This window comes from Pseudomonas rhizophila, assembly GCF_003033885.1.
In the GTDB taxonomy this organism is placed as follows: domain Bacteria; phylum Pseudomonadota; class Gammaproteobacteria; order Pseudomonadales; family Pseudomonadaceae; genus Aquipseudomonas; species Aquipseudomonas rhizophila.
In genome coordinates, this window is record NZ_CP024081.1 from 2850863 (window position 1) to 2905644 (window position 54782).

Annotated in this window: 56 protein-coding genes and 1 pseudogene (2 of these 57 running past the window's edge); 35 read left to right on the top strand and 22 right to left on the bottom strand. The window is 60.1% G+C overall.

Translation table 11 applies throughout. From position 1 onward, the window contains the following. From CRX69_RS13415 to CRX69_RS13430, 4 genes are all read left to right on the top strand, one after another. Positions 1 to 153, top strand: the 3' portion of a protein-coding gene (locus tag CRX69_RS13415; RefSeq protein ID WP_107322162.1) for a polysaccharide biosynthesis protein. It extends 1842 nt beyond the left edge of the window; the window shows 153 of its 1995 coding nt (coding positions 1843-1995); the start codon falls outside the window, past its left edge; it ends in the stop codon at positions 151 to 153. Positions 154 to 267: 114 nt separating this feature from the next. Continuing rightward, the gene (locus CRX69_RS13420) at positions 268 to 603 is read left to right on the top strand and encodes a ComEA family DNA-binding protein (protein ID WP_107322163.1); all 336 of its coding nucleotides are present in this window, start codon (positions 268 to 270) and stop codon (positions 601 to 603) included. Between the two features lie 237 nt (positions 604 to 840). Next, positions 841 to 2763 carry an acyltransferase family protein gene (locus CRX69_RS13425; RefSeq protein WP_107322164.1) on the top strand — a complete coding sequence of 641 codons (1923 nt, stop codon included), beginning with the start codon at positions 841 to 843 and terminating at the stop codon, positions 2761 to 2763. 256 nt (positions 2764 to 3019) lie between these two features. Continuing rightward, entirely contained in the window at positions 3020 to 3871 is an 852-nt protein-coding gene (locus CRX69_RS13430; protein ID WP_076385742.1) for an urea carboxylase-associated family protein, read from the top strand. Positions 3872 to 3964: 93 nt separating this feature from the next. Here CRX69_RS13430 and CRX69_RS13435 read toward each other — a convergent pair whose 3' ends face one another. Beyond that, positions 3965 to 4132 carry a DUF2897 family protein gene (locus tag CRX69_RS13435; RefSeq protein WP_014337248.1) on the bottom strand — a complete coding sequence of 56 codons (168 nt, stop codon included), beginning with the start codon at positions 4130 to 4132 and terminating at the stop codon, positions 3965 to 3967. A 119-nt stretch (positions 4133 to 4251) separates the two neighbouring features. Then, on the bottom strand, positions 4252 to 5616 hold the full coding sequence (gene eat, locus CRX69_RS13440; RefSeq protein WP_047226332.1) for an ethanolamine permease: 1365 nt from the start codon (positions 5614 to 5616) through the stop codon (positions 4252 to 4254). 404 nt (positions 5617 to 6020) lie between these two features. Here eat and kdpF point away from each other — a divergent pair, with 404 nt between their 5' ends. The 6 genes from kdpF (at position 6021) to CRX69_RS13475 (ending at position 13990) form a co-directional block, all read left to right on the top strand. After that, positions 6021 to 6110: a K(+)-transporting ATPase subunit F gene (gene kdpF / locus CRX69_RS13450; RefSeq protein ID WP_047226333.1), complete on the top strand. Its 90-nt coding sequence runs from the start codon at positions 6021 to 6023 to the stop codon at positions 6108 to 6110. Between the two features lie 8 nt (positions 6111 to 6118). Continuing rightward, on the top strand, positions 6119 to 7813 hold the full coding sequence (gene kdpA, locus CRX69_RS13455) for a potassium-transporting ATPase subunit KdpA (RefSeq protein ID WP_047226334.1): 1695 nt from the start codon (positions 6119 to 6121) through the stop codon (positions 7811 to 7813). Positions 7814 to 7823: 10 nt separating this feature from the next. Next, positions 7824 to 9878 (top strand): potassium-transporting ATPase subunit KdpB, encoded by a 2055-nt coding sequence (kdpB, locus tag CRX69_RS13460; RefSeq protein WP_076385736.1) that lies wholly within the window; start codon positions 7824 to 7826, stop codon positions 9876 to 9878. A 99-nt stretch (positions 9879 to 9977) separates the two neighbouring features. Beyond that, complete coding sequence (kdpC, locus tag CRX69_RS13465) at positions 9978 to 10523, top strand: potassium-transporting ATPase subunit KdpC (protein ID WP_047226336.1); 546 nt, start codon at positions 9978 to 9980, stop codon at positions 10521 to 10523. A 68-nt stretch (positions 10524 to 10591) separates the two neighbouring features. Next, on the top strand, positions 10592 to 13243 hold the full coding sequence (locus CRX69_RS13470) for a sensor histidine kinase (RefSeq protein WP_107322166.1): 2652 nt from the start codon (positions 10592 to 10594) through the stop codon (positions 13241 to 13243). A gap of 48 nt (positions 13244 to 13291) precedes the next feature. After that, complete coding sequence (locus tag CRX69_RS13475) at positions 13292 to 13990, top strand: response regulator (protein ID WP_076385732.1); 699 nt, start codon at positions 13292 to 13294, stop codon at positions 13988 to 13990. Positions 13991 to 14062: 72 nt separating this feature from the next. On the opposite strand, the gene CRX69_RS13480 is transcribed toward CRX69_RS13475, so the two are convergent. Continuing rightward, positions 14063 to 15100, bottom strand: a complete 1038-nt coding sequence (locus tag CRX69_RS13480) for a patatin-like phospholipase family protein (protein WP_047226339.1) — start codon at positions 15098 to 15100, stop codon at positions 14063 to 14065. A gap of 208 nt (positions 15101 to 15308) precedes the next feature. On the opposite strand from CRX69_RS13480, the gene CRX69_RS13485 reads away from it, so the two are divergent. The 3 genes from CRX69_RS13485 (at position 15309) to CRX69_RS13495 (ending at position 17497) form a co-directional block, all read left to right on the top strand. Next, complete coding sequence (locus CRX69_RS13485) at positions 15309 to 15599, top strand: hypothetical protein (RefSeq protein WP_039588883.1); 291 nt, start codon at positions 15309 to 15311, stop codon at positions 15597 to 15599. Between the two features lie 106 nt (positions 15600 to 15705). Then, a complete protein-coding gene (locus CRX69_RS13490) occupies positions 15706 to 16467 on the top strand; it encodes a CHAD domain-containing protein (RefSeq protein WP_107322167.1) in 762 nt (253 codons plus the stop codon). 232 nt (positions 16468 to 16699) lie between these two features. Continuing rightward, positions 16700 to 17497, top strand: coding sequence for an acyl-CoA thioesterase (locus CRX69_RS13495; protein WP_107322168.1), 798 nt, complete (start codon positions 16700 to 16702; stop codon positions 17495 to 17497). 8 nt (positions 17498 to 17505) lie between these two features. Here CRX69_RS13495 and CRX69_RS13500 read toward each other — a convergent pair. From CRX69_RS13500 to CRX69_RS13510, 3 genes and pseudogenes are all read right to left on the bottom strand, one after another. After that, positions 17506 to 17724 (bottom strand): annotated as a pseudogene (locus tag CRX69_RS13500) (terminase); the annotation flags it as partial. A gap of 254 nt (positions 17725 to 17978) precedes the next feature. Next, on the bottom strand, positions 17979 to 19460 hold the full coding sequence (locus CRX69_RS13505; protein ID WP_047226342.1) for a methyl-accepting chemotaxis protein: 1482 nt from the start codon (positions 19458 to 19460) through the stop codon (positions 17979 to 17981). A 209-nt stretch (positions 19461 to 19669) separates the two neighbouring features. Further along, complete coding sequence (locus CRX69_RS13510) at positions 19670 to 20476, bottom strand: TatD family hydrolase (RefSeq protein ID WP_107322169.1); 807 nt, start codon at positions 20474 to 20476, stop codon at positions 19670 to 19672. Positions 20477 to 20711: 235 nt separating this feature from the next. On the opposite strand from CRX69_RS13510, the gene CRX69_RS13515 reads away from it, so the two are divergent. The 3 genes from CRX69_RS13515 to CRX69_RS13525 all read left to right on the top strand — a co-directional run bounded on the left by CRX69_RS13515 (position 20712) and on the right by CRX69_RS13525 (position 23228). Continuing rightward, positions 20712 to 22133: an MltF family protein gene (locus CRX69_RS13515; RefSeq protein ID WP_047226344.1), complete on the top strand. Its 1422-nt coding sequence runs from the start codon at positions 20712 to 20714 to the stop codon at positions 22131 to 22133. Between the two features lie 99 nt (positions 22134 to 22232). Continuing rightward, positions 22233 to 22667 (top strand): DoxX family protein, encoded by a 435-nt coding sequence (locus CRX69_RS13520; protein ID WP_047226345.1) that lies wholly within the window; start codon positions 22233 to 22235, stop codon positions 22665 to 22667. Between the two features lie 252 nt (positions 22668 to 22919). Beyond that, complete coding sequence (locus CRX69_RS13525) at positions 22920 to 23228, top strand: hypothetical protein (RefSeq protein ID WP_047226346.1); 309 nt, start codon at positions 22920 to 22922, stop codon at positions 23226 to 23228. A 47-nt stretch (positions 23229 to 23275) separates the two neighbouring features. Here the strand turns inward: CRX69_RS13525 and greB are convergent, their stop codons facing one another. The 3 genes from greB to CRX69_RS13540 are packed head-to-tail and all read right to left on the bottom strand — an operon-like array spanning position 23276 to position 26995. After that, positions 23276 to 23773 (bottom strand): transcription elongation factor GreB, encoded by a 498-nt coding sequence (greB, locus tag CRX69_RS13530; protein ID WP_047226347.1) that lies wholly within the window; start codon positions 23771 to 23773, stop codon positions 23276 to 23278. A gap of 34 nt (positions 23774 to 23807) precedes the next feature. Further along, on the bottom strand, positions 23808 to 26312 hold the full coding sequence (locus CRX69_RS13535) for an ABC transporter permease (protein WP_076385720.1): 2505 nt from the start codon (positions 26310 to 26312) through the stop codon (positions 23808 to 23810). Beyond that, positions 26312 to 26995: an ABC transporter ATP-binding protein gene (locus CRX69_RS13540; RefSeq protein ID WP_092397715.1), complete on the bottom strand. Its 684-nt coding sequence runs from the start codon at positions 26993 to 26995 to the stop codon at positions 26312 to 26314. The genes CRX69_RS13535 and CRX69_RS13540 overlap by 1 nt, the downstream gene beginning before the upstream one ends. A gap of 10 nt (positions 26996 to 27005) precedes the next feature. Between CRX69_RS13540 and CRX69_RS13545 the strand changes: the two genes are divergently transcribed. From CRX69_RS13545 to CRX69_RS13560, 3 genes are all read left to right on the top strand, one after another. Further along, positions 27006 to 27611 carry an arylesterase gene (locus tag CRX69_RS13545; RefSeq protein WP_047226350.1) on the top strand — a complete coding sequence of 202 codons (606 nt, stop codon included), beginning with the start codon at positions 27006 to 27008 and terminating at the stop codon, positions 27609 to 27611. A 56-nt stretch (positions 27612 to 27667) separates the two neighbouring features. Continuing rightward, complete coding sequence (locus CRX69_RS13550) at positions 27668 to 27961, top strand: hypothetical protein (protein ID WP_047226351.1); 294 nt, start codon at positions 27668 to 27670, stop codon at positions 27959 to 27961. A 243-nt stretch (positions 27962 to 28204) separates the two neighbouring features. Next, positions 28205 to 29176, top strand: coding sequence for a L,D-transpeptidase family protein (locus CRX69_RS13560; RefSeq protein WP_047226352.1), 972 nt, complete (start codon positions 28205 to 28207; stop codon positions 29174 to 29176). A gap of 126 nt (positions 29177 to 29302) precedes the next feature. On the opposite strand, the gene oprI is transcribed toward CRX69_RS13560, so the two are convergent. Beyond that, complete coding sequence (oprI, locus tag CRX69_RS13565) at positions 29303 to 29554, bottom strand: outer membrane lipoprotei OprI (RefSeq protein WP_011335311.1); 252 nt, start codon at positions 29552 to 29554, stop codon at positions 29303 to 29305. Between the two features lie 632 nt (positions 29555 to 30186). Here oprI and CRX69_RS13570 point away from each other — a divergent pair. After that, entirely contained in the window at positions 30187 to 30468 is a 282-nt protein-coding gene (locus tag CRX69_RS13570; protein ID WP_047226353.1) for a GNAT family N-acetyltransferase, read from the top strand. A gap of 137 nt (positions 30469 to 30605) precedes the next feature. Here CRX69_RS13570 and CRX69_RS13575 read toward each other — a convergent pair whose 3' ends face one another. Continuing rightward, positions 30606 to 31682 carry a 3-deoxy-7-phosphoheptulonate synthase gene (locus CRX69_RS13575; RefSeq protein WP_003199364.1) on the bottom strand — a complete coding sequence of 359 codons (1077 nt, stop codon included), beginning with the start codon at positions 31680 to 31682 and terminating at the stop codon, positions 30606 to 30608. 293 nt (positions 31683 to 31975) lie between these two features. Here CRX69_RS13575 and CRX69_RS13580 point away from each other — a divergent pair, with 293 nt between their 5' ends. The 4 genes from CRX69_RS13580 (at position 31976) to cysB (ending at position 35539) form a co-directional block, all read left to right on the top strand. Beyond that, on the top strand, positions 31976 to 32929 hold the full coding sequence (locus CRX69_RS13580; protein ID WP_107323260.1) for a putative 2-dehydropantoate 2-reductase: 954 nt from the start codon (positions 31976 to 31978) through the stop codon (positions 32927 to 32929). Positions 32930 to 32950: 21 nt separating this feature from the next. Continuing rightward, positions 32951 to 33856 (top strand): 5'-nucleotidase, encoded by a 906-nt coding sequence (locus CRX69_RS13585; RefSeq protein ID WP_047226354.1) that lies wholly within the window; start codon positions 32951 to 32953, stop codon positions 33854 to 33856. A gap of 96 nt (positions 33857 to 33952) precedes the next feature. After that, positions 33953 to 34453 (top strand): universal stress protein, encoded by a 501-nt coding sequence (locus CRX69_RS13590; protein ID WP_047226355.1) that lies wholly within the window; start codon positions 33953 to 33955, stop codon positions 34451 to 34453. A 111-nt stretch (positions 34454 to 34564) separates the two neighbouring features. Next, complete coding sequence (gene cysB, locus CRX69_RS13595) at positions 34565 to 35539, top strand: HTH-type transcriptional regulator CysB (RefSeq protein ID WP_018603112.1); 975 nt, start codon at positions 34565 to 34567, stop codon at positions 35537 to 35539. A 10-nt stretch (positions 35540 to 35549) separates the two neighbouring features. On the opposite strand, the gene CRX69_RS13600 is transcribed toward cysB, so the two are convergent. Together CRX69_RS13600 and CRX69_RS13605 are read right to left on the bottom strand one after the other, a co-directional pair. Next, entirely contained in the window at positions 35550 to 36032 is a 483-nt protein-coding gene (locus tag CRX69_RS13600) for a GreA/GreB family elongation factor (protein ID WP_047226356.1), read from the bottom strand. Positions 36033 to 36034: 2 nt separating this feature from the next. Next, entirely contained in the window at positions 36035 to 36421 is a 387-nt protein-coding gene (locus CRX69_RS13605; RefSeq protein ID WP_092458927.1) for a cytochrome b family protein, read from the bottom strand. Between the two features lie 124 nt (positions 36422 to 36545). Between CRX69_RS13605 and earP the strand changes: the two genes are divergently transcribed. Together earP and CRX69_RS13615 are read left to right on the top strand one after the other, a co-directional pair. Continuing rightward, a complete protein-coding gene (gene earP, locus CRX69_RS13610; protein ID WP_107322170.1) occupies positions 36546 to 37679 on the top strand; it encodes an elongation factor P maturation arginine rhamnosyltransferase EarP in 1134 nt (377 codons plus the stop codon). A 48-nt stretch (positions 37680 to 37727) separates the two neighbouring features. Further along, positions 37728 to 38297: an elongation factor P gene (locus CRX69_RS13615; protein ID WP_003199385.1), complete on the top strand. Its 570-nt coding sequence runs from the start codon at positions 37728 to 37730 to the stop codon at positions 38295 to 38297. Positions 38298 to 38505: 208 nt separating this feature from the next. Here the strand turns inward: CRX69_RS13615 and CRX69_RS13620 are convergent, their stop codons facing one another. The 3 genes from CRX69_RS13620 to CRX69_RS13630 all read right to left on the bottom strand — a co-directional run bounded on the left by CRX69_RS13620 (position 38506) and on the right by CRX69_RS13630 (position 40799). Continuing rightward, a complete protein-coding gene (locus tag CRX69_RS13620; protein WP_107322171.1) occupies positions 38506 to 39519 on the bottom strand; it encodes an alpha/beta hydrolase in 1014 nt (337 codons plus the stop codon). Between the two features lie 35 nt (positions 39520 to 39554). Then, the gene (locus CRX69_RS13625) at positions 39555 to 39974 is read right to left on the bottom strand and encodes an organic hydroperoxide resistance protein (protein WP_047226360.1); all 420 of its coding nucleotides are present in this window, start codon (positions 39972 to 39974) and stop codon (positions 39555 to 39557) included. A gap of 363 nt (positions 39975 to 40337) precedes the next feature. Then, positions 40338 to 40799 carry a MarR family winged helix-turn-helix transcriptional regulator gene (locus CRX69_RS13630; RefSeq protein WP_047226361.1) on the bottom strand — a complete coding sequence of 154 codons (462 nt, stop codon included), beginning with the start codon at positions 40797 to 40799 and terminating at the stop codon, positions 40338 to 40340. A 161-nt stretch (positions 40800 to 40960) separates the two neighbouring features. Here CRX69_RS13630 and CRX69_RS13635 point away from each other — a divergent pair, with 161 nt between their 5' ends. Beyond that, positions 40961 to 41695 carry a sulfite exporter TauE/SafE family protein gene (locus tag CRX69_RS13635; RefSeq protein WP_047226362.1) on the top strand — a complete coding sequence of 245 codons (735 nt, stop codon included), beginning with the start codon at positions 40961 to 40963 and terminating at the stop codon, positions 41693 to 41695. Here CRX69_RS13635 and CRX69_RS13640 read toward each other — a convergent pair. Further along, complete coding sequence (locus CRX69_RS13640) at positions 41685 to 42539, bottom strand: LysR substrate-binding domain-containing protein (RefSeq protein ID WP_171061402.1); 855 nt, start codon at positions 42537 to 42539, stop codon at positions 41685 to 41687. The genes CRX69_RS13635 and CRX69_RS13640 overlap by 11 nt on opposite strands. A gap of 97 nt (positions 42540 to 42636) precedes the next feature. Between CRX69_RS13640 and CRX69_RS13645 the strand changes: the two genes are divergently transcribed. Both CRX69_RS13645 and CRX69_RS13650 read left to right on the top strand, forming a co-directional pair. Beyond that, positions 42637 to 42858: a DUF1127 domain-containing protein gene (locus CRX69_RS13645; RefSeq protein WP_047226364.1), complete on the top strand. Its 222-nt coding sequence runs from the start codon at positions 42637 to 42639 to the stop codon at positions 42856 to 42858. Positions 42859 to 42922: 64 nt separating this feature from the next. After that, a complete protein-coding gene (locus CRX69_RS13650; RefSeq protein WP_107322172.1) occupies positions 42923 to 44152 on the top strand; it encodes a winged helix-turn-helix domain-containing protein in 1230 nt (409 codons plus the stop codon). 133 nt (positions 44153 to 44285) lie between these two features. Here the strand turns inward: CRX69_RS13650 and CRX69_RS13655 are convergent, their stop codons facing one another. Further along, complete coding sequence (locus tag CRX69_RS13655) at positions 44286 to 45632, bottom strand: class II 3-deoxy-7-phosphoheptulonate synthase (protein WP_047226366.1); 1347 nt, start codon at positions 45630 to 45632, stop codon at positions 44286 to 44288. A 135-nt stretch (positions 45633 to 45767) separates the two neighbouring features. On the opposite strand from CRX69_RS13655, the gene CRX69_RS13660 reads away from it, so the two are divergent. Both CRX69_RS13660 and CRX69_RS13670 read left to right on the top strand, forming a co-directional pair. After that, complete coding sequence (locus CRX69_RS13660) at positions 45768 to 46523, top strand: spermidine synthase (protein WP_047226367.1); 756 nt, start codon at positions 45768 to 45770, stop codon at positions 46521 to 46523. Positions 46524 to 46861: 338 nt separating this feature from the next. Then, positions 46862 to 48535: a DEAD/DEAH box helicase gene (locus CRX69_RS13670; RefSeq protein WP_047226368.1), complete on the top strand. Its 1674-nt coding sequence runs from the start codon at positions 46862 to 46864 to the stop codon at positions 48533 to 48535. A 184-nt stretch (positions 48536 to 48719) separates the two neighbouring features. On the opposite strand, the gene CRX69_RS13675 is transcribed toward CRX69_RS13670, so the two are convergent. Then, positions 48720 to 49487 (bottom strand): DODA-type extradiol aromatic ring-opening family dioxygenase, encoded by a 768-nt coding sequence (locus CRX69_RS13675; RefSeq protein ID WP_047226369.1) that lies wholly within the window; start codon positions 49485 to 49487, stop codon positions 48720 to 48722. Positions 49488 to 49591: 104 nt separating this feature from the next. On the opposite strand from CRX69_RS13675, the gene CRX69_RS13680 reads away from it, so the two are divergent. Further along, positions 49592 to 50245 carry a thiopurine S-methyltransferase gene (locus CRX69_RS13680; protein ID WP_107322173.1) on the top strand — a complete coding sequence of 218 codons (654 nt, stop codon included), beginning with the start codon at positions 49592 to 49594 and terminating at the stop codon, positions 50243 to 50245. A gap of 194 nt (positions 50246 to 50439) precedes the next feature. Here CRX69_RS13680 and htpX read toward each other — a convergent pair whose 3' ends face one another. Continuing rightward, positions 50440 to 51327, bottom strand: coding sequence for a protease HtpX (gene htpX, locus CRX69_RS13685; protein ID WP_047226371.1), 888 nt, complete (start codon positions 51325 to 51327; stop codon positions 50440 to 50442). 299 nt (positions 51328 to 51626) lie between these two features. After that, on the bottom strand, positions 51627 to 52838 hold the full coding sequence (locus CRX69_RS13690) for a pyridoxal phosphate-dependent aminotransferase (RefSeq protein WP_047226372.1): 1212 nt from the start codon (positions 52836 to 52838) through the stop codon (positions 51627 to 51629). 220 nt (positions 52839 to 53058) lie between these two features. Here CRX69_RS13690 and msrB point away from each other — a divergent pair, with 220 nt between their 5' ends. The 3 genes from msrB (at position 53059) to CRX69_RS13710 (ending at position 54582) form a co-directional block, all read left to right on the top strand. Next, positions 53059 to 53454, top strand: a complete 396-nt coding sequence (gene msrB, locus CRX69_RS13695; RefSeq protein WP_047226373.1) for a peptide-methionine (R)-S-oxide reductase MsrB — start codon at positions 53059 to 53061, stop codon at positions 53452 to 53454. A gap of 184 nt (positions 53455 to 53638) precedes the next feature. Beyond that, complete coding sequence (locus CRX69_RS13705) at positions 53639 to 54124, top strand: glutathione peroxidase (RefSeq protein ID WP_107322174.1); 486 nt, start codon at positions 53639 to 53641, stop codon at positions 54122 to 54124. Next, complete coding sequence (locus CRX69_RS13710) at positions 54121 to 54582, top strand: MarR family winged helix-turn-helix transcriptional regulator (RefSeq protein WP_047226375.1); 462 nt, start codon at positions 54121 to 54123, stop codon at positions 54580 to 54582. Before CRX69_RS13705 ends, CRX69_RS13710 begins: the two co-directional genes overlap by 4 nt. Here the strand turns inward: CRX69_RS13710 and CRX69_RS13715 are convergent. Next, positions 54566 to 54782: the 3' portion of a hybrid sensor histidine kinase/response regulator gene (locus CRX69_RS13715; RefSeq protein ID WP_076385708.1), read on the bottom strand. It continues 2105 nt past the right edge of the window; 217 of the gene's 2322 nt are visible here — the last part of the coding sequence; its start codon lies beyond the right edge, outside the window — the gene reads right to left on this strand; the stop codon is at positions 54566 to 54568. The two genes, CRX69_RS13710 and CRX69_RS13715, sit on opposite strands and share 17 nt — an antisense overlap.

Genomic DNA, 54782 nt, shown 5'->3' on the forward strand with positions numbered 1-54782 from the left:
GTGCTCAAGGCTAGGCTGACGGAGCTGCTGGCTGCCATCGAACACGATGACTACGCCAGAGTCCGTCAGTTGCTGCGCGATACCGTCAGTGGCTACGCCCCGGACGGTGAGATCGTCGACTGGATCTACCAGCAGCGCCGTCTTGAACCCTGATTGTTACACAACCTGTAACGTACACACTTTTGACAGCCCCCCATCATCACCTAAGTTTGAGAAGCAGCTTCGGAAAAGCTGCTTCTCTCTTAACGATGTCATGGAGCGTCATTTATGCGTACAGGCTATTTCTACTCTCTGGTTTTTGCCCTTCTGACCAGCGCCTCTATAGCTGTTATCGCTGCGCCCGCGGTCAAGCCCGAGACGACGGTTACGCCGCAGGCACTGGAACTTTCGGCTAAACCACAAGGCGCCAAGGTGGATCTGAACGTTGCGGACGCCGCTACGCTGCAACGCGAGCTTGCGGGGATAGGCAAGGCCAAGGCCGAGGCGATTGTTGCGTATCGTGAGAGTAATGGAGTCTTCTCTTCAGTTGAGGAGTTGCTGGAGGTTAAGGGAATTGGTAAGGCGATCCTGGATCGGAATCGAGACAAGCTGGAAGTGAACTGAGATGTAACGGTGAAAGAGGGCCGGTCGGGATGACTGGCCTTTTTACACTCTGAGGACCTGGAATCAAGGGTGGCTACCGCGGACAGAATGATTTGGCCCATAGAGACCGGCCGAACTGTCGTTCAATCGGTTGGGCGGGGTAAGGACTTGGTAGTTTGATCCTGACACGAAGGTCATTCGCTTGTAGAATCCGCCCGTCATCAAATTTGACCCCGGTGAGCCCGGAGAAAGGGATTCATGCATAGCAAAAATACAAATTACAGACCTGATATTGATGGACTTCGCGCATTAGCGGTTATTCTTGTATTGCTGTTCCACTTCGATTTAGGCGTGCCAGGTGGTTTTGTTGGTGTTGATGTGTTTTTCGTCATCTCGGGTTATCTGATTACCGAAGTCATTCGCAATGCAATAGGTGCTGGCCGTTTTTCATTCTTTGATTTCTATGCCCGCCGTTTACTTCGATTGCACCCAGCGCTCGTTGTCACTGTTGGAGGCGCTATGGGGGCCGGATACGTATTGATGGATCCGGCAGCATTCATCGGCCTCGCCGACTCAGCCAAGTACGCGATTTTCTCCGCTTCTAACTTCTATTTTTGGCTAAATCAAGGTTACTTTGATGCCGCCGCACAAACGCAGCCGCTGTTGCACACTTGGTCACTGGCTGCTGAATGGCAATTTTACGTAGTTTGGCCATTTATTCTATGGGCAGCCTTGAAAGTATCAGACAAATTCCTTGCGCTGCTGTTGGCGGTGATGACTGTCGGGTCCCTCGCTGCATCGCAAATTATGCTGGGATACGACTCTTCTGCTGCCTATTTTATGATGCCGTTCAGAGTGTTCGAACTGTCGATCGGTGCTCTGTTGGTATTCGTCTCGAAGCGCCGTCTTGACTCCAATATTGAGTCAGTTATCGCTGGTTTAGGTATTGTTCTCATTGTCTTTTCAGCATTTTTTCTAGACTCAAGCTCGCCTTTCCCGGGACTGCGAGCGCTGATTCCGTGCCTTGGTGCTGCCGTGTTCATCTACGCAGGAAGGTCGGCAACGGGCGCTTTACTTCGTACTCGGACAATGGTGGCGATAGGGCTTATTTCATATTCAGTCTATCTTGTTCATTGGCCAATAGTCGTTTTCTACAAATATTACGTTTTTAGATTGATAACGCTCCCGGAGAAGCTGGTGTTGCTAGCGGCTTCGATTCTCGTGGGTGCAATTCTGTACCTTAGCGTTGAACGATTGTTCATGGGTAAGTGGAAATACATGAAACCGATTGGTTTGACTGCTGTCGCGGCATCGGTAGCTACGCTTGCCTTCGGATCCGTACTGGTTATTGAACGGTCCGGTATTACGTCCCGCATACCGGCAGAGTACTTGAAGTTCGCAGCCGATCCGGTCAATTTCCATACAAAAAACTATGGTGGTTACGGCTACAGTCTGGAACCAATACTCGGCGATGCAACAGGCCGGCAAGTGGGTATCATGGCAGGCGATAGCTATGCGCTGCAGTATGCCAGAGGGATAGATAACGAGCTAAAAGGCAGGGGGCTAGCGGTCAGTGGTGTATTTAGACATGGATGTATTCTGTCGAAGGAATATACAAGGATACTAAATAATGTCCCTAGGCAGGATTGCAAAGATACTTACGCTAAGGCGTTGTCGAAGTTGGAGGGTAATAATCTACCTTTCATACTTGCGCAAAGCTGGGGTGGGTACAGCAATAAAATTGCTGACCATGAAGGGAAAAACATAGAGCGTGATGGTAAAAGGGAATATTCAGAGGTGATTGAGGATATCCTTCTTCGGGCGCGAACAGATATAGGTGATCGACCATTTTTTATTGTCGGTAGTCAACCATTTCTGTATGAGAAAGTTGATGTTGCCTCCTGTCTCCTGCGCCCAAGGTATGTAGTGCAAGGTTGTGAGGCTTTGCTTAAATTCAGTCTCGAAGAATCTTCCTCTTTCCAAATAAATAAGACTCTGAAAAAATTCGCTAGTATGCACCCCAATACTTTCTATATTGATACTGCCTCCGCACTTTGTCGTGACGGTGTATGCGAGACCGTTAGGGACGGAAAAATTCTATATTCTGACGCTACCCATCTTTCTCTTGAAGGTTCTTTGATTTCTGCGAAACCCATGTTGGATATAATACTGAGCATGTGAAAATAAAGTCAGTGATGATTTTGCGAGTTGAGTATATTTGATGTAGGTATCTACCGAGCCTGAGGACGGCGCACCTTCGTGCTTCAAACCATCAGGAGCAGCCATTGCACGGTTGCGCTTGGGTCGCCGTCCCTGCGTGGCCAACCGCGGATCAGGGCGTAGGGTGTGACGCGATGAGTTTTTGTCTCGACGGTTCTGAGTAGTTAGTTTGCAGTTTTGATTCCCTGCGACCCACCACTGATCAAGGACCCACCCCATGCACAAAAACTACCCAGCCGCTTACCAAGTCAGCAAAGGCTCGGCCCTGCAAGTGGACAAACCCTTCTACGACCGCATCCGAACCCAGCAGGACAAGCGCACCCTGATCGAACAGTTCGAGGTCCCCATCCGTACCGGCCGCGCTTGGCACGTACCCGCCGGGCATGTGTTCCGCGTTACGACTCCGGTGGGCCCGCAGGTGGGGGACTTCAACGTGTGGAATGCCCACGATCCACGGGAACGCCTGTGGGCTGCGCGCACGCGTCAGCTGCAGGGCGCTCATGTCAGCACTCATGATCGGTTGTGGTCGAACCTGCCATTCTTGCGTCCATTGGTGACCATTACCGATGACAGTCTGGCCGATTATGGCATCGACGAGCATGGTGGACGATTGCACGACCTGCTGGGGACGCGCTGTGATCCGTACGTGAACAGGATGCTGACCGGCGAGGATTTTCACCATCACTGCCACTCGAACCTGACCCGTGCGGTATTACCCCATGGGCTGACCGAGTTCGATGTGCACGATGTGCTGAATATTTTCCAGTGTACTGGGCTCAATCATGACGACATGTACTTCATGAAGGCCTGTCCGGCGAAGAAGGGCGATTATTTGGAGTTTTTTGCCGAGATCGATTTGCTGTGTGCCTTGTCCACTTGCCCCGGCGGCGATCTGTCGCTCGCGATGTGGGGGCCGGATGCGCAGGATCCCCTCAGTGTCTGTCGTCCGTTGGGGGTGGAGATCTATCGATTGGAGGATTCATTGCTGTCGGGCTGGAGCCAGCCTGAGAGGGCGGCGTACAAGGGGCTTCATGGCTTGCAGATTGCCAAGGCTGATTGGGAGAAGTAGCGCGGCGTTGGCCGTCTATGTGCAGGCCGTTGTGGCGAGGGGATAAATCCCCTCGCCACAAACTCACCGCCAAAGTGTTGGGCAGGGCCGCAATCAACGATCCTTGGCCTCCTTCGCATCCATCTCGGCATTGCGCTCGGCAACACGCTTGCGTTGTTCATCCGTCAGTTCGACCTTGTGGGCGGTGTCGCGCAGCATCATCAAGCCACCCACGATCGAGCCGATTGCAACAATCAGAATTAACCAGGCGTACCAGGGCATAGGGTTCTCCTTGAGGGGGCGATGGACGACGAACGTTTCGCCTGTCCACCGCACCTACCACTTATGAGCGAAGGTTGTTCGCAGTGGTTCCATATTACGCCCGTTGTGCCGGGTTCACCTCAAAGCCCGGTGAGCATCGCATCGGCCGGGGCATCGGCGCGCAGTTGTGCGGTCAGCACAAAGTACAGGAAGCCTACCGCCATGAAACCGAGGAAGATCAGCCCGATCAGGGCATTGAACCAGGCCATCGCCACCAGGCACACCACTGCCAGTACCAGGGCGATACCCGGGATGATCGGATAGCCCGGCGCGCGGAAGGTGCGTTCCAGGTTGGGTTCGGTTTTACGCAGTTTGAACAGGCTGAGCATGCTCATGATGTACATGACGATCGCGCCGAACACAGCCATGGTGATCATGGCGGCGGTCAGGGTCATGCCACCGAGGTTGATCAGGCCGTCGCTGTAGATCGCCGCGATGCCGATCAGGCCGCCGGCGATGATGGCCCGGTGCGGGGTCTGGAAGCGTGAGAGTTTGGCCAGGGAGGCGGGCAGGTAGCCGGCGCGGGCGAGGGCGAAGAACTGGCGCGAGTAGCCGAGGATGATGCCATGGAAGCTGGCCACCAGGCCGAACAGGCCGATCCACACCAGCATGTGCAACCAGCCGGAGCTTTCGCCGACTACGGTTTTCATGGCTTGGGGCAGCGGGTCGTTGATGTTGGACAGGGTGCGCCAGTCGCCTACGCCACCGGCGAAGAACATCACGCCCATGGCCAGGAACACCAGGGTCAGGATGCCGCTGATGTAGGCCTTGGGAATTGTGCGTTTCGGGTCCTTGGCTTCTTCGGCGGCCATGGCCGCGCCCTCGATGGCCAGGAAAAACCAGATGGCGAAGGGGATTGCGGCGAACATCCCGGCGATGGCCGGCGCGCCGAACACATCGGAACCGGCCCAGCCGTTCAAGGCGAAGCTACTGAAGCTGAACGCCGGGGCGACTACGCCCATGAACACCAGCAGTTCGGCCACCGCCAGCACGCAGACGATCAGTTCGAAGGTCGCCGCCAGTTTCACCCCGAGGATGTTCAGGCCCATGAACACGATATAGGCACCGACCGCTGCGTGTTTCGGGTCCAGGGCCGGGAATTGCACGTTCAGGTAGGCACCGATGGCCAGAGCGATGGCCGGTGGGGCGAAGACGAATTCGATCAGCGTCGCCAGGCCGGCGATTAACCCACCTTTCTCTCCAAAGGCCCGGCGGCTGTAGGCGAATGGTCCGCCAGCGTGGGGGATGGCGGTGGTCAGCTCGGTGAAGCTGAAGATGAAGCAGGTGTACATGGCCGCAACCATGAATGATGTCACCAGAAAGCCCAGCGTTCCGGCAACGCCCCAGCCGTAGCTCCAGCCGAAGTACTCGCCGGAGATCACCAGCCCGACGGCAATGCCCCATAAATGCAGGGTGCCCAGGGTGGGTTTGAGTTGTGTGTTCATCGGTGGCTCCCCTCGATCGATAGCAAAAGCGCTGGGGTGGGGCAGTGCAGTGGGCGTGCCAGTGTGGCGGCGGTGGTCGTAATGGGTGAAATTGTGTCGTATCGGGGATGTTCGCTGCCTGATGGCTCGATTTTGTGCTCCAGTTCGGAGCGTCAGCGCCAGGGCGGGCCTCATCGCGAGCAGGCTCGCTCCCACAGGGGATCTTCAGTGGAGGCAAATTCTCTATTCACAACAGATCAAATGTGGGAGCGAGCCTGCTCGCGATGAGGCCCACCCAGCCAATCACCAACCCCTTTTTTACACATTCTTTATCCCCCAACCCCTCTCTCGATCTCGTTCCTTTACGCCCTCCCTGCCGACAATCACTCCACACACGGCATGACGCCGTACGACGGAGAAATCCCATGAGCCTTCTGGACGGGGTGTCGCTGCTGCTGGCAGCGGCGCTGTTCATTTATCTACTGATTGCGCTGCTGCGCGCGGATCGGAACTAGGAGTGGCTATGCACGGTTATGACTACGGGCTGATCCTCGCCTTCTTTGCGCTGGTGCTGATCCCTGCACCGTTTCTGGGGCGTTTCTACTACCGGGTGATGGAAGGCCAGCGCACTTGGCTTTCACCTGTCCTTGGCCCGGTGGAGCGTGGTTGCTATCGCTTGGCCGGCGTCGATCACACCGTTGAGCAGAGCTGGCAGAAGTACACCTTGGCCTTGCTCGCTTTCAACCTGGCCGGCTTTTCGCTGTTGTTCGCGATTCTGTTGTTACAGGGACATTTGCCACTCAACCCCGAAAAAGTGCCGGGTATGGAATGGACCCAGGCATTCAATACGGCGGTGAGTTTCACCACCAATACCAATTGGCAGTCCTACAGCGGTGAAGCGTCGTTGAGCTACCTGAGCCAGATGCTTGGCCTGGCTGTGCAGAACTTTGTCAGCGCTGCTACCGGCCTGGCCGTGCTGGTGGCGCTGTGTCGCGGAATTGGGCGCAAATCCGCTGCAACGCTGGGTAACTTCTGGGTCGACATGACCCGCGCCACCCTCTACGGGCTGTTACCGCTGTGCCTGTTGCTGGCCCTGTTCCTGGTGTGGCAGGGCGTGCCGCAAACCTTCGCGCACTATGTGCATGGGTTGACGATGCAAGGCGCGGATCAAGTGATTCCATTGGGCCCGGCCGCCAGCCAGATCGCGATCAAGCAACTGGGCACCAACGGTGGTGGTTTCTTCGGCGTCAATTCGGCACACCCCTTCGAGAACCCGACGGCCTGGAGCAACCTGTTCGAAGTCGCCTCGATCATCCTGATTCCCGCCGCGCTGGTGTTCACCTTCGGCCATTACGTCAAGGACCTGCGCCAGAGTCGGGCGATCATCGCCTGCATGCTCGTACTGTTTCTGATCGGCGGCGCCACCTCGTTGTGGGCCGAATCCCAACCCAATCCGGCGCTGCATAACGCTTCGGTGGAGCAGACCGCGCCACTGGAGGGCAAGGAGGCGCGCTTTGGCACCACGGCCACGGTGCTGTGGTCCGTCACCACCACGGCGGCCTCCAATGGCTCGGTCAATGGCATGCATGACAGCCTCAATCCTCTGAGCGGCATGGTCTCGCTGGTGAACATGATGGTCGGCGAAGTCATTTTTGGCGGCGTCGGCGCGGGGCTCTACGGGATGCTGCTGAACGTGCTGATCGCGGTGTTCCTGGCTGGATTGATGATTGGCCGTACCCCGGAATACCTGGGCAAAAAGCTCGCTGCCAGGGAAGTGCAACTGCTGGTGATAACCCTGTTGGTCATGCCGGTGAGCGTGTTGGGGCTGGGGGCCATTGCTGCGAGCCTGCCCGGACCTGCTGCAGCGGTGAGCAACCCTGGCGCCCATGGTTTCAGCCAGTTGTTGTATGCCTACACCTCGGCGGGTGCGAACAACGGCTCGGCCTTCGCCGGCTTTGGTGCCAACACACCCTTTCACAATCTGATGCTGGGCCTGGGCATGTTGATCGGTCGTTTTGGCTACATCCTGCCGGTGCTGGCCTTGGCCGGTAGCCTGGCGCTGAAGAAAACCGCGCCGATCGGCCCGAACAGCTTCCCGACCCACGGCCCGCTGTTCGTGACCCTGCTCACCGTGACCATTTTGTTGGTGGGCGGCCTGACCTTCCTGCCGACCCTGGCCCTGGGGCCGATTGCCGAACACCTGAGCCTGGGTTTCTGAGGATCTGATGATGAATATGCCAATGAGCAAAACCGTCGTCGCCAAGGCGTCGGAGCAACCGAAAACCGCGATTTCGGCCTTGTGGCGGCCAGCGCTGGTGCAAGCTTTCGTCAAGCTCGATCCGCGCCAGTTGCACCGCGCCCCGGTGATGCTGGTGGTGGAGCTGACCGCAATTCTCACCACGGTGTTGTGTTTCGTTCCGGACAGCAGCGTGCCGACTTTTGTTGCCGCGCAAATTGCCCTGTGGCTGTGGTTCACGGTGCTGTTCGCCAACTTTGCCGAAGCCCTGGCCGAAGGTCGCGGCAAGGCCCGGGCAGACAGTCTCAAGGCCGGTAGCGAAGGCCTGAGCGCACGTCGCCAGACGGCCAACGGCTTTGAGGTGATAGCCGCCACCCGCCTGCGAAAAGGCGACGTGGTACGCGTCGAGGCGGGGGAGATGATTCCTGGCGATGGTGAAGTGATCGAAGGCATCGCTGCAGTGAACGAGGCGGCGATTACTGGCGAATCGGCCCCGGTCATCCGCGAGTCCGGCGGCGACCGTTCAGCCGTCACCGGCAACACGCGCCTGGTCTCCGACTGGCTGCTGGTGCGTGTCACCAGTAACCCCGGTGAATCCACCCTGGACCGTATGATCGCCCTCGTCGAAGGCGCCAAGCGGCAGAAGACGCCCAACGAAGTGGCGTTGGATATTCTGCTGATCGGCCTGACGCTGATCTTCCTGCTGGTGGTGGTGACGCTGCAGCCGTTCGCGCATTTCGCCAACGGTAATTTGCCGCTGGTGTTTCTGGTGGCGCTGCTGGTGACGTTGATTCCCACCACCATCGGCGGGCTGTTGTCGGCCATCGGCATCGCCGGGATGGATCGACTGGTACGCCTGAACGTGATCGCCAAGTCCGGCCGCGCCGTGGAAGCGGCGGGGGACGTGCATGTGCTGATGCTGGACAAGACCGGCACCATCACCTTCGGCAATCGTCGTTGTGCCGCGGTTCACGCCGCGCCCGGCGTGAGCGTCAAGGAACTGACCGAAGGCGCGTTATTCGCTTCGTTGGCCGACGACACGGCGGAGGGCAAGTCCATCGTCGAGTACCTGCGGGGTTTGCATTCGCAACCCGAGCCTGGCGCCGAACTGCTTACCGCTGTGCCGTTCAGTGCTGAAACCCGATTGTCCGGTGTCGACTATCAGGGCCGGGTGTACCGCAAAGGGGCCGTGGATTCGTTGCTGAGTTTTATCGGCCTGTCGAAAAGCGAACTGCCACCTGCACTGGCACGGGAGGTGGACAAGATCGCCCAGAGCGGCGGTACCCCCTTGCTGGTGTGCGTTGACGGCAAGCTGCTGGGGGCGATTCATCTGAAGGACGTGGTCAAGCCCGGTATCCGCGAGCGCTTTGCCGAGCTGCGCAAGTTGGGGATTCGCACGGTGATGGTCACCGGCGACAACCCACTGACCGCCGCCGCCATTGCTGCCGAGGCCGGCGTCGATGACGTGCTGGCCGAGGCCACACCGGAGAAAAAACTGGCGCGCATCCGTCATGAGCAGAATGACGGTCGTCTGGTGGCGATGTGTGGTGACGGTGCTAACGATGCGCCGGCCCTGGCCCAGGCTGACGTCGGCATGGCGATGAACGACGGCACCCAGGCGGCGCGAGAGGCGGCCAACATGGTCGATCTGGACAGCGATCCGACCAAGTTGCTGGACGTGGTGCAAATCGGCAAGGAACTGCTGGTGACCCGTGGGGCCTTGACGACGTTTTCCATCGCCAACGACATCGCCAAGTACTTCGCTATCCTGCCGGCGCTATTTGCCTCGATCTATCCACAACTGGGTGTGCTGAACGTGATGCACCTGAGCAGCCCGCAAAGCGCGATTCTGTCGGCCATTGTGTTCAACGCCTTGATCATCGTGGTGCTGATCCCGTTGGCGTTGCGTGGCGTGCGGGTGCAGGCCGCCAGCGCGGCGGCGCTGCTGCGGCGCAATCTGCTGATCTATGGCCTGGGTGGGATCGTGGTGCCGTTCGTGGGGATCAAGGCGATCGACATGTTGCTGACGGCGTTGGGGCTGGTTTGAGCGGATAACCAACGCTCACCTTCACTTTGTGGGAGCAAGCTTTGCTCCCACAAAGTGGTTCCCACAGGTAATTTTTTCATTCAATTCGAGGATTTCTGGATGTTCACTCTGATACGCCCGGCCTTGAGCCTATTGCTTCTGATGACCCTGATCACCGGCGTTGCGTACCCCTTGCTGGTTACGGGCGTGGCGCAAGTCGCGTTTCCCGCCCAGGCCAACGGCAGCCTGATCGTTGATGCCGACGGCAAGGTCCGCGGCTCTCTGTTGATCGCCCAGGATTTCCAGGGCGATGCCTGGTTCCATCCACGTCCATCGGCGGGTGCTTTCGCCACGGTAGCCAGCGGCGCCAGCAACTTTTCCCCGAGCAATCCGGCCCTGGCCGCACGGGTGATCGGTGACGCCCAGGCCTTGCAAGTGCCGGGTCAAGGCCCAGTGCCGTTGGCGCTGCTGACCACCTCGGGCAGCGGACTGGATCCCCACTTGCCACCGGCAGCGATTGCCTATCAACTGGCGCGTGTCGCCGCCGCACGCAATCTGCCGGTATCGTCCGTGCAGCAACTGCTCGACGCTCACATCGAGCAACCGCTGGTGGGGCCGCCGGTGGTGAATGTGCTGGCGTTGAACCTGGCGCTGGAAAAACTGTAGACCCCTGTGGGAGCAAAGCTTTGCTCCCACAGGGCGTTTGATCAACATCTGAAAGAGAACCCGAACACATGAGCGACTCCGGCCGCGCCGATGCACTGTTAGCCAAGCTGCCCCGCAATGACCGGGGCCGGCTCAAGGTCTTCCTGGGTGCGTCGCCGGGTGTCGGCAAGACCTACGCCATGCTGCAGGCGGCCCACACGCAACTGCGCCAAGGTGTCAGGGTGGTTGCCGGCGTGGTGGAGACTCACGGCCGCAGTGAGACTGAAGCGCTGCTCGGCGGTCTGGTGCAGCAGCCGCTGGTGCGTTCGGAGTATCGCGGTGTGATGCTCGAGGAAATGGACCTTGATGGTCTGCTCGCGGCTCGACCGGCCTTGGTGCTGGTGGACGAACTGGCCCACAGCAACGCGCCCGGCAGCCGACATGCCAAACGCTGGCAAGACATTCAGGAGTTGCTGGCCGCCGGCATCGATGTCTACACCACCGTCAATGTCCAGCACCTGGAAAGTCTCAACGATCAGGTGCGCGGTATCACCGGCGTGCAAGTTCGAGAGACGCTGCCCGACTGGGTCCTGCAGGAGGCCGATGAACTGCTGTTGATCGACCTGCCACCGCGCGAGCTGCTGGAGCGCCTGCGCGATGGCAAGGTTTATGTGCCGGAACAGGCGCGCGCTGCGATCGATGCATTTTTCAGCCAGACCAACCTCACCGCATTGCGTGAGCTGGCCATGCAAACTGCCGCTGCACAGGTGGACAACGATCTTGCCCAGGGCTATCGCCAACTGGGCCAGGCGGCTCCGGCGGTGCGGGGACGATTGTTGGTGGGGGTTGACGGTGATGCCCAGGCCGAACGTCTGGTACGCCACGCCAGCCGCGTCGCCCAGCGTCGGCATCTTCCCTGGAGCCTGGTGCATGTGGACAACGGCAGCACGCGGGACGAGCCATCGCGCCAGCGCCTGCAAAATGCCCAGCAACTTGCCGAACGCCTGGGTGGGGAAGTGGTGCTGCTACGGGCCGGTGAAGTCGCCAGGACCTTGATCCAGCACGCCACCGAACGTCGCGCTACGCTGGTGCTGGTGGGACAGTCCAGGAGGCGTCTGCGCCGGCGGCTGTTCGGTGGTGGCTTGGCTGCGCGTTTGCTGCGCGATGCCAGAGGGTTGGAAATCAACGTACTGGATCGCGATGAACAGCCCCCTGCGGCCCGTGAGCGTTCAAACGCCGCCCTGGCTGGTTTCGACTACGTGCTGGCGCTGTTGGCGACGGCGGCGGCCAGTGCGCTGGCTTGGGGGGTCTCCGGGCTTCTTCCCTTGCCTAATATCTCCCTGGTGTTTCTGATGGCGGTGTTGCTGGTGGCGGTTCGCAGCAGCCTCGGCCCTGCGCTGGCCTGCGCGGCGCTGTCGTTCCTGGCCTATGACTTTCTGTTCATCCCACCGAATTTTTCCTTCACCATCCAGCGTGAAGAAGACGTACTCACCCTGGTGTTCTTCTTGCTCATGGCGGCCCTGACCGGCAACCTTGCGGCCCGCCAGCGACGACAGTTGCAGGCGCTGCGCGAGACCCAGCAGGAAACCGGCGAGCTGCTTGACCTGTCCCGCAAACTCACCGCCGCGACCGACCGCCAGGCGGTGATCAGCGCCGCCGCGCAACACCTCAACGGCTGGCACGACCTGCAACTGTGCCTGCTCAACCGTGACGGCCAGGACGGCTGGAAGGTTGAGACAGCTGAACCATTGACCTTCACTGAAGCTGAGCGCGCGGCCGCCGATTGGGCCTGGCAACACGACCAACCGGCCGGCGCCGGCACCGGGACGCTGCCGTCCGGGCGCTGGTGGTGGTGGCCGTTGTCGACAGAGGAGGGCCCGCTGGCGTTGCTGGGCGTTTGCCCGAAAGAAGGCAAGCCGTTGAGCGGCCAGCGGCGTCGTCTGCTGGCGGCCCTCAGTCAGCCGCTGGCGCAGGCCCTGGCTCGGGCGCAACTGGCCCAGGATCTGGAAGCAGCGCGCCTGCACGGCGAAACCGAGCAACTGCGCAGTGCGTTGTTGGCGTCGGTGTCCCACGATTTGCGCACGCCGCTGACCTCCATGCGCGGCAGTATCGACAGCCTGTTGGCGTTGGGAGAGGCGATCCCGTTGGCCGATCGCCGCGAACTGCTGGAAGGCACCCGTGATGAAGCTGAGCGCCTGGATCGCTACATCCAGAACTTGCTGGACATGACTCGTCTCGGCCATGGGGCCCTGAAGCTGGCGCGGGACTGGGTGTCGCCGGCCGATATCGTCGGCAGCGCGTTGAACCGGTTGTGGGCGGTGCTGGCACCGTTGACGGTGGGCATCGAAGTGCCGGCCGAGTTGCCGTTGTTGTATGTTCACGCGGCGTTGATCGAACAGGCCTTGGTGAACGTGCTGGAGAACGCCGCACGATTTTCACCGACTCACGGGCGATTGCTGCTCAGCGCAGGGGCGACGGACAGCGAAGTTTTTTTCGCCGTGGCCGACGAGGGGCCTGGGATCCCTGAAGAAGAGCGCGAGAAAATCTTCGACATGTTCTATACCGCTGCGCGCGGGGATCGCGGCGGGCAGGGCACGGGGCTGGGGCTGGCGATCTGTCAGGGCATGGTCGGTGCCCATGGCGGGCGGATCAGCGTGGACACCGGCCTGGACGGGCGCGGAACCTGCATCACCCTGCACCTGCCATTACAGACACAACCGGGCCTGGACGATGAAGCCTGAGCGGCGCTGGGTTACTCTCTTTCCACCTGATTGCATTGAACGGACCTCATGAGCCAGACCGCGACCCTTTTGGTCATCGATGACGAACCGCAGATTCGCAAATTCCTGCGCATCAGCCTGACTTCCCAAGGCTACAAGGTGCTCGAAGCCGGCACCGGCGCCGAAGGCCTGGCCCAGGCGGCGCTGAACAAGCCCGATCTGCTGGTGCTCGACCTGGGCCTGCCGGACATGGACGGCCAGCAGGTACTGCGCGAGTTTCGCCAATGGTCCACGGTGCCGGTGCTGGTGCTCTCGGTGCGGGCCAGCGAAGCGCAGAAAGTCGAGGCGCTGGACAACGGCGCCAATGATTACGTCACCAAGCCGTTCGGCATCCAGGAGTTTCTGGCGCGCATTCGTGCCTTGTTGCGTCAGGCCCCGGCAGGCGAGGCGCGGGAAGCGGCGCTGACGTTTGGTCCGCTGACGGTGGACCTGGCTTATCGCCGGGTTCTGCTCGATGGCACTGAAGTGGCCCTGACCCGCAAGGAATACGCCGTGCTGGCGCAATTGGCGCGCCATCCCGGGCGGGTCATTACCCAGCAGCAATTGCTCAAGGACATTTGGGGCCCGACCCACACCGAAGACACCCATTACTTGCGGATCGTGGTCGGTCATCTGCGGCAAAAACTGGCTGACGACCCGACCCGGCCCCGGTTCATTGCGACCGAGGCGGGGGTTGGGTATCGGTTGTTGGGGGAGGGTGGTGTTTAACCACAAGGTTTCAAGCCAAGCGCTATTGTGGCGAGGGGATAAATCCCCTTGCCACAGAGTTTAGTGCCACATTCAGTTCTGCTCATTCTCATAGCGATCCAACGTATCGCTGGCAATCTCCCGCCCCAGGGCGATCAGCTCCGGCGCCTTGTAGAACTCGAAAAACCGGCACACCCGTTTCGGCACGTTGATCAGCACATCCGGTGGATACCCGGCGATCTTGTATTGGGCCAGGGACGTCTGCATCACCTCGAAACTCTGGTTGATCAGATCCAGCAGCGAGGCCGGGCCAACGTTGTCGATGATGAACGAACCGGTCGCCGATTTCGGCGCACCTTCGGACTCCGGCGCGGCGGCCGGTTGTTGGCCCTCGGGCTCGGCGGATTCCAGCCATGGATTGATCTCGGCGGCTTCGGCTTTTAGCGCCTCCTGTTCCAGCAGCAGCAACTGCTCGGCTTGCTTGCGACGGAACGGTAGACGCGAGCCCAGGGAACTGACGAGGGTGTCGAAGCGACGCTTGAACGCTGCCGGGCGCTGGATGACCGGCAGTCGGTACTGTTTCTGGTTGGTGGCGTTGAGGTTGACCGCGATGATCAGGTCGCAATGGCTCGACACCACCGGCACGATGGGTAACGGATTGAGCAGGCCGCCATCCACCAGCATGCGGTTGCCTTGCATCACGGGGGTGAACAGGCTGGGAATCGCCGCCGAGGCGCGCATTGCCTGATGCAGGCAACCTTCCTGGAACCAGATTTCCTGCTGATTGGTCAGGTCGGTGGCCACGGCAGTGTAGGGAATACGCAGGTCTTCGATATTGAGTTCGCCGACGATCTTGCGAATTTGCCCGAAGACTTTCTCGCCGCGAATCGCCCCCAGGCGAAAGCTGACGTCCACCAGTCGCAGCACATCCAGGTAATCCAGGCTTTCAATCCAGTTACGGTAATCGTCGAGCTTGCCCGCAGCATAGATTCCGCCCACCACGGCACCCATGGAGCAGCCGGCGATGCAAGCGATGTCGTAGCCACGTCGTTCGATTTCTTCGATCACCCCGATATGGGCGTAGCCCCGGGCGCCACCCGATCCCAGTACCAATGCGACACGTTTTGTCATGACCCGGCCTCTTGTAAAACAGACTTTAACAATGCACTTATCGACGGCTGGGCTCAATCGTTGTGGCGCAGGTGTCGTTTTTTGATACGCCGTGCCAGCATTTGCGTATGCTCGCCCACACTTGTATTTACGCGGTCGGGCATTGGCACTTTTTGCCGGCTGGACCGTCTTACTTGCACGACTGTTGACCTGACTTGAGGTGTAATTGATGAAAGCCCGGATTTGTCTGCCCCTGGTGGCATCCTTGATGGTTTTGGCCCTGGCCGGTTGTGCCGGCAAGACCGCTTACCGTGACAGTTGCGGCAGCCAGCTCGACAGTGCCTGGCGCGAACTGGACCTGGCCAAGGCCGAAGGTTTTGCCGGCACCGTGAGTTATTCCAAGGCCCTGTCGTTGTTGACCGGCGCCAAGACCCAGCAGCAGTTCGAAGCGTTTGAGGGGTGCACCAAAAAGGCCGAGAAGGCCCGTTTCTACATCCGCGAATCCCGCGCAGGGCGTTAATAGCAGCGACAAGCTGTCAGCGGCAAGCTACAAGTTAAGGGAGCACTCTGCTCCTCACTTGAAGCTTGCAGCTTGACGCTCAACGCTACGTACGGAGTACGTCCCCATGATTGATCGGCTGGTGGCCCGGATACTGGGCCTGGAAGTCCGGCTGCTGGCCTGTCAGGCCCGCCTCAATGCCCATACCGACAGTGAAGCCCTGCATGACCTGCGGACCACGGTTCGCCGTTTGCGCAGCTTGCTTCGTCCGTTGCGCGGTTTGCCCGGTGTCGAGCAGCTGGAAACGGCGGCCTCGGCGGTCGGCGCGCTGACCACGCCCCTGCGTGACCGGGAAGTGCTGGCCGCCTACCTTGAGCAGCACGGCAAGATCGAAGCCGCGCGGCGGCGCCAGGTGCAAATGGCCGATGCTTATCCCGCCGTTGCCGGCAGCCCGGAGCTGGCCCAATTGCTGATGGTGCTCGATGCTTTCCCGCGCTTCATTCGCGCGGCGCAACGTCAGGACCTGCTTAAAGGTCTGCGCAAACGCATCGAAAAGCGCCTGGACAAACAATGGAAGAAACTCGGCGAAGCCTTGGGCGATCCGGCCCATGATCGCCACCGTTTGCGGCTGCTGATCAAGCGTGTGCGCTACGCCATCGAAGCCTACCCCGAACTTGACCGCCTACCCGAAGCGCCCATGCCACGGCTCAAGTCCGCCCAAGGCGCCTTGGGGGACTGGCACGATTGCTGGCAATGGCTGGCCAGGGCCAAGCAGGAAAGCGACTTGCAATCCTGCGTGCCGGTCTGGCTCAGCACGATGGAAAAGGCCGAGGCCAAGTCCGATAAAGTGCTCGATAAACTCGTTGCCAGTTGCTTCAAAAAATCCTGAGTCCTGCAGATATTCCCTTGTGGGAGCGAGCCTGCTCGCGATAGCGCCGCGTCAGTCACCAGTTATTCAAGCTGACTCACCGCTATCGCGAGCAGGCTCGCTCCCACAGTAAATTGGCGGGGTTGGGATGCCGCGGCCTATCTGTCAGTCTCTTTGGCCAGAATGAGCGCTGTGCCACCCGTCTGGGCTGGTTAAGATTCCTGCATCTTTTTCCCATGTTTTCGAGGTTGTCATGCGCTTTTCCGATTTGATCGATGCCGTGCGCCGTCAGCCTGACTGCGTGATCATCGCGCCTGAATGGGGTCAGGGACGCGCCAGTTTTGGCGGGCTGGTGGCGGCGCTGCAATATGAAGCGATGCGTGCGCGGGTTCCGGCGGATCGCCCGGTGCGTTCGCTGGCGATCACCTTCGTCGGGCCGGTAGAGGCCGACGTACCCGTCAGTTTTGAAGTCGACGTATTGCGTGAAGGCAAGGCGGTCAGCCAAGTGTTGGGGCGAGCGGTACAGAACGGTCAGGTAGTGACCGTGGTACAAGGCAGCTTCGGCGCCTCGCGCTCTTCCGTGGTGGCGGTCCAGGCCGACCCCGCGCCTGAGTTCAAAAGCGTGGAGCAATGCCAGGAACTGCCCTACATCAAGGGCGCTACGCCGGAATTCATGCGTCACCTGGCGCTGTGCTGGAGTGTTGGTGGCCTGCCGTTTACGGGCAACAAATCCCGCAGTATGGGGGGCTGGGTGCGCTTGCGTGGTGATGTCAAAGAGGAGCCGCTGAACGAGGGGCACATCCTGGCATTGGTCGATGCCTGGCCTCCGGCGCTGCTACCCCATCTCACTCAAATGGCACCGGGCAGTACGCTCACCTGGACCATTGAATTCGTCCAGCCACTGCTGGAACTTACGACACTGGACTGGTGCAAATACCTGGCCGAGATCGAGCATGCCCAGGACGGCTATGGCCATGTCGCCGCCAGGTTCTGGAGCGCGGATGGTCGCTTGATCGCCCTGAGCCGGCAGACAGTGACAGTTTTCGCCTAAGGCTCTTCATGACCGTGGCACTGCAACACGAGTGCGGCAATCATGCCGAGGGAGCCGATGGCGACATTGGCCAGGCTGAGGCTGAACACCCCCGATACCATCAGCAAAAACGCGACGATGAACAGCGGCACGGCAATCTGGTGCAACACCGGATTGCTCGGGTGACCATGATGGTCAAGGCAGGTGCGCCATTGCCAGGCCGGGAAGTGGGGGTGACGTTTGCCCATGATGCTGATCCTTGAGTTCGCTAACCGAGTAACCCAAGCGTAAGCCCGGCCGGGCAGCGCGACGAATCGCGGTTGGCTATCGACGTGATAGGTGGCCATAGCCTTTCACCGTTGTGGGAGCAAGGCTTGCCCGCGATGCAGGCGCCTCGTTCCCCAGGGAGACCATATTGTCTTCATCGCGGGCAAGCCTTGCTCCCACAGATAGACCCCAGGCCGCAAGAACTCTCCCAGGCAGGTCAATTGGCAGCGGGGTCCTAAAGCCTGAGCTGCCCGATCGCCTTGTTCAGCTCACCGGCCAACGTTGCCAGTTCATGGCTGGTGGTGGCCGAGTCCACCGTCTGGCGCACGGTGTTTTCAGTCACGTCACGAATACTCACGACCGCCCGGTTCATTTCCTCGGCAACCTGGCTTTGCTGCTCGGCCGCCACGGCGATCTGGGTGTTGCTCTCCCGCATCTGCGCCACCGCCCCGGTGATTTGCTCCAGAGCCTCACCGGCTTCCCGGGCCTGTTGCACGCAATCGTCGGCCTTGTAGGAGCTTTCCTGCATGAAATCCACCGCGTCCCGGGTTCCCGCCTGCAAGGCCGACACCATGGCGGTGATTTCATCCGTGGAGGTCTGTACCCGCTTGGCCAGGTTGCGTACTTCGTCGGCCACCACTGCAAACCCTCGACCCATTTCCCCGGCTCGCGCCGCTTCAATGGCCGCGTTGAGCGCCAGTAGATTGGTCTGTTCGGCGATGCTGTGGATCACGCTGACCACGCTGTTGATCTTCTGGCTGTCCTCGGCCAGGCGCTGGATCATTTCGGCGGTCTGCTGCACGCCGCGGGAGAGCCCGGTGATCGACTGTTGCACCCGGCTGACTACTTCGCGGCCATTGCCGGCCAAGGTATCGGCGCTTTTCGACAGGTCGCGGGTGGCGCCGGCATGTTGGGCGATGTGATAAACCGTAGCGGACATCTCGTTGATCGCCGTCGCCGCCTGATCGGTTTCGCTTTGCTGGCCGAGCATGCCGTGGCGAACATCGTTCATGCTCGATGCCAGGCGTGCTGCACCGCTGTCCAGTTGCCGAGCAGTGCTGGCAACGGTGTCAACCACACGTTGATATCCGGCTTGCATGGCATTGAACGCCGCCGCCATCTGGCCCACTTCGTCCTTGCAGGCCAAGGGGACGCGGGCGGACAGGTCACCGGTTTTTTCCACGTGCAGCATCACATCCTTCAGGGTGTTGAGCTGGCTGAGCAGAAACCGGATTAGCAGCTGCGATGCGCCCAGCATGGCCAGCATCAACACGAACACCGCCACGGCGTATTGGCTGAAGCGTTCCCTGAACACCTGGCTCAGGCTTGCGCCTTGGGCCAGCACGGCCAACTGTTGGCCGTCACCGCCACGGATTACTTCGGCGCCCAGCAGTGGGTTGTCGCCCAACAGGGGGCTGGCCGAGAGTGCTACCCAGCCGTTGGCCTCTGCTATTGAAGGCAATGATTGATCGTTCAATGTGGGAATCTGGCCGCGCTGGAATGCCAGCAGGTGATCGGCCTTGGGCAATGGCTGCCCGGCAGGCCAGGCACTGAGCAAGCGTGCCTGGGCCTGGGCGTTTGCCTGGGCCGCATGGTTGCGCGCCTGTTGTTCGAGCTGCACCGCGTAGAGTACGAGCAGCAAGGTCGTGACAAAGGCGACCGCATTGACCGCCCAGAATTTGTACTTCAGTGAGATATTGCTAAGCCAGGCACCCATGGAAGGTCTTCTCTGATAGCGGAAACAGTTTTGGCAAGGTGCCATTATTGTGCCGCTATCCAAGGTGTGGGGTGTTGATATGGGTCAACAGACAACGCCTATCCCCTTTGGGAGCGAGCCTGCTCGCGATAGCGGTGTACCAGTCGGCCTATGGGCAAGCTGATCCATTGCTATCGCGAGCAGGCTCGCTCCCACAGGTTTTCACTGGGTCAGGAGAGGGTGGGCAAGCCAAAAAACGCGCGGGCACAGGCGGTGCTATGGGCAGCGAGGTCTTCCTGGCTTTCGCCCCGGTGCAAGGCGACTTCGCGCAAGGTTTCCGTCAGGTAGGCCGGTTCGTTTCGACCATTCTTGGGTTTGGGGCGCAGTGTGCGAGGCAACAGGTACGGTGCATCGCTTTCAAGCATCAAGCGAGTGCGAGGAATTTCCCGTACCAATGGATGCAAATGGGTGCCCCGGCGCTCGTCGCAGATCCAGCCTGTGATGCCTATATGCAAGTCCAGGTCGAGATAGCTGAACAGGGCCTTTTTCTCACCGGTAAAGCAGTGCACCACCGCTGCGGGCAATTGGTCGCGAAAATCCCGCAGGATTTCCAGCAGTCGCTGATCGGCATCACGTTCGTGAAGAAAGACCGGCAATTGCAACTCCACCGCCAGGGCGAGGTGTTCTTCCAGGACTTTTTCCTGCTGCGGGCGCGGGGAGAAGTCCCGGTTGAAATCCAGCCCGCATTCACCCACTGCGCGAATGCGGTCTTGTTTCAGCAGGTCTTTGAGGTGCCTGGCGCTATCGGCGGTCCAGTCGCTGGCGCTATGGGGGTGAACACCGGCGGTGGAAAACAGCCGTTCCCCGGCGTCATCGAGGCGCTGGCACAGCTCAAACGCCTGTTCGCTGCCGTCGACGCTGGTACCGGTCAAGACCAGTTGGCAGACACCGGCCGCATAGGCGCGCTCAAGCACGGCCTCGTGTTTGTCGGCAAAACTGGGGTTGGTCAGGTTGACGCCGATATCGATGAGTTGCATGGTGCTACCTCGACCCAAAGGCCGCAAAGCATATCAGAGCTGTAGATTTATAAGAAAAGCCAAGAACTACAACGAGTTGAGGCTGTCTGTTGAGGCCGCCAGACCGGTCGGGTTGGTATAAACGCCAGCACTGTGCCAGTCTTTCGCACTTTTCAGCGCCCCAGGTGCTCTGTTTCTGTCGACCCCAGCTTCGATATTTCAAGGCTGCGGGCCGCGGTATCCTTTCGGAGAGTGGATGACACGTCCCCAAGTGTTGTTGCTGCTGTGTTGTTCGCTGTTGCTGCCGATGCCGGCCGAGGCGCGGCTGCCCGGCCCGGTACAGGTGGTAGCGCCGACTACGGTGCGCGACCTTGCGCAAATCCGCAGCAGCCGGGTGCTGAAAGTTTTGGTCAACCAGAGCCGCAACAGCTCTGGCGAAGTCAAGGGGCAACCCATTGGCGTCGAATATCATCGCTTACGTGCCTTCGAGCAATACCTCAACGGCCACGCTCGGGATGACCAGAAAATCACCCTCAAAATCATTCCCAAGGCCAAGGACCAACTGCTGGGCGCCTTGCAACGCGGAGAAGGCGATCTGGTCGCGCCCGGCGAGTTGCTCGAGCCCCTGGCTGGCCTTGCGGTCAGCGCCAGCAATCCGATTCGCACCGACGTGCCGTTGCTTCTGGTGGGAGCCAAGGGCCAGCGGCGCTACACCCGCGTAGAGCAACTGTCGGGCAAGACCCTGGCCCTGCCCAACGGTAGCGCCGCAGGGGAAGCCCTGAGTCAGATCAACCAGAAGCTGGCACTGCGTAAATTACCGCCGGTGAAGATCGAGTGGGTCGACCCGACCCTGGCGGTGGAAGATGTGCTGGAAATGGTTCAGGCCGGGATTTTCCATCTGACCATCGTCGAGCAGCCCATTGCCGAACGCTGGAGCAAGATCCTGCCCAAGCTGCGTTTCGACCGGCAGGTGCTCATTGGCGAGCCGGCTGACGAGTATTGGTTTGTCCGTCGTGACGCCGCCATGCTGCGAGCGAGCATCGACCGCTTCCTGACGACTTATAAGGCGCCTTCCAATCAGGACGCGGCGTTTCTGCGCATCTATCGCCGCTTGTACCGGGTTCACTATCCGCTGGCCCGTGCCAATCGCCAGCGTCTTGAGAAACTGCGCCCGGTGTTGCAAAAACATGCCACGGCCCAAGGCATGGATTGGCTGAACCTGGCGGCACTGGCGTTCAAGGAGTCTTCCCTGCAACCCAATGCCCGCAGTGGCAGCGGCCCTACGGGTCTTATGCAGATTACCCCTTCAGCAGCCCAGAGGGTCGGGGTGCGCAACATCCAGAACCTGGACGCCAACGTGCAGGCTGGCGCCAAGTACCTGGCCTTGATACGCCGAAAGTTTTTCGCCAGCCCCAAGCTCAATGAGCGCGAGCGAATGGCCTTCGTCCTGGCCGCCTACAACATGGGGCCTGAGCGTGTCCAAGGCATGCGGGCCGAGGCCAGGCGGCGGGGACTCAATCCCAATCAGTGGTTCTTCCAGGTCGAACGCATCGCCATGGAGCAGGTGGGAATGGGCGCAGTAAGCTACGTTAATAGTGTGAACAAATACTATCTGGCATTTGATCGTGAACGGGAGTCGCTGGAACCCAGGGAACAAAAGGTTGTTGTGCGTAAATGATCGAGTAAACTGATTGGTATCACGGATTTTTTCCGCTTTTATCATGCATTTTGTTGATTAATATAGCGGCCAACCCACTTATCCCAAGGAATGAACCTAATGAGCACTTTCATCAACAAAGTTCTGTTTACTCGCGCTGGCTATGGCCTGACTGTCCTGCGCATCGTTGTCGGGATCATCTTCGCCGCCCACGGCTCCCAGAAACTCTTCGGCCTGTTCGGTGGCTACGGCCTGACGGGGACGGCGCAGTGGATGGAAAGCATTGGCCTGACCCCCGGTTATCTGATGGCGACACTGGCCGGCGGCACCGAGTTTTTCGCCGGGCTGGCCTTGATCATCGGTCTGCTGGCCCGTCCAGCGGCGCTGGGACTGGCCTTCCTGTCGCTGGTGGCGATTTTCTCCGTGCACATTGGCAACGGTCTGTTCATGGCCAACAACGGTTATGAGTTTGCCCTGGCTTTGCTGGCAGGCAGCGTCGCGGTGCTGATCGAAGGTGCTGGCAAGTTGTCGGTCGACCAGGCCATCGCCCGCTGATTGCATACCTGAATCATTGAAGGCCCGTCTGGAACGGGCCTTTTTTGTGCGCGCAGATTCTTGACACTGGCCGGTCAGCTTCTCTAGGATGCCGCTCATGCGCCGATTTAAACAGCTACTTGCGGGGCGCCAGGTGACTCATTCAGTCACCGATAGAAGCCGGTTACACGGGGCTTCGAAATACCGCTAAAGCGCTGGTTCGGTGTTGCCTCTCACCTGCCATGCAGACTTTTGAGGCAGAGACACGACACGATGAACGCATCCAGCCCCCTTGTACGTCTTGCGCCGATCACGGCGAACCTTCTGCAACGCAATCCAAAAATCCTTCTGGGCGGTACTCACCAGCCTACGCTATTGCGCTATCTCGACGGCTGGCCGCGACGCAACCACGGGCCGGCGGCGTTCCTTATCCAGTTTGTCGAAGACGGTGAGTCTCTGGCGCGTTTTGCCGATGACAGTTTCGATCTGGCCGTTATCCAGTCCCCCAGTGCGGCGCACGCCAGCGAAATGATCCGGCAATTGACCCGCGTGGCCCGACAGGGGCTGATTACCCGCCGCTGAGGTGAGCTGAGATGACTGGGTTTTTCGGGCCTTGGGCCGGTGAAGCTTTATATGTATTCAATGTGAGTGACATATAAAAGTTGTTCACCTGCGGGTGTCTGAACCTTGATCTCAGCATCCAGCGCTTTGCCGATCAACGCCCGCGCCAAGGGCGAGTCGATGCTGATAAGGTTCTTTTTCAGGTCCAGTTCGTCGGGGCCGACGATGCGATAGCGAGACTCTTTGCCGTCCTCATCTTCAACCGTGACCCAAGCGCCGAAATACACTTTGTTCGGGTCACTGGGTTTTTCACTGACCACCTTGAGGGCTTCCAGGCGCTTGGTGAGGAAACGCACGCGGCTGTCGATTTCCCGCAGCATTTTCTTGCCATAGGTGTATTCGGCGTTTTCCGAACGATCCCCCTGGGCCGCCGCCTCGCTGACCGCTTGGGTCACCTGAGGGCGGCGCACATGCCACAGTTCATGAAATTCAGCGCGCATCCGCGCCTCGCCCTCAGGGGTGATCAACGCGGTGCCGGCGGTGCGGGGTGGGCGATAACGGCTCATGGCAACTTCTTGTGGTGGCGAAGCCGGGAGTCTATCAACCCTCGCGCAAGACTGTCAGCGGGCTGGCATTGAGGGCTCGACGGGTGCCGAACACACCGGCAGCCCCGATCAATAACGCTCCCACCAAAGGCAGTACCAGCAACCATGGATGCGGATGCCAGGGCAGGTCGAACGCGTAACGGTAAAGCACCAGGCTCACCAGTTCCGAACCCAAGGCCGCGAGCAAGCCACTGACCGCACCCAACAGCCCGAACTCGATGCGCCGGGCCTTGACCAACAGGGCTCGTTCGGCACCCAGGGCGCGGAGCAGCGCACCCTGGTGGATCCGTTCATCGAGGGTGGCTTGCAGGCCGGAGAACAGCACGGCCATTCCCGCAGCCAGTACAAACAGCAACACATATTCCACGGCCAGGGTGACCTGGGCCAGGATGCTGCGCAACTGCTCGAGCAGGGCTTCGACTTGCAGGATCGTCACCGCCGGGAAGGCCCGGGACAGGTCGACAATCTGCTGGTCGTGGCCCGCCGCCAGATAGAAGCTGGTGAGATAGGTGGCCGGTAGATCCTTCAGCGTGCCGGGTTGGAAGATCATGAAAAAGTTAGGCTGGAAGTTGTCCCAGTTGATTTCTCGCAAGCTGGTGACCTTCGCCTCGCGATTGACGCCGCCCACGTTGAAAACCAAACGGTCCCCCAGCTGGATCTTGAGGTTCTCGGCCACCTTGCCTTCTACCGAAACGCCCGGAATATCGTCCGGCGGTTGCTGCGGCCACCAGGTCCCGGCCGTGACGACGTTGCCCGCCGGCAGGTCCGCTGCCCAGGTCAGGCTCAGGTCACGCTGCAGGGCCCGGTCACCGGCCGAGTCCTTGGTGACAAATTCCTTGGCCGGCTCGCCGTTGATACTGATCAGGCGTCCCGGTACCACGGGGTAGAGCGGCGCCGATTGCGCCGACAACGCCAGCAGCTTGTCGGTGAAGGCCTGCTTGTCGTTGGGCAGAATGTTCAGGGCGAAATAGTTCGGGGCGTTTTTCGGCAACTGGTTTTGCCAGGTGTCCAGCAGCTCGCCGCGCAAGAGGGCGATCAGCGCCATGGACAACAGAATCAAGCCGAATGCCAACGCTTGGCCGGCCGCCGCCAAGGGGTGGCGCAGCAACTGGCCCAGGCCGAGCCGCCAGGGTAACGAGGCGCGGGCCAGCATCCTGCGCAGGCTCTGGAGCAGCAGCAACAGCAGGCCGCCGAGCACCAGTGCTGCGATGACGCCACCGCCGAGCAGGGCGAACGTCAGGACCAGGTCCAGGCTCAAGCGCCACATGATCAGGCCAAGGGCACCCAGGGCGGCCCCATAGACCACCCAGGTGCTGGAAGGAATCGGCAGCATGTCCCGGCGTAAAACGCGCAAGGGAGGGACCCGTCCCAACGCGGCCAGAGGGGGCAGGGCGAAGCCCGCCAACGCCACCATTCCGGTGCCGATTCCGGCAATGGCCGGCAGCAGGCCTCCCGGTGGGACGGTCGTGGGTAACAGGTCATGCAGCAGTGCAAACAGTCCCAGTTGGGCGACCCAGCCAAGCAGCGCACCGCTGAGGCTGGCCAGCAGGCCCAGCACGGTCAATTGCAGGCTGAACAGCACCATGGTTTCCCGGCGTGACAACCCCAGGCAACGCAGCAGTGCGCTGGCATCAAAGCGTCGGGTGGCAAAGCGGTTGGCCGAGAGGGCGACGGCGACGCCGGACAGCAGCACCGCCACCAGGCTGGCCATGTTCAGGTAGCGTTCGGCCTTGCCCAGGGCGCCACCGATCTGCCGGTTGCCATCGCGCGCATCCTGCAGACGCTGGTTGGGCTCCAGGCCCGGCTTGATCAGGTCGCGGTAGGTTTGCAACGCTGGTGCCGGGCCGCGCCACAGGTCGCGATAACTGACGCGGCTGCCGGGCTGTACGACGCCGGTAGCGTCCAGGTCCTTGAGGTTGATCATGACCCGGGGCGTGAGGCTATAGAAATTGCCGGCGCGATCCGGTTCGTAGGTCAACACACGGCTCAGGCGCAGGGGCTGGTTGCCGACGTCTATGCTGTCGCCTATTTTCAGGTCCAGTGCCGTCAGCAGCCGTGCTTCAACCCAGGCCTCGCCTGGGTTCGGTCGCCCGCCGGTTTCTTCCGGGGCGAACGGGGCAGGGGCGCTTTTCAGTTCGCCGCGCAGGGGGTAGATGTCATCGACGGCCTTGACGCTGGAAAGTTGAATGCCATTGTCGGTGGCCACGACGCTGGAAAACTCCACCACCCGGGCATGTTCGAGGCCCAGATCGGTGCCGCCGCGAATCTGTTCGGGACGGGCAGGCGAGCTGCCTTCGAGCAGCAGGTCGGCGCCAAGGAATTCGGTGGCGCGCATCATCATCGCGCCGTTGAGACGGGCTCCGAAGTAACCGATGGCGGTACTCGCCGCCACCGCCACCAGCAGGGCGAAGAACAACACCCGCAGTTCGCCGGCGCGGGCGTCGCGCAGCAATTGGCGGACAGCGAGACTGAACAGACGCAACAGCGGCAAGCGTGCCATCAAGGCTCCAGGGGGGCGACCATCTGGCCGGCTTCAAGTCGAATCAGGCGCCGGCAACGATGGGCCAGGCGTTCGTCATGGGTGACCAGCACCAGGGTCGTGCCGCTTTCCTTGTTCAACTCGAACAGAAGATCGCTGATGCGCTCACCGGTGTGGCTGTCGAGGTTGCCAGTGGGTTCGTCGGCAAACAGCACGTCCGGCTCGGCCGCAAAGGCACGGGCAATCGCCACGCGTTGCTGCTCGCCGCCGGAGAGCTGGCGGGGCGAATGGGTCAGGCGCTGGCCCAGGCCGACCCGCTGCAGCAATTCCGTAGCGCGTTCGCGGGCATCCTGGCGACCATCAAGCTCCAATGGCAGCATGACGTTTTCCAGCGCATTGAGGCTGTCGAGCAACTGGAACGACTGGAAGACAAAGCCGACATGCTCGGCGCGGATCCGGGCCCGCTGGTCTTCATCCAGAACGCTGAGGGCTTGACCTGCGAGGGTCACTTCACCGCTGCTGGGCAGGTCGAGGCCGGCCAGCAGGCCCAGGAGGGTGGATTTGCCGGAACCGGATGCGCCGACAATGGCCAGGCTGTCGCCCTTGTTCAGTTCCAGGCTGAGTTCGTGCAGGATAGTCAGTTCACCTTCCGCGCTGGGAACCACTTTGCTAAGGTCCTTCGCGGTGAGAATGCTTGAGCCCATGGAGAATCCGATGCGTGTGTGGTTTTTGAGTGCCGGCCTGGCCCTGATGTGCATGGCCCAGAACGCAGCGGCGGGTACAGTCCTGATCGTTGGCGATAGTATCAGCGCCGCTTTCGGCCTGGATACCCGGCAAGGTTGGGTATCCTTGCTCGAACAACGGCTCAAGGCCGAAGGTTTCGACGACAAAGTGGTCAATGCTTCTATCAGTGGTGACACCAGTGCAGGCGGCCAGGCGCGGCTGCCGGCGCTGCTTGCAGCCCATAAGCCGGACCTGGTGATCCTGGAACTGGGTGGCAACGATGGCTTGCGTGGACAGCCGCCAACGCAATTGCAACAAAACCTTGCAGCGATGATCGACAGCTCCCGCGCCAGCGGTGCCAAGGTACTGCTGCTGGGCATGCAGTTGCCGCCCAATTATGGGCAGCGCTACACCGATGCCTTTGCCCGGGTCTACAGCACCCTGGCCGAGGAGAAAAACGTGCCGCTGGTGCCGTTTTTCCTTCAGGACGTTGGTGGTGTTCCGGGGATGATGCAGGGCGATGGCTTGCACCCGTCCGTCGCGGCCCAGGGCAAGTTGCTGGAAAATGTCTGGCCGACGCTAAAACCGCTGCTGTGAAGCTTTTCTACAGGCGGTCTTTCGGCTAATGTGGCGCCCCCGATTTGGAGCCCCCGATGCCGCGTCCCGCCTGGTCCCTGTTTGCCTACCAACTGATCGAGCCTGACGAACAGCTGGACCTGTTCGCCTGCCAGGAAGTGCGGGTGCATCTGGTGACCCGGCAACTGGAACTCGGTGGCTCGGCCGACCGGACCCTGTGCGGCAGCCTGCTGCCGGCCCAGCCGCGCTGGTCGGCTGTTGACCGCAAGATATTCCAGGACCATCGCCTGTGTTCATTGTGCCGGGCGATCCTGGAGTCCCAGAAGCGCGGCACCTCGCCGATCTGGCCGGAACTGCGGTTCGAATTGTAATTCCCCAGATCCCCGGCATGCCCCTTGTGGGAGCGAGCCTGCTCGCGATGGCGGTGGGCCTGCTTGCATTGATGTTGGATGTGCCGCCGCTATCGCGAGCAGGCTCGCCCCCACAGGTTTTTATTTCAGTCTCCAGACATGCTAGGCATCGGACGCCTCATTGTCGCCCTCCCCGAAATAACGGGGGGCGGTGTACAATCACAGTCTTCATACCCTCTGTTCGACCTGCAAAGGATTTCCCGGATGTTGCTGCGCTTGCCTGCCGTCACCCGCTGCCTGTCTCTTGCCGCCCTGTGCATGGCTGGTCCCGTTGCCGCCCTGGAGCTGCCTCTGCCACCGCCAGGCGAAGACATTGTTGGCCAGGTGCAGGTCATCAAGGCCAAATACGAAGACACCTTCGCCGACCTGGGCACTACCTACGACCTGGGCTACACCGAGATGGTCGCTGCCAACCCGGGCGTCGATCCCTGGTTGCCGGGTGCGGGCACCGAGGTCGTGCTGCCGACCCGTTTCATCCTGCCGCCTGGCCCGCGCGAAGGCATCGTGATCAACCTCGCCGAGTACCGTCTCTACTACTTCCCCAAGGGCCGGAATGTGGTCTACACCTTCCCGCTGGGCATTGGCCGTGAAGGTTGGGGATCGCCGATCGCCCACACCAGCATTATTGCCAAGACCCCGAATCCGACCTGGACTCCGCCGGCCTCGATCAAGGCTGAGCATGCCGCCGACGGCGATCCGTTGCCGAACGTGGTGCCGGCCGGTCCCGATAATCCCTTGGGTCCGTTCAAGTTCACCCTGGGCACCCCGGGTTACCTGATCCACGGTTCGAACAAGAAGTTCGGCATCGGCATGCGCACCAGCCACGGCTGCTTCCGCATGTTCAACAACAACGTACTGCAGATGGCCGGCATGGTGCCGGTGGGCACCTCGGTACGGATCATCAACGATCCCTACAAGCTGGGTGTGAGCGGCGGGAAGGTTTATCTGGAGGCCCACACGCCGCTGGACGACAACGGCAACCCATCGGTGGTGGACAAGCACACCGCGGTGATCAACACGATGCTCAAGCGTGAGGACATCACCAGCAACCTGCGCATGGACTGGGATGTTGTGCGTGATGTGGTGGCGGCCGAAGACGGCCTGCCGGTCGAGATCGCCGTTCCGAATACTTCGGCACCGATGGTCTCCAGCGCGCCGATCGATCTGCAACAGTAAAACCTGCAATAGAGACCCGCCGGCGTTTCGCGATGTCGGCGGGTTTTTTATCGCCTGGGGAAACGCCGGGCAATAAAAAAGCCGACCCAAAAAATGGGTCGGCTCGATAACAATCCCGGAGGACTATTACTTGCGGCTAGCTTTTTCCAGCATGCGCAGAGCACGCTCGTTAGCTTCGTCAGCAGTCTGTTGTGCTTTTTGAGCAGCAGCCAGAGCTTCATCAGCTTTACGGTAAGCTTCGTCTGCACGAGCTTGGGCGCGAGCTGCTGCGTCTTCGGTAGCAGTCAGACGTGCTTCGGTTTCTTTCGATGCGCTGCTGCAACCGGTAGCCAGAACTGCGGCCAGGGCCAGAGCAGAGAATTTCAGAACGTTGTTCATCGTGTTCCCCTTCAAGGACTTTCTATTAAGTGACTGTCTCCTCACAGCGAGGAGTTAGCCGGCGTACATACTACCCATTACTTGTAGTAAGTAAACTGACGTCGCGCAAGAAGCAAAAAAATTGTAGGCGGTGATTCTTTTTCGAGCAACTTTTTGGGGTGTTGTTTAAAAAATATGCAGCCTCCGGCACCTGGCTTGAGCGCGTCATTGAGCAAAAGTTCCGTGCGCGGGAGAACTTTCCTTAAGCCGTTAACGTCGTTGTTTATTGATTCGTCTACACTTTTGAGCGTTTTTTGCTCAGGGGGGCGGCTATCTTTATTGGTGTTGGCGGTGACTTTAATAACCGGCGCTCGTCTCACGACTCAACAACTGGCGATGTTCAGCTATTGCGCCTTGGCCGACTAGCGCGTGACGGTGGCGCTCAATCGATAAACCCGACCGGGTTTTACCCCCATTGACGGGCGTGCCTTGAGCATTTGCGTCATTGGTGCCTACTATTCACGACGTGCTCGGGGTTGAGCGGTGGGTGTTGGCGCTCGGTGACCAGACAGGCACGGGGTGGCGTAGATGTTCCTTCGCCGGAAAAACATCGGTAAGGTAGGGGTCAGCATTCAGACCCGCGAGGAGTAGTGATGAGCGAGGCGTTGTCCATCCACCATGACCAGGCTGGTCATCAGTTCGAGACCAATGTGGACGGTCATCGTGCCTATCTGACTTATATGGACCTGGGCAAACAGACCCTGGATATCTATCGCACCTTCGTGCCCAATGCCTTGCGCGGACGCGGCATTGCGGCGGCGCTGACCGAAAGGGCGCTGCAATACGCCGACGAAATGGGCTACACGGTGATCCCGTCCTGCTCCTACGTGGAGCGCTACATGGAGCGTCACCAGCGTCACGCGGCCAAGCTCTGACCTTACGGATTCCCCAATAAAAACGCCGGGCTGAAAAGCCCGGCGTTTTTTTTAGCCTTGAAAAGAGCAAAGGTCGCAGCCTTCGCCTACACATAGCCGGCCTAGGCGCCGTCGAGTGCAACGAGGCTGCGATCCTTTTAGCCACGCTGACGTTTAGGCAACACGTCCTTGAGCTTGGCATGCATGCTGCGCAGGGTGTTCTCGGTTGCGCTCCAGTCGATGCAGGCATCGGTGATGGACACACCGTACTGCAAGTCCGCCAGATCCTTGGGGATCGCCTGGCAGCCCCAATTCAAATGGCTTTCGACCATCAGGCCGATGATCGACTGGTTGCCTTCCAGAATCTGGTTGGCCACGTTTTCCATCACCAGCGGTTGCAGCGCCGGATCCTTGTTGGAGTTGGCGTGGCTGCAGTCGACCATGATGTTCGGTTTGATCTTGGCCTTGTTCAGTGCCTGCTCACACAGCGCGACGCTGACCGAATCGTAGTTCGGTTTGCCGTTGCCACCGCGCAGCACCACGTGACCATAAGCGTTGCCCTTGGTGGTGACGATCGATACGCCACCCTCCTGGTTGATGCCCAGGAAGCGGTGAGGGCTGGAAACCGACTGCAAGGCGTTGATCGCCACGGTGAGGCCGCCGTCGGTGCCATTCTTGAAACCCACGGCCGAGGACAAGCCGGAGGCCATTTCACGGTGAGTCTGGGATTCGGTGGTCCGCGCACCGATGGCCGACCAACTGATCAGGTCCTGCAAGTATTGCGGGGAGATCGGGTCCAGGGCTTCGGTGGCGGTGGGCAGGCCCATTTCGGCCAGGTCCAGCAGCAATTGGCGACCGATGTGCAGGCCATCCTGGATCTTGAAGGAGTCGTCCAGGTACGGGTCGTTGATCAGGCCTTTCCAGCCGACGGTGGTGCGCGGCTTTTCGAAATACACCCGCATCACCAGGTAAAGGGTGTCGGAAACTTCCGCCGCCAGCACTTTCAGGCGCTCGGCATATTCGTGGGCGGCCTTGATGTCATGGATCGAGCAGGGCCCGATGACCACGAACAGGCGATGGTCGGTGCCGTCGAGAATGTTGCGAATGACTTCCCGGCCCTTGGTCACGGTGCGCAGTGCAGCGTCGCTCAGGGGGATATCGCGCTTGAGCTGGTCAGGCGTGATGAGGGTCTCGTTGGAGGCGACGTTAAGGTCATTGATCGGTAAATCAGCCATCGTGTTACTCGTCAGGTCACGGGTGCCGGCCGCCAGCGATCCCCGCGCGGCGGTGCACAGCGGATTTAAGCGCGTCGGGGAGCGGAACCTTAGCGCGTTACGAGGTTGCTCGACAATGGGCAGGGACGGGTTAATTGCGGCGGGGGAGCTTGCTCGCGCTTGACGGCGCAGCCTTCACAAAAGGACCTGCTGCGCCCGAGCGTTAACCGGCCCGGCGGAACCCGGCTGTCTCGCCACGTTGGCCCGCACCTATGTAATGATGCGCAGGGACTGTTAGCTGAGGAGTGGCAATGATGCAGGCAGGCGTTAAACCGCGGATCGGGATGATCGGCACCGGTGCGATCGGTGGGTTCTATGGCGTGATGCTGGCTCGCGCCGGTTTTGACGTGCATTTTTTACTGCGCAGCGAATTTGGGGCGGTGGCCGAGGGCGGCTTGCGAGTCGACAGCGCGGTTCATGGCGCCCTGACGCTCAACCCGGTCCAGGCGTATCGTTCGGCGGCGGACATGCCGCCCTGCGACTGGCTACTGGTCGGTGCCAAGACCACCAGCAATGCTGACCTGGTCCCGGCCATCATTCAAGCTGCCGCTCAGGGTGCAAAAGTCCTGTTGCTGCAAAATGGCCTGGATGTTGAGGACGACCTCCGACCGTTGCTGCCCGATTCGCTGCATCTGCTGGGCGGCCTGTGCCTGATCTGTGTGCATCGGGTCGGTCCTGGCGTCATTGCCCACCAGGCCCTCGGTGCAGTCAACCTCGGTTACCACAGCGGTCCTTGCCACGATCAGGCGCAACGCATGGCGATTGTCGAGCAGGGGGCCGGGCTGTTCCGTGCCGCCGGCCTGGATTCCCAGGCCATGCCCGACCTGCGGCAGGCGCGCTGGCAGAAACTGGTGTGGAACGTGCCCTACAACGGTCTTTCGGTTCTGTTGGGTGCCAGTACCACGCCGTTGATGGCCGACAGTGACAGCCGAGGCTTGATCCAGGCCCTGATGGGGGAGGTGGTGCGGGGTGCTCAGGCTTGCGGTCACCAGATTGCGCCGGGCTATGCCGAGTATCTGTTTGCGATGACCGAAAAGATGCCCGACTACTGGCCGAGTATGTATCACGATTATTCCCACCAGCGCGCGCTGGAGCTGGAGGCTATTTACAGCCGACCATTGGCGGCGGCGAAAAAAGCCGGTTGTGAGCTGCCGAAAATCGAAGCCTTGTATCAGGCGTTGGCATTTATGGACCGACGAAACCGCTGATCAGGCGAAAGGGGGAGCGACATGGCAAACAACATCGACGACAAACTGGTGCTGGCGATTTCCTCGCGGGCGCTGTTCGATCTGAGTGACAGCCATAAGGTGTATCTGTCGGGCGGCGTCGAGGCTTACCGGCAATATCAGATTGAGCATGAGGACGAAGTCCTCGAACCCGGCGACGCCTTCGCTCTCGTACAAAAGCTGCTGAATCTCAACGAGCATCTGGGGCGTGCGCGAGTCGAGGTAGTTCTGGTTTCGCGCAACAGCGCCGACACCGGCCTGCGGGTGTTCAACTCGATTCATCATTACGGGCTGGCGATTTCCCGCGCGGCGTTCGTCGGCGGCCGCAGTCCTTACCCTTATCTGAAGGCGTTCGGCTGTGATCTTTTTCTGTCCACCCACGCTGAAGATGTGCGCAGTGCCCTGGACGCCGGATTCGCCGCTGCGACCATTCTGTCGGGTGGCGCCAGCCGCGCCGCCAGCGAGGAACTGCGTATCGCTTTCGACGGCGATGCGGTGCTGTTTTCCGACGAATCCGAGCGTGTCTATCAGAGCGGCGGCCTGGCTGCATTCCAGGCCAGCGAACGGCAAGCGGCTCGTGAGCCGCTGCGAGGCGGGCCGTTCAAGGGGTTTCTGGCGGCACTCAATGCACTGCAACGCGAGTTCCCCGAAGACGCCTGTCCGATTCGCACGGCGCTGGTCACTGCCCGTTCGGCGCCGGCCCACGAGCGCGTCATCCGGACGTTGCGCGAATGGGACATTCGTCTGGATGAGTCGCTGTTTCTCGGTGGCCTGACCAAATCGGCATTTCTCGAAGCCTTCGCCGCCGACGTCTTTTTCGACGACCAGACCGGCCACTGCGAACTGGCTCGCGAGGTGGTCGCCACGGGGCATGTGCCTCACGGCATCAGCAATGAAGTGAAGCTCTGACTGCCCGTTGTTTAGGGCGTTACGCTGGACGTCGTACTCCTCAAGGCGCTGCTAAGCTGAATCCATCTCCGCCATTCTGGCACGCGAGGAGGTCACATGATTCGTTCGATGCTGTACGCCACAGACCTGGGACTTTACGCCCCTTATGTGATGCAGCATGCCTTGGCGTTGGCACGGACGTTCGAAGCCGAGTTGTATGTGGTGCACGCGGTAGAGCCAATGGGGCTGTTCGCGGAGTCGGTGTTGCAAAGTTATCTCGATGAGCAAGCGCTGAACGAATTTCATCGCCAGGGTCTGAATACGGTGATGGCCAACATTGAGCAGCGGGTGCTCGACAGCTTTCGTGAAGAGTTGGGTGAGGGGCAGCAGGACTTGAAGCTGATCAAGTCGGTGCGGGTTTTCCAGGGCGATCCATCCCAGGTCATTCTCGATCAGGCTGCGAAACTCTCTGTGGATTTGCTGATCGTAGGCAGTCACTGCCAAGGGGCGAGCGGTGAAACGCCGCTGGGCAGGACCGCTGCGCGGGTATTGCAGTTATCCCGGGTACCGGTCTACCTGGTGCCGTTGGTGCAGCGGCGACGTCAGGGGGAGGCTTGAGGCAAAGTAGTGGCTTTTTTATAAAAAGTTCTAGATTAATTGATGCAACCATTCATATAGTTATATACCGTCGCTGATGCCCGTGGCGTCCAACTGCTTTGAGGGATACATATGAAGCTTCAACAACTGCGCTACATCTGGGAAGTGGCGCACCACGACCTCAACGTTTCCGCTACTGCCCAAAGCCTCTACACGTCGCAACCCGGCATCAGCAAGCAGATCCGCCTGTTGGAGGATGAGCTGGGTGTCGAAGTTTTCGCCCGCAGCGGCAAGCACCTGACCCGCGTGACTCCGGCCGGTGAGCGCATCATCACCACGGCCGGGGAGATCCTGCGCAAGGTCGAAAGCATCAAGCAGATTGCCCAGGAATTTTCCAACGAGAAAAAAGGCACGCTGTCGATTGCCACCACCCACACCCAGGCCCGTTATGCACTGCCTCCGGTGATCAGTAACTTCATCAAGCAATACCCGGACGTGGCCTTGCATATGCACCAGGGCTCGCCGATGCAGATCGCCGAAATGGCGGCGGACGGCACCGTGGATTTCGCCATCGCCACCGAGGCTCTGGAACTGTTCGGCGATCTGGTGATGATGCCGTGCTACCGCTGGAACCGCTGCGTGGTTGTGCCTCAGGGCCATCCGCTGACCAAGCTGCCAAAGTTGACGCTTGAAGCCTTGGCCGAATACCCCATCGTGACTTATGTGTTCGGTTTTACCGGCCGTTCGAAACTCGACGAAGCCTTCAGCCACCGCGGCCTGACCCCGAAAGTGGTGTTCACCGCCGCCGACGCCGACGTCATCAAGACCTATGTCCGCCTTGGCCTGGGCGTGGGCATCGTGGCGAAAATGGCCGTCGATACCAAGCTGGACGGCGATCTGGTGGTGCTGGATGCCAGCGAGTTGTTCGAGTCCAGCGTGACCAAGATCGGTTTCCGGCGCGGCACCTTCCTGCGTGGCTTCATGTGCGACTTTATCGAAAAGTTCGCGCCACACCTGACCCGGGAAGTCATGGCCAAGGCCATCCAGTGCCACAACAAGCAGGAACTCGAAGAGCTGTTCGACGGTGTGGAATTACCGGTGCACTGAACAGTGAGTGCTAGATCGCCTCGGTGACAGCGAACTGTTGCCGGGCGCCTGCGACGACGATCTCTACTTCATCCCCTTCGAACTTGCCCAGCAGGCTTCGTCCCAGCGGCGAGCGAGGGGTGATGACGGTGATCGGCTGGCCCACCAGCGACACTTTCAAGCCCGCGGCATCCGGTCCCAGAAACAACCATTGCTGGCGGTCATCTTCATCCGCCAGCCCGATCAGGGTGCCAATCTGAATGCCGCGCTGTTCGTCGTAGGGCCGGAGTATCAGGTTCTGGCAGAGGGCGAGGGCCTGGCGGATTTCTTCGACACGCCTGGCTTGCCCGGCAGCGAGGTAAGACGCTTCAAGACCCAGGGTGTCGTATTTGTTCTCGGCGATGTTTTCCTCGTGGGTCGCGGTTTCGTAGGCCGTCTGCGCGGCGCGCTCAGCGATACCCAGGTCAATCCTGAGTTTGTCGAGAATCAGTTGGTGAACGATCTGTTTGTTCATGATCAATCGCAAAACTGCAAAACGTTGGCCCGGCTCTTTTCACTGGGCGCGTTCTGGTCCTGTTGCAACCAGAACTGACACTTGGGGTTGGACAGGTTGCGAGGATCGCTGCGGGCTTGATCCAGGGCTTGTCGTTGTTCGTTTCGTTGCAGATTTTGCTGGTACTGCTCGAACATGGGGGTTGGTGGTTCCGGGGCCGGTTGCACCGCCGGTGGTTGCCCCAGTTGCTGCACGGCCGCGGCCACTGGCGCCAGTTGTTCGTTGAACAGGAATCTGGACAGCAGCCAACCGGTCAATACGATGGCGAGAAACCCCAGCCACAGGCCCAGGGCAATGCTGACGGTCAATTGCAAGGCTGTAAGGCGTGGCGCTGGCGGGTGATCGGACATGGCTGCTTCCTGGCAATGAACACGTGATAGGCGGCGATTGTCGCATGAAGATTAATCGCCGTCGGCTCTTCTGCATCATCGGTTTAATGCGGGACAATCAGGCCTTTGCCACAGGGATTCGGGAATGACCGTGCGCTGGGATATTTTTTGCACCGTCGTCGATAACTTTGGCGACATCGGCGTCACTTGGCGCCTGGCTCGGCAATTGGTGGCCGAGCATCAATGTGCGGTGCGGCTATGGGTCGATGACTTGCGGGCCTTTGAACGACTGTGTCCGCAAATCGACATCACGCTGTCCGAGCAATGGCAGCAGGGTGTGCAAGTCTGCCATTGGCCTGAGGTCTGGCCGTTCACCGACGCCGCCGATGTAGTCATCGCCGCGTTTGCCTGCCAGTTGCCGAGCGCCTACATGGATGCGATGGCCGAGCGGCAGACCACGCCGTTGTGGATGAACCTCGATTACCTGAGTGCGGAAGACTGGGTGATCGGGTGCCACGGATTGCCCTCGGTCAAATACAAGCACGTGCAGAAATATTTCTTTTTTCCGGGCTTCCGGGAGGGCACGGGTGGGCTGCTGCGTGAAGCCGGCCTGCTGGAGCGGCGTCGGCAGTTTCAGCAGGATGCCCAGGCGCAACGGATTTTCCTGGAGGCGTTGGGCGTCCATCGGACGCCGGGCTCGCGCCTGATCTCGCTGTTTGCCTACGAAAACGCCGGGCTTGCCAGTTGGTTCGATGCCATGGCGACCGATACCCAGGCCTCTCATGTATTGATCCCCGAAGGTCGGGTGCTCGGCGATGTCCAGCGTTGGCTGGGCATCGATGGCCTGAAGGCCGGTGCGGTACAGCAACGTGGTGCCCTGACGGTGCAGGTGCTGCCGTTCGTCCGCCAGGATCAGTACGATCAACTGCTATGGTGCTGCGATTTCAACGCCGTGCGGGGTGAAGACTCCTTCGTGCGCGCCCAATGGGCGGGTCGGCCGCTGCTCTGGCATATCTACCAGCAGGAAGAAGACGTTCATCTGGAAAAACTCGAGGCATTCCTCCGGCTGTACACCCACGGCCTTTCGGAGCCGGCTGAAAAAGCGATCAGCGGTCTCTGGCGATCCTGGAATGCTGGCCAAGACATGGCCGAACATTGGAAAATGGTCGATCAACAGCAGCAGGAACTACTTGATCATGCCCAGGCATGGTGTCTGGAACAGGCCTCGCGACCCGATCTTGCCGCAGCGCTGGTGAAGTTTTATGTAAATTGGATATGATACGCGGCCTAGATTTTTGTAAATCCCATCCAAATTCGGATATTCGCAATGAAAACTGGTAAAGAACTGAAACCCGGGACCGTGATCCGTCTCGAAAACGATCCTTGGCTGGTTCAGAAAGCTGAGTTCACCAAGTCGGGTCGTAACAGCGCGATCATGAAGACCAAGCTGAAGAACCTGCTGACCGGTTACAAAACCGAGATCGTCTACAGCGCCGATGACAAACTGGACGACGTGATCCTCGACCGCAAAGAAGCGACCCTGTCCTTCATCAGCGGCGACACCTACACGTTCATGGACACCACTGACTACACCATGTACGAGCTGAACGCCGAAGACATCGAAAGCGTTCTGCCGTTCATCGAAGAAGGCATGACCGACGTCTGCGAAGCCGTGTTCTTCGAAGAGCGTCTGGTCTCCGTAGAACTGCCGACCACCATCGTGCGTCAGGTTGACTACACCGAAGGTTCCGCTCGCGGTGACACTTCCGGCAAGGTAATGAAGCCTGCCAAACTGAAGAACGGTACCGAGCTGTCGGTTGCTGACTTCATCGAAATCGGCGACATGATCGAGATCGATACCCGCGAAGGCGGTTCCTACAAAGGCCGCGCTAAATAAGCGAAGTCTTGTGTATGAAAAAGCCCGACCATTGAGTCGGGCTTTTTCATGCCTGCGGATTATGTTCAGACAGAGGGCAGGATGGAGACGGTGGCGAGGGGATTTAATCCTGCCCTGTGAGAGCAAAGCTTGCTCGCGATCCAGACGCCTCGGTTCCGCGCTGTGTTCATCGCGGGCAAGCCTTGCTCCCACAGGGTTGCGCCACAAGTCACTTCAGATGTTGTTTCAGTTCTTGGGATACCTGCAACATCGCCGAACGCACCGCTGGCACCTGGCTCACCACATTGAGCAAACCATAATCGTGAATCATGCCGTTGTAGCGCACCGCCGTGACCGGCACGCCAGCCGCGTCCAGTTTACGGGCGTAGGCTTCACCCTCATCGCGCAACACGTCGGCCTCGGCGGTCTGTACCAGCGCGGGCGGCAGGCCCTTGAGTTGCGCGGTGCTGGCGCGTAACGGGGAGGCATAGATCTCGCTGCGTTGCCCGGCATCGGTGGTGTAGTTGTCCCAGAACCACTTCATCATGTTTTTACTGAGGAAGTGTCCCTCGGCGAACTGGTTGTAGGACGCCGTCTCGAAGCTGGCATCGGTCACCGGCCACAACAAGGCCTGGAATTTGATCTCCGGGGTACCTTTGTCCTTGGCCATCAACGCCACGACCGCTGCCATGTTGCCGCCGACGCTGTTGCCCACCACGGCCAGGCGCTTGCCGTCGACATTGATTTGCTTACCATGCTCGGCCACCCATTTCGTCGCGGCGTAGGCTTGGTTGATCGCTACCGGGTAATGCGCTTCCGGCGAAGGCGTGTAGTTGACGAACACCGCGACGGCACCTGATCCGGCCACCAGATCCCGAACCAACCGTTCGTGGGTTGGGAAATCTCCCAATACCCAACCACCGCCGTGGAAGAACATGAACACCGGCAGCTCACCCTTGACGCCGGCCGGCCGGACGATGGTCAGGCTGATCGGCTGGCCATCGACTTCAATAGTTTTTTCGCTGACGTCGGCCTTGGGCAAGCTCAGTTTCACCCCAGCCTGGGCGCCGACCAGTACCGCGCGGGCGTCCTTGGGCGACAGTTGCTCCAATGGCTTGCCGGTGCCGGCATTCAGCGCGTCGAGAAACGCCTGGGTGTTGTGTTCCACGATGCCGTCGGCGAACGCGCTGCCGACGCTCAGTGCCAGAAGGGTGCCGGTCAAGGCTTTGCTGAAGGTGTTCATGTGCATCTCCTTAAGTGCAGGCTGGAAGGTGTTGGTTAAACGGTGACGTGCAGGCGCACATCGACGTTGCCACGAGTGGCGTTGGAGTACGGGCAGACTTGGTGAGCTGCGTCCACCAGGCTCTGTGCATCGGCCAGGTCCAGACCGGGCAAGCTGATGTGCAGGTCGATGTCGAGGCCGAAACCACCGGGAATCTGGCCGATACCGACATGGGCGGTGATCGAGGCGTCATCCGCAATCTTGCGCTTGCTTTGGCTTGCGACGAATTTCAGGGCACCGATGAAGCAGGCCGAGTAACCGGCAGCGAACAGTTGTTCCGGGTTGGTTGCCGCGCCGCCTGCACCGCCGAGTTCTTTGGGGGTGGCGAGTTTGACGTCCAGGATGTTGTCGCTGGAGATTGCACGACCATCACGGCCACCGGTGGAAGTTGCGATTGCGGTGTAGAGCGTTTGCATGGTGAGAGCCTCGGTTTTGGTTGCTGTTGCAGCGCTAAATGTTTGTGCGCTAAGTAGGTGTGAGGCAAATGTATAGCGCTAATATTTTGCGCGCAAGATAAATTTTTAAGGGGAATTGAATTTCGCTCGCTCAAACGGCGTAGATCCCTTGAGTTAGAGCGGTTTCATCAGCTGAAAATTTTTTTTCAGGGAGGGGCGAAGGGGGTCAGGAGGTGATCGGACTGGTGCCATCGCGAGCAGGCTCGCTCCCACATTTTGATCTTTGGTGGACGCACTTTTTGTGTTCAACACAGATCGTTGTGGGAGCGAGCCTGCTCGCGATAGCGTTGGGGCAGTTGACGGTGCTGCTGGACAGGCTGCGTTTCAGAGGCTGTCTTGCAAATTCCCGCGCAGCTCTTGCAGGTCATGCTGCAGCTTCTTCAATTGCTCCAGGGTCTGGCCACTGGCGCCGAGAATGCACTGGGGAATGTTGAGGGCCTTTTCCTGCAGGGCGCGTCCCTGTTCGGTGAGCTCGACGATGACCACGCGTTCATCCTCACGACTGCGGGTGCGGCTCAGCAAGCCCTCGGCCTCCAGGCGCTTGAGCAACGGGGTCAGTGAACCCGGATCGGTGAGCAGGCGGTTGCTGATTTCCCCGACAGTCAGGCCGTCCTTTTCCCACAGCACCATCATCGCCAGGTACTGCGGATAAGTCAGGCCCAGGGCTTGCAGCAGCGGCTTGTAGACTTTGGTCATCAGCAGCGACGTGGAGTGCAGGGCGAAGCACACCTGGTTGTCGAGCAACAGGGCTTCGCAGGGGTCGGGGGTGTCGCGTTGGGTGCTCATGGCAGAACCTTCAATCAATGATCGCTACGAATCTAGCGGGCGAACCTTTAATGCGCCAGATAATTCTGACGTTCTGATCGGAAGTTGCGTTCCCCCGCGAGCGCCGACTGCGTAGGATAAGCGCCCTGATCAAGGGGGAATCGGCTGTGATCGAAGGTGTGATGTATCTGGCGTTCGGTGCCGCATTGGGCACTTTGGGGGGATTGTTCGGGATTGGTGGCGGGTTGATCGCCATTCCGGTGCTGGGCCTGTTGTTCGGCCTCGATCAGCAGATCGCCCAGGGCACGGCCCTGGTGATGGTCGTGCCAAACGTGATGCTCGCCTTGTGGCGCTACCACCAGCGCAATCGCATTGAAATGCGTCATGTACTGCCACTGGCCTCCATGGGTTTTTGCTTTGCCTGGCTTGGCTCGATCTGGGCGGTGGGTATCGACGCGCAAAGCATGCGAATCGGCTTCGTGGCCTTCCTGATCGTGCTGGCGGCCTACAACCTGATTCGCATGTTTGCCGCCAGCCCCCCGGCTTCGGCGCAGATGCGTTATGGCTGGCCGTGGCTCGCCGTGTTGGGGGCGGCGTCGGGGACCATGGGCGGATTGTTCGGTGTCGGCGGGGCGGTCGTCGCGACGCCGTTCCTGACCAGCCTGTTCGGTACCAGTCAGGTGGTCGCCCAGGGATTGTCTCTCTCGTTGGCCTTGCCCAGTACTGGTGTGACCCTCGCCACGTATGCGGTGCATCACCAAGTGGACTGGTGGATCGGCCTGCCGCTGGCCGCTGGTGGCCTGCTCAGTATCAGTTGGGGGGTAAAAGTCGCCCACGCCATGCCGGAGCGGCTGCTGCGCGGGCTGTTCTGCGGTTTCCTGGTGCTGTGCGCGATCTTGCTCGCCTTTAAAGTTTGAAACCTTCGACGATGTGCTCGGCCAGGCACTCGGTGATCGGCGACGGATTATGCAGGTTGCGGATCAGCATGATGCTCGCTTCGGGCAACTGCGGCAGGTTTTCCGCCTCGCCCAGCACGCGCATGTCCGGGGTCAGCAGGCTTTCCAGTTGCGCGGTGATCGCCAGGCCCGCGCCAACCACTGCCATGAGCGCCGACAGGCTCGAGCTGTTGTACGCCACGCGATAATCGCGGCCCATGGCATCCAGTGCATTGCAGGCCCATTGCCGGCAGAAGCAATCACTGTTGAACATCGCCAGCGGCAACGGTGTTTGTTCGTGGACGTTGAAGCATGCCGCTTCGGCCCAGACAAAGCGCTCCTTGCGCAATAACTGGCCGATTTCGTCCCCCGGTTTACGGGTGACGATGGACAGGTCCAGATCCTGGCGCAGCAGCAACTGCTTGGACGACTCGCAGTGCACTTCAATTTCGATCAAGGGATAGAACTGGGCGAAGCGCTGCAGGATCCCCGGCAAAAAACGCATCACATAATCGTCCGGGGTGCCGATGCGCACCGTGCCGACCATGTGCGGCTCACGCAGGGTGTTGAACACTTCGCTGTGCAGCTTGAGGATCCGTCGGGCGTAGCCGAGCAACACTTGGCCTTCGGCGGTCAGCTTGACCTGGCGCCCGTCACGCTCGAACAGCCGCCGCTGCAATACATCCTCTTCCAGTCGCTTCATCTGCATGCTGACGGCGGACTGGGTGCGATTGACCAACTCACCGGCACGGGTGAAACCGCCCTGGTCAGCGATGGCGACAAAGGTACGCAGCACTTCCGTATCGATGCTCGGGTAACTCGACAATTGATCAATCTCCGAGATGTATTGCATAAGAAACATTCGTTGGATTGATCTTAGCGTTAGCGTGAGACTTGAGCCATCCCCAACGGAGGACATCACGATGAAAGGTCAAAAAGGTTATCTACTGATAGAAAAACTCTCATCCCATGGTTTTTCCATCAGCGCTCTGCTGCACAAGTTTAGCCGCTGGTACGAATTGCACCACGAACGTGAACTGCTTGCCGGAATGAGCGATGAGGCGCTCAAGGACATCGGCGTCAGCCGTGCCGACGTCGAAAAGGAAGTGGTTCGGCCATTCTGGGATGACCCGATGCACAAATGAGCCATCCTTCCCTACACAAACCGCTTAATGGTGAGGTAGGTTGCGAGCAGACAAGGAGATCTTCATGCCCGCGACTCTGTCCTTTACCCTCAAACAGGCCCGGCGTCTGGCGCTGGCCGCCCAAGGATTCGACGGGCGGCCGACGTCAGCTTCGGTGCAACCGGCGCGCCTTAACCGCCTGATTGAGCGCCTCGGCGTCCTGCAGATTGATTCGGTCAATGCATTGGTGCGTTCGCACTACCTTCCGCTGTTTTCCCGTCTCGGTCACTACACCTCTGATTTGCTCGACCAGGCAGCCTGGAGCCAGGGTCGACGTCGTACGCTGTTCGAATACTGGGGTCATGAAGCCTCATTGCTGCCGCTGGCGATGTATCCGCTGATGCGCTGGCGCATGGAGCGTGCGTCCCGCGGTGAGGGCATTTATCGACAGTTGGCGCAGTTCGGTCAGGAGCGTCAGGATGTCATTCGCCGCGTACTGGCTTCGGTCCGCGAGCAAGGTGCGGTGGGGGCGGGCAGCTTGTCCACGCGCCAGGAAAAGGCCGGCCCCTGGTGGGACTGGAGCGCCGAGAAGCATGCGCTGGAATGGCTGTTCGCGGCGGGTGAAGTGACGGTGGCGGGGCGGCGGGGCTTCGAGCGGCTTTACGACTTGCCGGAACGCGTGTTTCCGTCCTCGGTCCTGCAACAACCGCTGCCTGACGAGCCCCAGGCTCAGCGCGCCTTGCTGCTGCATGCCGCCCAAGCCTTGGGTGTGGGCACCGAGAAAGATTTGCGCGACTATTTTCGACTCGATCCGGCCGATAGCCGTGGACGACTGGCCGAACTGGAGGAGGCCGGTGAACTGGTGCGCTGCCAGGTGCAAGGCTGGAAGCAACCGGCCTGGTGCCGACCCACCGCGAAGATTCCCCGCAAGGTGGCGGCCAGTGCGTTGTTGTCGCCCTTCGATTCATTGGTCTGGGAGCGTAGCCGTACCGAGCGGCTGTTCGATTTCCGTTATCGGCTGGAGATTTATACCCCGGCTCACAAGCGGGTGTATGGCTACTACGTGCTGCCATTCCTGCACAACGAACGTATCGCCGCGCGGGTGGATCTGCGGGCGGAGCGGGCTTTGGGTCGATTGGCGGTGCATGCCGTGCACGAGGAGGCGCCGGGGCTGGACGAGGAAGGGATGCAGGCTTTGGCGCTGAACCTGCGACGCTTGGCCGACTGGCTGGGGTTGGCGCGGGTCCAGCTCAATTGCGCTCGGGCGGGTGGGGTTCGGTTGGCGGGGGCGTTGGCTGAGGTGGGGGGTGACTGAATTGGCCTCATCGCGAGCAGGCTCGCTCCCACAGTTGACCTTTGGTGAACACAGGATTTGTGAACGCCGCGGTCAATGTGGGAGCGAGCCTGCTCGCGATAGCAATCCAACAAACGGCGAATGACTTACTGACTCACCGCCTCACCTGCTTCAACGTCTCGGCAATCAAAAACGCCAGTTCCAGCGACTGATCGGCATTCATCCGCGGATCGCAATGAGTGTGGTAACGGTCCGACAGCCCGTCCTCGGTGATCGGCCGCGCGCCGCCAATGCACTCGGTGACGTTCTGCCCGGTCATTTCGATGTGGATGCCCCCGGCATAGGTGCCCTCGGCTTCGTGAACCTGGAAGAACTGTTTCACTTCCCCGAGGATTTGCGCGAAGTCCCGGGTCTTGTAACCGCTACTGGCCTTGATGGTGTTGCCGTGCATCGGGTCCGAACTCCACAGCACCTGCTTGCCTTCTCGTTGCACGGCGCGCAATAGCTGCGGCAGGTGATCGCCGACCTTGTTCGCGCCCATTCGCGCGATCAGGTTAAGCCGCCCCGGATCATTGTCCGGATTGAGCACGTCGATCAGACGGATCAAGTCGTCGGGGTTCATGCTCGGGCCGACCTTGACGCCGATCGGGTTGTTCACCCCGCGCAGGAATTCGACATGGGCACCGTCCAACTGACGGGTGCGGTCACCGATCCACAGCATGTGGGCCGAGCAGTCGTAGTAGTCGTTGGTCAGGCTGTCGCGGCGCACGAAAGCTTCTTCGTAATTGAGCAGCAGCGCTTCGTGGGCGGTGAAGAAGCTGGTTTCGCGCAATTGCGGCGAGCTGTCCATGCCGCAGGCGCGCATGAAGGCTAGGGTTTCGTCGATACGGTCGGCCAGGTGGCTGTACTTCTCAGCCAGGGCCGAGTTGGCGATGAAGTCCAGGTTCCACTTGTGCACCTGATGCAGATCGGCGAATCCGCCCTGGGCGAAGGCCCTTAGCAGGTTCAAGGTGGCGGTGGACTGATGGTAGGACTGCAGCAGCCGCTCCGGGTCCGGTACGCGGCTTTTTTCGTCGAAGCCGATGCCGTTGACGATGTCGCCGCGATAGGCCGGCAGGGTTACCCCGCCAATCGTCTCATCGTTGGCCGAGCGCGGTTTGGCGAACTGTCCGGCCATACGACCGACCTTGACCACCGGGCAACCGGCGGCGAAGGTCATGACGATGGCCATTTGCAGCAACACCTTGAAGGTGTCGCGGATCTTCGCCGCCGAGAACTCGGCAAAGCTCTCGGCGCAGTCGCCGCCCTGCAGCAGGAAGGCCCGGCCTTGGGTGACTTCGGCGAACTGACGGCGCAACTCCCGGGCTTCACCGGCAAACACCAGCGGCGGATAACTGGCCAGGGTCTGCTCGACCTGCAGCAAATGCGCCGCGTCGGGGTATTGGGGTTGCTGCTGGATCGGCAGGGCGCGCCAGCTGTCAGGGCTCCAGGGTTGGCTCATCATGATCTCTAGGTGGTTTACGCTCGGGCTGCCATGTTATCAGCAAATTAGTGCGTGACCTGTTTGCGTCGCTTCGCGGACAATCGCGCTTTTGCCCCGGTTATGTTCAGGGTCAGCGCAGCCACAGGAGATGAAATGACAGAGGAGCGCGTCGAGCATTTGCTCGCCGAAGTGCATGACGAGTTCGGTGTTATCCGGGTTCTCGAAGTGGCGGACTACCGTTTTCTGGAATTTGGCGATGCCATCGAACAGAGCTGCGTGTTCACGGCCGACCCGAGCTGGCTCGAATATGATTACACCCGCGCCATGTTGATTGGCGCGTTGTGCCACGAGCAGCCGGAAAGCGCGCTGTTTCTTGGGCTGGGCGCCGGGACGCTGACCCAGGCTTGCCTCAAGTTTCTGCCGCTGGAAGATGTCGAAGCCATCGAACTGCGCCCCGATGTGCCGCGCCTGGCCATCCAATACCTGGGGCTGGACGACGATCCGCGGCTGTACATCCGCGTCGGCGATGCCCTGGAGCTGCTTGAAACCGCCGAGCCTGCGGATTTGATCTTTGTCGACCTCTATACCGACGTCGGCCCTGGCGTCGGGCACCTGGCCTGGGGTTTTCTGGAGAACTGCCAGAAACGCCTCAACCCCGGCGGCTGGCTGGTGATCAACCAATGGGCCACCGACGACGGCAAGCCATTGGGCGCGGCGCTGCTGCGCGGCTTGTACCACCGGCATTACTGGGAGCTGCCGGTTAAAGAAGGCAATGTCATCCTGATCGTGCCGGCGGATCTGGACCAGGAACTGGACATGCAAGGACTGGTCGCCCGGGCCGAAGGGCTGGCGCCGCGGCTGGGTTATTCGTTGCAGTCGTTGATCAAGGCCATTCGTCCGGCGACTTGATAGGCAAGCTGTCGGAAGGTAAATCGTTTAAGCCGGTTGTCCCGACGCCCATGACAGCCAGTCCCATAACCGGGTTTGGCAATAAAAAATCTCCCTTTTCGGGCGATTTCCGGTATAGTGCGCGCCGGCCTTTAGCCGGGCCGCGTCAAGGTAGCGCAATTCCCCGAAGCCAGCTTCGGTTGCATGTCCGCACAACGGATGCTTCCACGACGTTCTTTTTCATTCATTCGTTTTCGCAAATCCCCGCCGACAAAGCAGCCAGGGCGACTCTTGAGTCTCAACACGGCATGCGCAGCTTTGGAGCATGGGTCTTTGCGGATGCACTTAGAGGCAGACCCATGACCCAGGAAACCGGCGGCTTCGTCGCTTTTAATCTTAATCCGAACATTCTTGCAGCCGTCATTGCGACCGGTTACGAAGAACCTTCGGCTATTCAGCAGCAATCGATCCCGATCATCATGGCCGGTCACGACATGATTGGTCAGGCGCAAACCGGTACGGGTAAAACCGCCGCGTTCGCCCTGCCGATCCTGCATCGCATCGATCCTGCTAAGCGCGAACCGCAAGCCCTGATCCTGGCGCCAACTCGTGAGTTGGCGCTGCAAGTAGCAACCGCTTTTGAAACCTACTCCAAGCAGATGCCTGGTGTAACCGTTGTGGCTGTTTACGGCGGCGCTCCAATGGGCCCGCAACTCAAAGCCATCCGTAACGGCGCGCAGATTGTTGTCGCCACTCCGGGCCGTCTGTGCGACCACCTGCGTCGTGACGAAAAAGTCCTGGCCACCGTGAACCACCTGGTTCTCGATGAAGCCGACGAAATGCTCAAGCTGGGTTTCATGGATGACCTGGAAGTCATCTTCAAGGCCCTGCCAGCGACCCGTCAGACTGTATTGTTCTCGGCCACTCTGCCGCAGTCGATCCGCGCCATTGCCGAGCGCCACCTGCGCGATCCGCAACACGTAAAGATCCAGACCAAGACCCAGACCGTCACCGCGATCGAACAGGCTCACCTGTTGGTTCACGCCGACCAGAAGACCTCGGCCGTACTGAGCCTGCTGGAAGTCGAGGATTTCGACGCCCTGATCATGTTCGTACGTACCAAGCAAGCGACCCTGGACCTGGCCAGCGCCCTGGAAGCCAAAGGCTACAAAGCCGCTGCGCTGAACGGTGACATTGCCCAGAACCAGCGTGAGCGTGTGATCGACTCCCTCAAGGATGGCCGTCTGGACATCGTTGTGGCCACTGACGTTGCCGCCCGTGGCCTGGACGTTCCGCGCATCACCCACGTGTTCAACGTGGACATGCCTTACGATCCGGAATCCTACGTTCACCGTATCGGCCGTACTGGCCGTGCCGGTCGCGAAGGTCGTGCACTGCTGCTGGTCACCCCGCGTGAGCGCCGCATGCTGCAAGTGATCGAGCGTGTAACCGGTCAGAAGGTCGCCGAGGTTCGCCTGCCGGACGCCCAGGCAGTTCTCGATGCCCGCATCAAGAAGCTCACCAACAGCCTGTCGCCACTGGTGGCTGACGCCGAATCGACCCACGGTGATCTGCTCGATCGCCTGACCGCCGACATCGGTTGCACCCCACGTGCCCTGGCCGCTGCTCTGCTGCGCAAGGCCACCAATGGCCAGGCGCTGACCCTCGCTGCGATCGAGAAAGAACGTCCACTGGTGCCGAACAACGCACCGCGTGGCGATCGTCCAGAGCGTAGCGGTGATCGTCCGGACCGTGGTGATCGCGAGCGTCGTGCGCCGATCCCGCTGGCCGAAGGCCGTGCGCGCTGCCGTACTGCGCTGGGTGCCCGTGACGGCATCGCGGCCAAGAACCTGCTGGGCGCCATCCTCAACGAAGGCGGTCTGGCTCGTGAGGCCATCGGTCGCATCCAGGTACGTGACAGCTTCAGCCTGGTAGAGCTGCCGGAAGATGGTCTGGAGAAGTTGCTGACCAAACTGAAGGACACTCGTGTCGCCGGCAAGCAGCTTAAACTGCGTCGCTATCGCGAAGATTGATCCGCTCTCGGGCTGATTGATCGAACATAAAAAATCCCCGACTGGTTCGGGGATTTTTTTTGCCTGAAGCTGGGTGTCTTTTCAGGGCGAGCCCATCGCGAGCAGGCTCGCTCCCACAGTGGCACAGGTAAATGCAGTCAAATGTGGGAGCGAGCCTGCTCGCGATTGAACGCGACTCGGTTCATCAGTCAAACCGATAGATGTCCATCCCCAAAGCCCCCAGGGTGAACCCCTGATGGGCAACGCTGAATTCACCTCCCGCACCCCGGGCAAAATACAACGGCAACAAGTGCTCGTCACTGGGATGGCTGCGCACGGCGTGGGGTGCCTGGCGACGGTAATCATGCAGCGCGGCTTCGTCGTCCTCTGCCAATTTCTCCACCATCCAGTCACGAAAAGCCTTGGCCCAGGGCTCAATGCTTTCGGGGCCGGCGTTCCAGTCCAGGTCGCGCAGGTTATGGGTGATGCTTCCTGAGCCGATCAGCAACACGCCTTGCTGGCGCAGGCTCGCCAAGGCCCGGCCGACCTGGGTTTGCAGCGCCGGCCCTTGTCGGCTGGGCAGGGAGATCTGCACGACGGCAATCTCGGCCTTGGGGTACATCAAGGACAACGGCACCCACACGCCATGATCGGAGGGTCGCTCTGTGTCCAGGCGTGCCGGCAGGTGTGCGGCGTTGAGCAGGGCCGCCACTTGCCCCGCCAATTGTGGATCGCCCGGCGCCGGATATTGCACCTCGTACAGAGCCGGCGGGAAGCCGCCGAAGTCGTGCCAGGTCCGTGGATGCGGATTGGCGCTGACCAGCAGTTCACTGCTTTCCCAGTGCGCGGACACGATGACGATGGCTTTGGGTGTGGGCAGTTGCGCGGCGAGGCGAGCCAGTGCCGGGCCGCTGTCGCCGGGTTCCAGGGCCAGCATCGGTGAGCCATGGGAGATAAACAGGCTGGGCAGCATGAACGGACTCCTGAGCGTTAAGATGTCGCCATCTTCTGTCAGGTCTATGATCTAAATCTAATATAAGTTTTAGCCCGTTTTAATCGGTTTTTCTGGAGTGAGTGATGGAGCCTGAGTTTTGGCACAAGCGCTGGTCAACGAATCAGATCGGTTTTCATTTGCCAGAGGTGAATCCCTATCTGCAACGTTTCTGGCCGCAACTGGGGGTTGAGCAGGGCAGTCGGGTGCTGGTGCCCCTATGCGGGAAGACGCTCGACCTCTTGTGGCTTGCCCAACAGGGGTATTCGGTACTGGGGGTGGAGCTGTCGGAAAAAGCCGCCGCGGATTTCTTCCTTGAGCATCAGCTTGAGCCGAGCGTGAGTGAAGAGGGCGCATTCAAGGTGTTCCGTGCCGCTGACATTGAAATCCGCTGCGGTGATTTCTTTGCCCTGAGCCCGGAGGATGTGAGCGATTGCACGGCGTTGTACGATCGCGCTGCATTGATCGCCCTGCCTGGGCCGATGCGGGAGCGGTATGCGGCTCATCTGCAGAAGATTCTGCCGCAGTGTGTCGGATTGCTCATTACTCTGGATTACTCACAGGATGAAATGCCTGGCCCGCCGTTTTCCGTAGGGGATGACGAAGTGCAGAGGCTGCTGGGCGAGGTCTGGCGGCTGGAGGTATTGCAGGAGCAGGATGTGCTGGGGGAAAGCTGGAAGTTCTTGCAGGCTGGGGTCAAAAGGCTGGATGAGCGGGTGTATCGGGTTTCCAGTCGTTGATGTGGCGTGCCCGCTGGCCTTATCGCGAGCAGGCTCGCTCCCACAGTTGATCCGTTGCGAACTGTGAATTGGCGCTCGCCGAAGACGCCCTGTGGGAGCGAGCCTGCTCGCGATGGGGCCAGACCAGGCAACTCATAAATCAGGCAGAAAAAAAGCCCGCATCGCTGCGGGCTTTTTCTTGAAGCTTGAACCTGTCAGCCGCGACGACGCAGTGCGTCGATACGCTCTTCCAGTGGCGGGTGACTCATGAACATGCGAGCCAGGCCTTGCTTGATGCCACCGTTGATGCCAAAGGCATTGAGGGTGTCGGGCATGTGTACCGGCAAACCTTGCTCGGCACGCAAGCGTTGCAGGGCGCCGATCATGGCGCTGGTGCCAGCCAGGCGTGCGCCGGCATCATCTGCGCGGAACTCACGTTTGCGCGAGAACCACATGACGATGGCGCTGGCGAGGATGCCCAATACCAACTCGGCGAAAATGGTCGCCACGTAGTAGGCGATGCCCTGGCCTTCTTCATTCTTGAAGATCACCTTGTCGACGAAGTTGCCGATGATGCGGGCAAAGAACATGACGAAGGTGTTCACGACGCCCTGGATCAGCGCCAGCGTCACCATGTCGCCGTTGGCGACGTGACCGATCTCATGGGCCAGCACAGCCTTGACTTCATCCGGCGAAAACCGCTCGAGCAAGCCCTGGCTGACGGCGACCAGCGCGTCGTTCTTGTTCCAGCCGGTGGCGAAGGCGTTGGCCTCGTAGGCTGGGAAGATGCCCACCTCCGGCATCTTGATGCCGGCTTCGCGTGACAGCTGCTCGACGGTTTGCAGCAGCCATTGTTCGTGGCGAGTGCGCGGCTGAGTGATGATCTGGGTGCTGGTGCTCATCTTCGCCATCCACTTGGAGATGAACAGCGAGAACAGGGAACCGGCGAAACCGAACACCGCACAGAAGATCAGCAGCTGACTGAGGTTGAGGTCAACCCCGTTGGCCGCCATGAACCCGTTGAAGCCAAAAAGGCTCAGGGTGATGCTGGCAATCAGCACGACCGCCAGGTTAGTGGCCAAAAACAGCAGGATGCGCATCATGGTTGTGGAAATCTCCTCATGCTAAAGATGTAGCGTTATGCGGGGTATATAAGGTGCCGCCGCAGGCTATTCAACACGCCGACTATTTCAAACTGTGTCCTACACGCGTCGCAAATGTTTGAAAGACTTTTCTGAAAGTGACCGCGGAAAAGAAAAGGAGCGCCCGTACCCCGTGAACGTTGAGTCGCGCCGCGCACCGTCTGCCGCGCCTTCAGTGTAGAAGGCCTGCCGCAACGGGCGAAACGGATGTGTTGCTGAATCAAACAGCGTGCGAGTCGTCCCCTCGCACGCCACCTGGATTACTGGCGGTAGGACTTGAGGAAGTTGCCGATCCGGCCAATGGCCTGGTCCAGGTCGTCGACCCGGGGAAGGGTCACGACGCGGAAGTGATCCGGCCATGGCCAGTTGAACGCCGTGCCCTGGACCACCAGCAGCTTTTCGGACAGCAGGAGGTCGAGGACGAATTTTTCATCGTTGTGGATCGGGCAGACCTTCGGGTCGATCCGCGGAAAGGCGTACAACGCACCCATTGGCTTGACGCAACTGACACCAGGAATGTCGTTGAGCAATTCCCAGGTACGGTTGCGTTGCTCCAGCAACCGGCCCTGGGGCAGGACCAGGTCGTTGATGCTCTGGTAGCCACCCAGCGCTGTCTGGATTGCGTGTTGGCTCGGTACGTTGGCACACAGGCGCATATTGGCCAGCATGTCGATGCCTTCGATGTAGCTCTGGGCGTGATGCTTGGGACCGGAAATAACGATCCAGCCGGAGCGGAAACCCGCCACCCGATAGGATTTGGACAGGCCGTTGAAGGTCAGGCACAACAGGTCCGGCGCCAGGGAAGCGGTACAGACGTGCACGGCATCGTCGTACAGGATCTTGTCGTAGATCTCGTCGGAAAACACCACCAGGTTATGCTGGCGAGCCAGTTCCAGCATGCCCAGCAGGACCTCTCTGGAGTACACCGCGCCAGTGGGGTTGTTCGGGTTGATGATCACCAGTGCCTTGGTGTTCGGGGTGATCTTGGCCTTGATGTCCGCCAGGTCGGGAAACCAGTTGGCCTGTTCATCGCACAGGTAATGCACCGGATTGCCGCCCGACAGGCTCACGGCGGCGGTCCACAATGGGTAGTCCGGGGCCGGCACCAGCACCTCATCGCCGTTGTTGAGCAAGGCCTGCATCGACATCACGATCAGTTCGGACACGCCGTTGCCCAGGTAGATGTCTTCGATGCCGACACCTTCGACCTGTTTCTGCTGGTAGTACTGCATTACGGCCTTGCGGGCGCTGAACAGGCCCTTGGAGTCGCTGTAGCCCTGGGCAGTCGGCAGGTTGCGGATAACGTCCTGGAGGATTTCATCGGGCGCTTCGAAACCAAAGGGTGCCGGGTTGCCGATGTTCAGCTTGAGGATGCGATGGCCTTCCTCTTCCAGGCGTTTGGCGTGCTTGAGCACCGGGCCGCGAATGTCGTAGCAGACGTTGGCGAGCTTGTTCGATTTGCTGACCTGCATGGCGATGTGTTCCCGAAAATGAACGATCCAGGCGGCGAGTGAACTACCGTACTGGGGATCCTGCGTCTGTGCCCAGGCTTGACGCGGTACATGCGTGACAATCCGTTTGAATGCGCATGACGTGACTGCCAGACTGGCGCCTGACGAGGCGCAATCATACGTGCCGCCCGATCTGCGGAAAAGCGTCGGATCGGGCTTTTTCAATTGCCGAGGTAGGACGATGGAAAAGTTGCAGAAAACCCTTGAAGAATGGCGCGCCATGCTTGACCCGGAGCAGTACAACGTCTGTCGGCTAAAGGGCACCGAACGGCCATTCTCCGGTAAATACAACGACACCAAGACTGATGGTGTGTACCACTGCATCTGCTGCAACGAGCCATTGTTCGATTCGCAGACCAAATTCGATTCCGGTTGCGGCTGGCCCAGTTTCTACGCGCCGATCGAAGGCAGCGCAGTGGTGGAAGTGCGCGATGTCAGCCACGGCATGATCCGCACCGAAGTGGTCTGCGCCAAATGTGACGCGCACCTGGGCCACGTCTTCCCTGACGGCCCGCCACCCACGGGCTTGCGTTATTGCATCAATTCGGTGTGCCTGGATCTGGTGCCCCGAGGGTAACTCTGTGGGAGCAAAGCTTGCTCGCGATGAAGGCACCTCGATCTCTGAAAGACCGTGTCGCCTTCATCGCGGGCAAGCCTGGCTCCCACAATCTGTGATGCGGGTATTTTTGGATAATTAAATTGCATGCAATTTAATTGCTCGCTATCTTCAGTGTCCTCTTCTTCCCATCTGGAGCCTTGCCATGAGCGACAACCTGCTGAGCATCCCGTGCACCACGATGAAGGGGGAGCAAAAGACCCTCGCCGATTTCGCCGGCAAGGCTGTGCTGGTGGTCAATACTGCCAGCCAGTGCGGCTTCACTCCCCAGTACAAGGGGCTTGAGGCGTTGTGGCAGACCTACAAGGACCAGGGCCTGGTGGTGCTGGGCTTTCCCTGCAATCAATTTGGCAAGCAGGAGCCGGGCAATGAGGGGGCGATTTCCGAGTTCTGCGAGCTGAACTTCGGTGTGAGTTTTCCGCTGTTCAAGAAAATCGAGGTCAACGGCGCCAATGCCCATCCGCTGTTTGTCCAGCTCAAGCAGCGGGCGCCCGGCGTACTGGGGTCCAAGGGCATCAAGTGGAATTTCACCAAGTTCTTGATCGGCAAGGACGGCCAGGTGGTCAAGCGGTTTGCGCCGACCACCAAACCCCAGGACCTGACCGGTGAGATCGAAGCCTTACTCAAATGAATGATCTGTCAGTCGATGCGCTGAAACTCGACAGCCAGTTGTGCTTCAAACTGTACGCCGCGTCGCGGGCGGTCATTCGCGGCTACAAGCCCATGCTCGATCAGCTCGGCCTGACTTATCCGCAATACCTGGCGATGCTGGTGCTGTGGGAGTGGCAGGTAAATGCGCCGGAACAACCCACGGTCAAGGCGCTGGGCGAACGGCTACTGCTGGATTCGGGCACGCTGACGCCGTTGCTCAAGCGCCTGGAACAACTGAGCCTGGTTCAGCGCCAGCGTTCGGCCCGCGATGAGCGGGAGGTGCATCTGAGCCTTACGCAAACCGGCTGGGAATTGCGTGAGCAGGTCGGTCCGCTCAAGGCCCGCCTGTTATGCGACAGCGGGCTTGACCTGGACCGCCTGGGAGAGTTGCGAGACGGTCTCGATCATCTGTTGGGGCAGATCAAAGCGCTGACGTAAGCGGCACCCACTGGTCCAGCAACGCCGCCAGCTCTTCGCGCCGAAACGGCTTGGACAGGTAATCGTTCATGCCGGCGGCCCGGCATCGCTCACGTTCCTCAGGCATGGCGTTGGCTGTCAGTGCGACAATCGGCAGGTCCGGCCAGCGCCCGCTGCGACGGATCTGGCGACTGGCTTCGTAACCGTCCATGACCGGCATG

Bases quoted from the DNA above. Each gene is read 5' to 3' on its own strand.
- CRX69_RS13420 (WP_107322163.1), top strand. From the start codon at position 268: ATGCGTACAGGCTATTTCTACTCTCTGGTTTTTGCCCTTCTGACCAGC.
- CRX69_RS13425 (WP_107322164.1), top strand. From the start codon at position 841: ATGCATAGCAAAAATACAAATTACAGACCTGATATTGATGGACTTCGC.
- CRX69_RS13430 (WP_076385742.1), top strand. From the start codon at position 3,020: ATGCACAAAAACTACCCAGCCGCTTACCAAGTCAGCAAAGGCTCGGCC.
- CRX69_RS13435 (WP_014337248.1), bottom strand. From the start codon at position 4,132: ATGCCCTGGTACGCCTGGTTAATTCTGATTGTTGCAATCGGCTCGATC.
- eat (WP_047226332.1), bottom strand. From the start codon at position 5,616: ATGAACACACAACTCAAACCCACCCTGGGCACCCTGCATTTATGGGGC.
- kdpF (WP_047226333.1), top strand. From the start codon at position 6,021: ATGAGCCTTCTGGACGGGGTGTCGCTGCTGCTGGCAGCGGCGCTGTTC.
- kdpA (WP_047226334.1), top strand. From the start codon at position 6,119: ATGCACGGTTATGACTACGGGCTGATCCTCGCCTTCTTTGCGCTGGTG.
- kdpB (WP_076385736.1), top strand. From the start codon at position 7,824: ATGAATATGCCAATGAGCAAAACCGTCGTCGCCAAGGCGTCGGAGCAA.
- kdpC (WP_047226336.1), top strand. From the start codon at position 9,978: ATGTTCACTCTGATACGCCCGGCCTTGAGCCTATTGCTTCTGATGACC.
- CRX69_RS13470 (WP_107322166.1), top strand. From the start codon at position 10,592: ATGAGCGACTCCGGCCGCGCCGATGCACTGTTAGCCAAGCTGCCCCGC.
- CRX69_RS13475 (WP_076385732.1), top strand. From the start codon at position 13,292: ATGAGCCAGACCGCGACCCTTTTGGTCATCGATGACGAACCGCAGATT.
- CRX69_RS13480 (WP_047226339.1), bottom strand. From the start codon at position 15,100: ATGACAAAACGTGTCGCATTGGTACTGGGATCGGGTGGCGCCCGGGGC.
- CRX69_RS13485 (WP_039588883.1), top strand. From the start codon at position 15,309: ATGAAAGCCCGGATTTGTCTGCCCCTGGTGGCATCCTTGATGGTTTTG.
- CRX69_RS13490 (WP_107322167.1), top strand. From the start codon at position 15,706: ATGATTGATCGGCTGGTGGCCCGGATACTGGGCCTGGAAGTCCGGCTG.
- CRX69_RS13495 (WP_107322168.1), top strand. From the start codon at position 16,700: ATGCGCTTTTCCGATTTGATCGATGCCGTGCGCCGTCAGCCTGACTGC.
- CRX69_RS13505 (WP_047226342.1), bottom strand. From the start codon at position 19,460: ATGGGTGCCTGGCTTAGCAATATCTCACTGAAGTACAAATTCTGGGCG.
- CRX69_RS13510 (WP_107322169.1), bottom strand. From the start codon at position 20,476: ATGCAACTCATCGATATCGGCGTCAACCTGACCAACCCCAGTTTTGCC.
- CRX69_RS13515 (WP_047226344.1), top strand. From the start codon at position 20,712: ATGACACGTCCCCAAGTGTTGTTGCTGCTGTGTTGTTCGCTGTTGCTG.
- CRX69_RS13520 (WP_047226345.1), top strand. From the start codon at position 22,233: ATGAGCACTTTCATCAACAAAGTTCTGTTTACTCGCGCTGGCTATGGC.
- CRX69_RS13525 (WP_047226346.1), top strand. From the start codon at position 22,920: ATGAACGCATCCAGCCCCCTTGTACGTCTTGCGCCGATCACGGCGAAC.
- greB (WP_047226347.1), bottom strand. From the start codon at position 23,773: ATGAGCCGTTATCGCCCACCCCGCACCGCCGGCACCGCGTTGATCACC.
- CRX69_RS13535 (WP_076385720.1), bottom strand. From the start codon at position 26,312: ATGGCACGCTTGCCGCTGTTGCGTCTGTTCAGTCTCGCTGTCCGCCAA.
- CRX69_RS13540 (WP_092397715.1), bottom strand. From the start codon at position 26,995: ATGGGCTCAAGCATTCTCACCGCGAAGGACCTTAGCAAAGTGGTTCCC.
- CRX69_RS13545 (WP_047226350.1), top strand. From the start codon at position 27,006: ATGCGTGTGTGGTTTTTGAGTGCCGGCCTGGCCCTGATGTGCATGGCC.
- CRX69_RS13550 (WP_047226351.1), top strand. From the start codon at position 27,668: ATGCCGCGTCCCGCCTGGTCCCTGTTTGCCTACCAACTGATCGAGCCT.
- CRX69_RS13560 (WP_047226352.1), top strand. From the start codon at position 28,205: ATGTTGCTGCGCTTGCCTGCCGTCACCCGCTGCCTGTCTCTTGCCGCC.
- oprI (WP_011335311.1), bottom strand. From the start codon at position 29,554: ATGAACAACGTTCTGAAATTCTCTGCTCTGGCCCTGGCCGCAGTTCTG.
- CRX69_RS13570 (WP_047226353.1), top strand. From the start codon at position 30,187: ATGAGCGAGGCGTTGTCCATCCACCATGACCAGGCTGGTCATCAGTTC.
- CRX69_RS13575 (WP_003199364.1), bottom strand. From the start codon at position 31,682: ATGGCTGATTTACCGATCAATGACCTTAACGTCGCCTCCAACGAGACC.
- CRX69_RS13580 (WP_107323260.1), top strand. From the start codon at position 31,976: ATGCAGGCAGGCGTTAAACCGCGGATCGGGATGATCGGCACCGGTGCG.
- CRX69_RS13585 (WP_047226354.1), top strand. From the start codon at position 32,951: ATGGCAAACAACATCGACGACAAACTGGTGCTGGCGATTTCCTCGCGG.
- CRX69_RS13590 (WP_047226355.1), top strand. From the start codon at position 33,953: ATGATTCGTTCGATGCTGTACGCCACAGACCTGGGACTTTACGCCCCT.
- cysB (WP_018603112.1), top strand. From the start codon at position 34,565: ATGAAGCTTCAACAACTGCGCTACATCTGGGAAGTGGCGCACCACGAC.
- CRX69_RS13600 (WP_047226356.1), bottom strand. From the start codon at position 36,032: ATGAACAAACAGATCGTTCACCAACTGATTCTCGACAAACTCAGGATT.
- CRX69_RS13605 (WP_092458927.1), bottom strand. From the start codon at position 36,421: ATGTCCGATCACCCGCCAGCGCCACGCCTTACAGCCTTGCAATTGACC.
- earP (WP_107322170.1), top strand. From the start codon at position 36,546: ATGACCGTGCGCTGGGATATTTTTTGCACCGTCGTCGATAACTTTGGC.
- CRX69_RS13615 (WP_003199385.1), top strand. From the start codon at position 37,728: ATGAAAACTGGTAAAGAACTGAAACCCGGGACCGTGATCCGTCTCGAA.
- CRX69_RS13620 (WP_107322171.1), bottom strand. From the start codon at position 39,519: ATGAACACCTTCAGCAAAGCCTTGACCGGCACCCTTCTGGCACTGAGC.
- CRX69_RS13625 (WP_047226360.1), bottom strand. From the start codon at position 39,974: ATGCAAACGCTCTACACCGCAATCGCAACTTCCACCGGTGGCCGTGAT.
- CRX69_RS13630 (WP_047226361.1), bottom strand. From the start codon at position 40,799: ATGAGCACCCAACGCGACACCCCCGACCCCTGCGAAGCCCTGTTGCTC.
- CRX69_RS13635 (WP_047226362.1), top strand. From the start codon at position 40,961: ATGTATCTGGCGTTCGGTGCCGCATTGGGCACTTTGGGGGGATTGTTC.
- CRX69_RS13645 (WP_047226364.1), top strand. From the start codon at position 42,637: ATGAAAGGTCAAAAAGGTTATCTACTGATAGAAAAACTCTCATCCCAT.
- CRX69_RS13650 (WP_107322172.1), top strand. From the start codon at position 42,923: ATGCCCGCGACTCTGTCCTTTACCCTCAAACAGGCCCGGCGTCTGGCG.
- CRX69_RS13655 (WP_047226366.1), bottom strand. From the start codon at position 45,632: ATGAGCCAACCCTGGAGCCCTGACAGCTGGCGCGCCCTGCCGATCCAG.
- CRX69_RS13660 (WP_047226367.1), top strand. From the start codon at position 45,768: ATGACAGAGGAGCGCGTCGAGCATTTGCTCGCCGAAGTGCATGACGAG.
- CRX69_RS13670 (WP_047226368.1), top strand. From the start codon at position 46,862: ATGACCCAGGAAACCGGCGGCTTCGTCGCTTTTAATCTTAATCCGAAC.
- CRX69_RS13675 (WP_047226369.1), bottom strand. From the start codon at position 49,487: ATGCTGCCCAGCCTGTTTATCTCCCATGGCTCACCGATGCTGGCCCTG.
- CRX69_RS13680 (WP_107322173.1), top strand. From the start codon at position 49,592: ATGGAGCCTGAGTTTTGGCACAAGCGCTGGTCAACGAATCAGATCGGT.
- htpX (WP_047226371.1), bottom strand. From the start codon at position 51,327: ATGATGCGCATCCTGCTGTTTTTGGCCACTAACCTGGCGGTCGTGCTG.
- CRX69_RS13690 (WP_047226372.1), bottom strand. From the start codon at position 52,838: ATGCAGGTCAGCAAATCGAACAAGCTCGCCAACGTCTGCTACGACATT.
- msrB (WP_047226373.1), top strand. From the start codon at position 53,059: ATGGAAAAGTTGCAGAAAACCCTTGAAGAATGGCGCGCCATGCTTGAC.
- CRX69_RS13705 (WP_107322174.1), top strand. From the start codon at position 53,639: ATGAGCGACAACCTGCTGAGCATCCCGTGCACCACGATGAAGGGGGAG.
- CRX69_RS13710 (WP_047226375.1), top strand. From the start codon at position 54,121: ATGAATGATCTGTCAGTCGATGCGCTGAAACTCGACAGCCAGTTGTGC.